This window comes from Pseudomonas sp. OA65 (genome assembly GCF_017498305.1).
Classification (GTDB): Bacteria; Pseudomonadota; Gammaproteobacteria; order Pseudomonadales; family Pseudomonadaceae; genus Aquipseudomonas; species Aquipseudomonas zanjanensis.
The window spans coordinates 115,343-171,474 of the sequence record NZ_JAGDEZ010000003.1 but is presented as its reverse complement, the minus strand read 5'-3'; the positions used below and the strand labels follow the sequence as shown (position 1 = coordinate 171,474).

54 protein-coding genes and 4 pseudogenes (2 of these 58 running past the window's edge) are annotated in these 56,132 nt (G+C 58.6%); 20 read left to right on the top strand and 38 right to left on the bottom strand.

The features are described from left to right. The 5 genes in view from folD to J3361_RS03695 are tightly spaced (at most 13 nt apart) and all read left to right on the top strand, a layout consistent with a single transcriptional unit that may run on beyond the window. On the top strand, positions 1–878 hold the 3' portion of the coding sequence (gene folD / locus J3361_RS03715) for a bifunctional methylenetetrahydrofolate dehydrogenase/methenyltetrahydrofolate cyclohydrolase FolD (protein ID WP_207962538.1). Its footprint begins 28 nt before the window's first position; only the last 878 of its 906 coding nucleotides appear in the window; its start codon lies beyond the left edge, outside the window; the stop codon is at positions 876–878. Then, on the top strand, positions 860–2,101 hold the full coding sequence (locus J3361_RS03710; protein WP_207962534.1) for an FAD-dependent oxidoreductase: 1,242 nt from the start codon (positions 860–862) through the stop codon (positions 2,099–2,101). The genes folD and J3361_RS03710 overlap by 19 nt, the downstream gene beginning before the upstream one ends. A gap of 13 nt (positions 2,102–2,114) precedes the next feature. Further along, positions 2,115–2,417, top strand: coding sequence for a sarcosine oxidase subunit delta (locus J3361_RS03705; RefSeq protein WP_207962527.1), 303 nt, complete (start codon positions 2,115–2,117; stop codon positions 2,415–2,417). After that, entirely contained in the window at positions 2,414–5,311 is a 2,898-nt protein-coding gene (locus J3361_RS03700; protein ID WP_207962525.1) for a 2Fe-2S iron-sulfur cluster-binding protein, read from the top strand. The genes J3361_RS03705 and J3361_RS03700 overlap by 4 nt, the downstream gene beginning before the upstream one ends. 3 nt (positions 5,312–5,314) lie before the next feature. Next, positions 5,315–5,908, top strand: a complete 594-nt coding sequence (locus tag J3361_RS03695; RefSeq protein ID WP_207962517.1) for a sarcosine oxidase — start codon at positions 5,315–5,317, stop codon at positions 5,906–5,908. 264 nt (positions 5,909–6,172) lie between these two features. Here the strand turns inward: J3361_RS03695 and J3361_RS03690 are convergent, their stop codons facing one another. Continuing rightward, positions 6,173–7,534 carry a cytosine permease gene (locus tag J3361_RS03690; protein ID WP_207962789.1) on the bottom strand — a complete coding sequence of 454 codons (1,362 nt, stop codon included), beginning with the start codon at positions 7,532–7,534 and terminating at the stop codon, positions 6,173–6,175. After that, positions 7,534–8,220, bottom strand: a complete 687-nt coding sequence (locus tag J3361_RS03685) for an isochorismatase family cysteine hydrolase (protein WP_207962515.1) — start codon at positions 8,218–8,220, stop codon at positions 7,534–7,536. Before J3361_RS03685 ends, J3361_RS03690 begins: the two co-directional genes overlap by 1 nt. Positions 8,221–8,819: 599 nt before the next feature. Here J3361_RS03685 and J3361_RS03680 point away from each other — a divergent pair. Next, positions 8,820–9,182, top strand: a complete 363-nt coding sequence (locus tag J3361_RS03680) for an IclR family transcriptional regulator C-terminal domain-containing protein (RefSeq protein ID WP_347709614.1) — start codon at positions 8,820–8,822, stop codon at positions 9,180–9,182. A gap of 47 nt (positions 9,183–9,229) precedes the next feature. Here J3361_RS03680 and J3361_RS03675 read toward each other — a convergent pair whose 3' ends face one another. Genes J3361_RS03675 through J3361_RS03645 form a run of 7 tightly spaced genes read right to left on the bottom strand, consistent with a single transcriptional unit; the run spans position 9,230 to position 14,841 of the window. After that, positions 9,230–9,838, bottom strand: coding sequence for an acyl-homoserine-lactone synthase (locus J3361_RS03675; RefSeq protein ID WP_186706204.1), 609 nt, complete (start codon positions 9,836–9,838; stop codon positions 9,230–9,232). Continuing rightward, positions 9,826–10,734 (bottom strand): alpha/beta fold hydrolase, encoded by a 909-nt coding sequence (locus J3361_RS03670; protein WP_186706203.1) that lies wholly within the window; start codon positions 10,732–10,734, stop codon positions 9,826–9,828. The genes J3361_RS03675 and J3361_RS03670 overlap by 13 nt, the downstream gene beginning before the upstream one ends. After that, positions 10,721–11,629, bottom strand: a complete 909-nt coding sequence (locus J3361_RS03665; RefSeq protein ID WP_207962513.1) for a DMT family transporter — start codon at positions 11,627–11,629, stop codon at positions 10,721–10,723. Before J3361_RS03665 ends, J3361_RS03670 begins: the two co-directional genes overlap by 14 nt. A gap of 5 nt (positions 11,630–11,634) precedes the next feature. Continuing rightward, the gene (locus tag J3361_RS03660; RefSeq protein WP_014339011.1) at positions 11,635–12,246 is read right to left on the bottom strand and encodes a flavodoxin family protein; all 612 of its coding nucleotides are present in this window, start codon (positions 12,244–12,246) and stop codon (positions 11,635–11,637) included. 3 nt (positions 12,247–12,249) lie between these two features. Continuing rightward, positions 12,250–12,933 (bottom strand): iron-containing redox enzyme family protein, encoded by a 684-nt coding sequence (locus tag J3361_RS03655; RefSeq protein ID WP_003200648.1) that lies wholly within the window; start codon positions 12,931–12,933, stop codon positions 12,250–12,252. 1 nt (position 12,934) lies between these two features. Further along, entirely contained in the window at positions 12,935–13,480 is a 546-nt protein-coding gene (locus tag J3361_RS03650; RefSeq protein ID WP_003200646.1) for a hypothetical protein, read from the bottom strand. Between the two features lie 8 nt (positions 13,481–13,488). Next, positions 13,489–14,841 carry a phenylacetate--CoA ligase family protein gene (locus tag J3361_RS03645; RefSeq protein WP_207962511.1) on the bottom strand — a complete coding sequence of 451 codons (1,353 nt, stop codon included), beginning with the start codon at positions 14,839–14,841 and terminating at the stop codon, positions 13,489–13,491. Between the two features lie 657 nt (positions 14,842–15,498). Between J3361_RS03645 and J3361_RS03640 the strand changes: the two genes are divergently transcribed. The 3 genes from J3361_RS03640 to J3361_RS03630 all read left to right on the top strand — a co-directional run bounded on the left by J3361_RS03640 (position 15,499) and on the right by J3361_RS03630 (position 18,429). Then, the gene (locus tag J3361_RS03640) at positions 15,499–16,968 is read left to right on the top strand and encodes an anthranilate synthase component I family protein (protein WP_207962509.1); all 1,470 of its coding nucleotides are present in this window, start codon (positions 15,499–15,501) and stop codon (positions 16,966–16,968) included. Continuing rightward, positions 16,965–17,549, top strand: a complete 585-nt coding sequence (locus J3361_RS03635; RefSeq protein ID WP_186706197.1) for an aminodeoxychorismate/anthranilate synthase component II — start codon at positions 16,965–16,967, stop codon at positions 17,547–17,549. Before J3361_RS03640 ends, J3361_RS03635 begins: the two co-directional genes overlap by 4 nt. A 79-nt stretch (positions 17,550–17,628) precedes the next feature. Further along, positions 17,629–18,429 (top strand): LuxR family transcriptional regulator, encoded by an 801-nt coding sequence (locus tag J3361_RS03630; protein ID WP_186706196.1) that lies wholly within the window; start codon positions 17,629–17,631, stop codon positions 18,427–18,429. On the opposite strand, the gene J3361_RS03625 is transcribed toward J3361_RS03630, so the two are convergent. The 15 genes and pseudogenes from J3361_RS03625 to trpC all read right to left on the bottom strand — a co-directional run bounded on the left by J3361_RS03625 (position 18,411) and on the right by trpC (position 32,707). Continuing rightward, the gene (locus J3361_RS03625) at positions 18,411–19,736 is read right to left on the bottom strand and encodes a nucleotide sugar dehydrogenase (protein WP_243458725.1); all 1,326 of its coding nucleotides are present in this window, start codon (positions 19,734–19,736) and stop codon (positions 18,411–18,413) included. The two genes, J3361_RS03630 and J3361_RS03625, sit on opposite strands and share 19 nt — an antisense overlap. Then, entirely contained in the window at positions 19,733–20,764 is a 1,032-nt protein-coding gene (trpD, locus tag J3361_RS03620; protein WP_186706194.1) for an anthranilate phosphoribosyltransferase, read from the bottom strand. Before trpD ends, J3361_RS03625 begins: the two co-directional genes overlap by 4 nt. 64 nt (positions 20,765–20,828) lie before the next feature. Continuing rightward, positions 20,829–21,455, bottom strand: coding sequence for a phosphoribosylanthranilate isomerase (locus tag J3361_RS03615; RefSeq protein WP_207962507.1), 627 nt, complete (start codon positions 21,453–21,455; stop codon positions 20,829–20,831). After that, a complete protein-coding gene (gene trpA / locus J3361_RS03610; protein ID WP_207962506.1) occupies positions 21,452–22,240 on the bottom strand; it encodes a tryptophan synthase subunit alpha in 789 nt (262 codons plus the stop codon). Before trpA ends, J3361_RS03615 begins: the two co-directional genes overlap by 4 nt. After that, positions 22,237–23,448, bottom strand: coding sequence for a tryptophan synthase subunit beta (trpB, locus tag J3361_RS29430; RefSeq protein WP_238349446.1), 1,212 nt, complete (start codon positions 23,446–23,448; stop codon positions 22,237–22,239). The genes trpA and trpB overlap by 4 nt, the downstream gene beginning before the upstream one ends. 84 nt (positions 23,449–23,532) lie before the next feature. Then, positions 23,533–24,033 (bottom strand): annotated as a pseudogene (locus J3361_RS29425) (phenylalanine--tRNA ligase beta subunit-related protein); the annotation flags it as partial. Positions 24,034–24,101: 68 nt separating this feature from the next. Further along, a complete protein-coding gene (locus J3361_RS03600) occupies positions 24,102–24,518 on the bottom strand; it encodes a hypothetical protein (protein WP_186729383.1) in 417 nt (138 codons plus the stop codon). After that, positions 24,508–25,425, bottom strand: a complete 918-nt coding sequence (locus tag J3361_RS03595) for a Gfo/Idh/MocA family oxidoreductase (protein ID WP_207962504.1) — start codon at positions 25,423–25,425, stop codon at positions 24,508–24,510. The genes J3361_RS03600 and J3361_RS03595 overlap by 11 nt, the downstream gene beginning before the upstream one ends. After that, positions 25,422–26,507: an Ldh family oxidoreductase gene (locus J3361_RS03590; protein ID WP_186729384.1), complete on the bottom strand. Its 1,086-nt coding sequence runs from the start codon at positions 26,505–26,507 to the stop codon at positions 25,422–25,424. The genes J3361_RS03595 and J3361_RS03590 overlap by 4 nt, the downstream gene beginning before the upstream one ends. 6 nt (positions 26,508–26,513) lie before the next feature. Beyond that, positions 26,514–27,788 (bottom strand): M20/M25/M40 family metallo-hydrolase, encoded by a 1,275-nt coding sequence (locus J3361_RS03585; protein WP_207962502.1) that lies wholly within the window; start codon positions 27,786–27,788, stop codon positions 26,514–26,516. Beyond that, on the bottom strand, positions 27,772–28,641 hold the full coding sequence (locus tag J3361_RS03580; RefSeq protein WP_186706186.1) for a sugar phosphate isomerase/epimerase family protein: 870 nt from the start codon (positions 28,639–28,641) through the stop codon (positions 27,772–27,774). The genes J3361_RS03585 and J3361_RS03580 overlap by 17 nt, the downstream gene beginning before the upstream one ends. Beyond that, on the bottom strand, positions 28,625–29,740 hold the full coding sequence (locus J3361_RS03575; RefSeq protein ID WP_186706185.1) for a DegT/DnrJ/EryC1/StrS family aminotransferase: 1,116 nt from the start codon (positions 29,738–29,740) through the stop codon (positions 28,625–28,627). Before J3361_RS03575 ends, J3361_RS03580 begins: the two co-directional genes overlap by 17 nt. Then, complete coding sequence (locus J3361_RS03570) at positions 29,737–30,870, bottom strand: DegT/DnrJ/EryC1/StrS family aminotransferase (protein WP_186706184.1); 1,134 nt, start codon at positions 30,868–30,870, stop codon at positions 29,737–29,739. The genes J3361_RS03575 and J3361_RS03570 overlap by 4 nt, the downstream gene beginning before the upstream one ends. Then, positions 30,867–31,922: a Gfo/Idh/MocA family oxidoreductase gene (locus J3361_RS03565; RefSeq protein ID WP_207962497.1), complete on the bottom strand. Its 1,056-nt coding sequence runs from the start codon at positions 31,920–31,922 to the stop codon at positions 30,867–30,869. The genes J3361_RS03570 and J3361_RS03565 overlap by 4 nt, the downstream gene beginning before the upstream one ends. Further along, the gene (trpC, locus tag J3361_RS03560) at positions 31,919–32,707 is read right to left on the bottom strand and encodes an indole-3-glycerol phosphate synthase TrpC (protein ID WP_186729388.1); all 789 of its coding nucleotides are present in this window, start codon (positions 32,705–32,707) and stop codon (positions 31,919–31,921) included. Before trpC ends, J3361_RS03565 begins: the two co-directional genes overlap by 4 nt. 159 nt (positions 32,708–32,866) lie before the next feature. Between trpC and J3361_RS03555 the strand changes: the two genes are divergently transcribed. Both J3361_RS03555 and J3361_RS03550 read left to right on the top strand, forming a co-directional pair. Beyond that, positions 32,867–33,685, top strand: a complete 819-nt coding sequence (locus tag J3361_RS03555) for an autoinducer binding domain-containing protein (protein WP_186706181.1) — start codon at positions 32,867–32,869, stop codon at positions 33,683–33,685. Between the two features lie 30 nt (positions 33,686–33,715). After that, positions 33,716–34,342, top strand: coding sequence for a LysE family translocator (locus J3361_RS03550; protein WP_346343459.1), 627 nt, complete (start codon positions 33,716–33,718; stop codon positions 34,340–34,342). 40 nt (positions 34,343–34,382) lie between these two features. Here the strand turns inward: J3361_RS03550 and J3361_RS03545 are convergent, their stop codons facing one another. Both J3361_RS03545 and J3361_RS03540 read right to left on the bottom strand, forming a co-directional pair. Continuing rightward, a complete protein-coding gene (locus tag J3361_RS03545; protein ID WP_186706179.1) occupies positions 34,383–34,685 on the bottom strand; it encodes a transposase in 303 nt (100 codons plus the stop codon). Between the two features lie 127 nt (positions 34,686–34,812). After that, positions 34,813–34,932: pseudogene (locus J3361_RS03540) on the bottom strand (transposase); the annotation flags it as partial. Between the two features lie 257 nt (positions 34,933–35,189). Here J3361_RS03540 and J3361_RS29795 point away from each other — a divergent pair. Both J3361_RS29795 and J3361_RS29790 read left to right on the top strand, forming a co-directional pair. Continuing rightward, the gene (locus J3361_RS29795) at positions 35,190–35,279 is read left to right on the top strand and encodes a hypothetical protein (protein ID WP_347709613.1); all 90 of its coding nucleotides are present in this window, start codon (positions 35,190–35,192) and stop codon (positions 35,277–35,279) included. 26 nt (positions 35,280–35,305) lie between these two features. Further along, positions 35,306–35,392 (top strand): annotated as a pseudogene (locus tag J3361_RS29790) (hypothetical protein); the annotation flags it as partial. Here J3361_RS29790 and ltrA read toward each other — a convergent pair. After that, complete coding sequence (gene ltrA, locus J3361_RS03530) at positions 35,373–36,545, bottom strand: group II intron reverse transcriptase/maturase (RefSeq protein WP_347709612.1); 1,173 nt, start codon at positions 36,543–36,545, stop codon at positions 35,373–35,375. The pseudogene J3361_RS29790 and the gene ltrA sit on opposite strands and share 20 nt — an antisense overlap. A 608-nt stretch (positions 36,546–37,153) precedes the next feature. Between ltrA and J3361_RS03525 the strand changes: the two are divergent. After that, a pseudogene (locus tag J3361_RS03525) lies at positions 37,154–37,347 on the top strand (IS4 family transposase); the annotation flags it as partial. 62 nt (positions 37,348–37,409) lie between these two features. Here J3361_RS03525 and J3361_RS03520 read toward each other — a convergent pair. The 6 genes from J3361_RS03520 to J3361_RS03495 all read right to left on the bottom strand — a co-directional run bounded on the left by J3361_RS03520 (position 37,410) and on the right by J3361_RS03495 (position 43,793). Continuing rightward, entirely contained in the window at positions 37,410–38,210 is an 801-nt protein-coding gene (locus J3361_RS03520) for a hypothetical protein (RefSeq protein ID WP_243458724.1), read from the bottom strand. Between the two features lie 149 nt (positions 38,211–38,359). Next, on the bottom strand, positions 38,360–38,806 hold the full coding sequence (locus J3361_RS03515) for a hypothetical protein (protein WP_079302855.1): 447 nt from the start codon (positions 38,804–38,806) through the stop codon (positions 38,360–38,362). Positions 38,807–39,119: 313 nt separating this feature from the next. Beyond that, positions 39,120–40,403: an HlyD family efflux transporter periplasmic adaptor subunit gene (locus J3361_RS03510; protein WP_207962495.1), complete on the bottom strand. Its 1,284-nt coding sequence runs from the start codon at positions 40,401–40,403 to the stop codon at positions 39,120–39,122. Next, on the bottom strand, positions 40,396–41,871 hold the full coding sequence (locus tag J3361_RS03505; protein WP_207962493.1) for a TolC family protein: 1,476 nt from the start codon (positions 41,869–41,871) through the stop codon (positions 40,396–40,398). The genes J3361_RS03510 and J3361_RS03505 overlap by 8 nt, the downstream gene beginning before the upstream one ends. Further along, complete coding sequence (locus J3361_RS03500) at positions 41,864–43,081, bottom strand: ABC transporter permease (protein WP_207962491.1); 1,218 nt, start codon at positions 43,079–43,081, stop codon at positions 41,864–41,866. The genes J3361_RS03505 and J3361_RS03500 overlap by 8 nt, the downstream gene beginning before the upstream one ends. After that, complete coding sequence (locus J3361_RS03495; protein ID WP_207962490.1) at positions 43,074–43,793, bottom strand: ABC transporter ATP-binding protein; 720 nt, start codon at positions 43,791–43,793, stop codon at positions 43,074–43,076. Before J3361_RS03495 ends, J3361_RS03500 begins: the two co-directional genes overlap by 8 nt. Between J3361_RS03495 and J3361_RS03490 the strand changes: the two genes are divergently transcribed. The 4 genes from J3361_RS03490 (at position 43,773) to J3361_RS03475 (ending at position 45,936) form a co-directional block, all read left to right on the top strand. Beyond that, positions 43,773–44,243 (top strand): Lrp/AsnC family transcriptional regulator, encoded by a 471-nt coding sequence (locus tag J3361_RS03490; protein WP_243458723.1) that lies wholly within the window; start codon positions 43,773–43,775, stop codon positions 44,241–44,243. The two genes, J3361_RS03495 and J3361_RS03490, sit on opposite strands and share 21 nt — an antisense overlap. A 108-nt stretch (positions 44,244–44,351) precedes the next feature. Then, entirely contained in the window at positions 44,352–45,161 is an 810-nt protein-coding gene (locus J3361_RS03485) for an isocitrate lyase/phosphoenolpyruvate mutase family protein (RefSeq protein ID WP_207962489.1), read from the top strand. Positions 45,162–45,286: 125 nt separating this feature from the next. Then, complete coding sequence (locus J3361_RS03480; RefSeq protein WP_207962488.1) at positions 45,287–45,577, top strand: type II toxin-antitoxin system ParD family antitoxin; 291 nt, start codon at positions 45,287–45,289, stop codon at positions 45,575–45,577. A 2-nt stretch (positions 45,578–45,579) separates the two neighbouring features. After that, positions 45,580–45,936, top strand: a complete 357-nt coding sequence (locus J3361_RS03475) for a type II toxin-antitoxin system RelE/ParE family toxin (RefSeq protein WP_207962487.1) — start codon at positions 45,580–45,582, stop codon at positions 45,934–45,936. A gap of 244 nt (positions 45,937–46,180) precedes the next feature. Here J3361_RS03475 and J3361_RS03470 read toward each other — a convergent pair whose 3' ends face one another. The 3 genes from J3361_RS03470 to J3361_RS03460 form a co-directional block, all read right to left on the bottom strand. Further along, the gene (locus J3361_RS03470) at positions 46,181–46,444 is read right to left on the bottom strand and encodes an Arm DNA-binding domain-containing protein (protein ID WP_207962486.1); all 264 of its coding nucleotides are present in this window, start codon (positions 46,442–46,444) and stop codon (positions 46,181–46,183) included. A 720-nt stretch (positions 46,445–47,164) separates the two neighbouring features. Further along, positions 47,165–48,226: an HD domain-containing phosphohydrolase gene (locus J3361_RS03465; RefSeq protein WP_207962485.1), complete on the bottom strand. Its 1,062-nt coding sequence runs from the start codon at positions 48,224–48,226 to the stop codon at positions 47,165–47,167. Next, positions 48,211–51,108 carry an ATP-binding protein gene (locus J3361_RS03460; protein ID WP_207962484.1) on the bottom strand — a complete coding sequence of 966 codons (2,898 nt, stop codon included), beginning with the start codon at positions 51,106–51,108 and terminating at the stop codon, positions 48,211–48,213. The genes J3361_RS03465 and J3361_RS03460 overlap by 16 nt, the downstream gene beginning before the upstream one ends. A 249-nt stretch (positions 51,109–51,357) precedes the next feature. On the opposite strand from J3361_RS03460, the gene J3361_RS03455 reads away from it, so the two are divergent. Continuing rightward, a complete protein-coding gene (locus J3361_RS03455; protein WP_243458722.1) occupies positions 51,358–54,342 on the top strand; it encodes a PAS domain S-box protein in 2,985 nt (994 codons plus the stop codon). After that, entirely contained in the window at positions 54,339–54,968 is a 630-nt protein-coding gene (locus tag J3361_RS03450) for a response regulator transcription factor (protein WP_092168985.1), read from the top strand. Before J3361_RS03455 ends, J3361_RS03450 begins: the two co-directional genes overlap by 4 nt. A 12-nt stretch (positions 54,969–54,980) precedes the next feature. On the opposite strand, the gene J3361_RS03445 is transcribed toward J3361_RS03450, so the two are convergent. Both J3361_RS03445 and J3361_RS03440 read right to left on the bottom strand, forming a co-directional pair. Next, positions 54,981–56,054: a chemotaxis response regulator protein-glutamate methylesterase gene (locus J3361_RS03445; protein WP_207962481.1), complete on the bottom strand. Its 1,074-nt coding sequence runs from the start codon at positions 56,052–56,054 to the stop codon at positions 54,981–54,983. Continuing rightward, positions 56,051–56,132: the final stretch of a chemotaxis protein CheD gene (locus J3361_RS03440; protein WP_243458721.1), read on the bottom strand. It continues 431 nt past the right edge of the window; 82 of the gene's 513 nt are visible here — the last part of the coding sequence; the start codon falls outside the window, past its right edge; it ends in the stop codon at positions 56,051–56,053. Before J3361_RS03440 ends, J3361_RS03445 begins: the two co-directional genes overlap by 4 nt.

The following is a 56,132-nucleotide window of genomic DNA, read 5'->3' as shown; positions in this document are numbered from 1 at the left end:
AAGCCCACGCCGCACGCGTGCTGGTACAGGTCCGCGAAGACGTGGAACGCCTGCGCGAGCAAGCCATTGAGCCGGCGCTGGCGGTGATCCTGGTGGGCAGCGATCCGGCCAGCCAGGTGTACGTGCGCTACAAGATTCTGCGCGCCGAAGAAGTGGGTATCCGCTCGGTGGAACATCGGCTGTCCACCGATACCAGCACTGAACAATTACTGATGCTGATCGCCCAGCTGAATGCCGATCGCTCGATCCACGGCATTCTCCTGCAATTGCCGCTGCCTGCTCACATAGACGAGTTGCGGGCGCTGGAGGCCATCGCGCCGGACAAGGACGTCGATGGGTTCCACAGTCAGAACGTCGGTGGCCTCAGCCAGGGTCGCACGGTACTCGCGCCCTGCACCCCCAGTGGTTGTTTGTATTTGCTGGAACAAACCTGCGGCGATCTGCGCGGCAAGCACGCGGTGGTGATCGGCCGGTCGAACATCGTCGGCAAGCCCATGGCAGCGATGTTGCTACAGGCCGACTGCTCGGTGACCGTCCTGCATTCACGCAGTCCGGATCCCGAACTACTGTGCCGGCAGGCGGACATCGTCATCGCCGCCGTGGGTCGCCCACGGTTGATCGAGGCCAGCTGGCTAAAACCTGGCGCAGTGGTGATCGACGTCGGTATCAACCGCATCGACGACGCTGGCCGCAGCCGGCTGGTGGGCGACGTCGACTTCGACAGCGTCCTGGCGCATGTCGCCGCGATCACTCCGGTACCCGGCGGCGTCGGCCCGATGACCATTGCCTTCCTGATGAAAAACACCGTCACCGCGGCCCTTGCACAACACCGGGCGCTACGCAGCCAATCGGAGGCCTTATGCCGTTCAATCTATTGAAGTACGGGTTGAGCTCGGAGTACCCGGTGGAAGTGGATCTGCCGCCACCACGGGAACTCAAGTCGAGCTATGACGTGGTGATCATCGGTGCAGGCGGCCACGGCCTGGCCACCGCTTATTACCTGGCCAAGTACCACGGCATCACCAATGTTGCGGTGCTGGAAAAGTCCTACCTGGGCGGCGGCAATACCGCGCGCAACACGGCAGTGATCCGCTCCAACTACCTGACCAGCGAAGGCGTGCGTTTTTATGCCGAATCGGTGCGGATGTTCCAGTCGCTTTCCAACGAATTCGACTTCAACATCATGTACTCCGAACGCGGCCAACTGACCCTGGCTCACACCGATGCCACGGTGCGGTCGTTCCGCCAGCGCGCCGAAGTCAACAAGCACTTCGGCGGCCGTACCGAGATGATCGACCGTCAACAGATCCGCGAACTGGTGCCCAGCCTCAACCTCGACCCCGGCCACTTGCCGGTCATCGCCGGCCTATGGCACATCGACGGCGCCACCGCGCGCCATGACGCGGTGGCCTGGGGTTACGCCAAGCAGGCGGCCAAGCGCGGTGTGGAAATCCACCAGCTCACCGAAGTCCAGGACCTGATCATCGAGAACGGCGCCATCACTGCCGTAAAAACCAATCGCGGCACCATCCGCTGCGGTTGCGCGGTGCAGGCGATTGCCGGACACAGCTCGTTGCTGATGGCCAAGGCCGGGATTCGTTCGCCGATCCAGACTTTCCCGTTGCAAGCGATGGTCACCCAGCCGTTCAAACCGTTTCTCGACCCATTGGTGAGCTCCTCGGCCCTGCATTGTTATGTGCAGCAAACCAGCCGTGGAGAAGTGGTATTCGGCGGTGGCTCCGATCCCTATCCGCTGTTCAACACGCGCTCGACCCTGGACCTCAAGGAAAGCCTCCTGGCCCACGCCATCGAGATGTTCCCGTTCCTGGCCAATGCCAAGCTGATGCGCCAATGGGCCGGCATCACCGACATGACCCCGGACTACAGCCCGATCATGGGCCTATCGCCAGTGAAGAACTACTACCTCGACGCCGGCTGGGGCACCTGGGGTTTCAAGGCCACACCGATCTGCGGGAAGACCATGGCGGAGTTGGTGGCCAGCGGCGGCAAGGTACCGGAGCTGATCAAACCCTTCGGCCTCGAACGTTTCTCTACCTTCCAACAAGTCAACGAAATGGGCGCCACGGCGGCCAGTCACTGACGGAGAGCGGACTATGAAAATCATGAATTGCCCGCTCAACGGGCCGCGCAATATCAGCGAGTTCACCTATGGCGGTGAATTCAAGCCGATGCCTGACCCGGTCAGTTGCAGCGACGTCGAATGGGCCGACTACGTGTTCAACACCGACAACCTCGCCGGCGTGGTGCGCGAGTGGTGGATGCACACGCCCTCCAGCTACTGGTTTCTGGCGGAGCGTCACACAGTCAGCGATGAAATCCTGCGGACCTTCGATCCCAGGGAACTCTTCAGCACCCGTGTCGAATTCGACGCCGCCCCCAAGGAGATCGCAGGATGAATCGCCTACCCGCCCCCATGGGCCTGCTGATTAACCGCGATCAGCCGTTGGATTTCAGCTTCGACGGCGACCGTTACCAGGGCTTGCAAGGCGACACCATCGCCAGCGCCTTGTTGGCCAATGGACGCTTCCTGATCTCACGCTCATTCAAATACCACCGCCCGCGCGGCCCACTGACCATGGCCGGCCAGGATGCCAACAGCCTGGTGCAATTGCCCCAGGAGCCCAATGTGCTGGCCGATGCCCACCCGCTGTCCGCCGGTTTGCAGGTGACTGCGCAGAACGTCAACGGTTCGCTGGATAACGACAAGGACGCCTACCTCGGCAAGTTCTCGAAATTCATGCCGGTGGGTTTTTACTACCGCTCGTTCTACAAACCCAAGGGCATGTGGAAAGTCTGGGAACCGATGATTCGCAAGAAGGCCGGCCTCGGGGTGCTCGACCTGAAGTTCCAGCCTGAGTACTACGACAAGGCCTACCTGTTCACCGACGTGGCGGTGATCGGCGCGGGGCCCGCCGGGCTGAACGCGGCGCTAACGGCGGCGAACGCAGGGGCCAAGGTTTTGCTCATTGAACAAAAGCCGATCCTCGGTGGCTCGCTGACCTACGCGCGCTTCGACATCGACGGTCGACGCAGTGAAACCTTGCGACGCGAACTGCTGGCAGCGGTTGAGCAACACAGCAATATCCAGATCCTGACCAGCGCAACCTGCAACGCCTGGTTCACCGACAACTATTTACCGGTGATCCAGGGCAAACGCCTGTACAAAGTGCGCGCACGCCAGTGCCTGGTGTGCAGCGGGGCCTTCGATCAACCTGTGATCTTTCGCAACAACGACCTGCCCGGCGTAATGCTGACCAGCGCCGCGCAACGGCTGATGAAGCTGTATGCGGTCAAGCCCGGCAAGCGCGCCGTTGTGCTGACAGGCAACGACGATGGCTACCTCGCCGCACTTGATCTGCAGGACCAGGGCGTGGAAGTCGCCGCCGTGGTGGACCTGCGCCAAGGGCCTTCGGACGAATCCCTGCTTCGCGCACTAGAACAACGCAAGATCTACCATCAGGCCAACAGTACCGTCTATGAAGCCCTGTACGAGAAAGGCATGCGCCATCTCAACGGCGTCGACGTGCGCCAGATCATCGCACAAGGCCAGGTCGCCGAGAGCGGACAACATCTGGCGTGCGACCTACTGTGCATGTCGGCCGGTTACATGCCGGTCTATCAACTGCTGTGCCAGGCCGGTGGCAAACTGGCCTACGACGATCAGCGTGCCGAGTTCACTCTCAGCGGCCTACCAAAGAATCTAAATGTCGCCGGCTCGGTCAACGGTCGTCACCAGCTGGATAACGTGATTGCCGATGGCGTGTATGCGGGTGCTGAAGCCGCCCTGGCGCTGGGCCTGACAATCAGCACACCACGCGCCCCATTCAGCGACGAGGCTCGGGTCAACTTCAATTGGCCAATCTTCCCTCACCCCAAAGGCAAGGATTTCGTCGATTTCGATGAGGACTTGCAAGTCGCCGACATCGTTAATGCGACCAGGATCGGCTATCGCGATGTGCAACTGGTCAAGCGTTATTCTACCGTCGGCATGGGCCCATCCCAGGGTCGTCATTCGGCGCTGCCGACCGCACGGCTGGTGGCCTGGGCTACTCAACGCAACATCAGCGAAACCGGCGTCACGACAGCGCGGCCACCGTTTGTGGCTGAAAAACTGGCGCATGTCGCCGGTCGTGCATTCGACCCATACCGGCAGACGCCGATGCACGCTCGTCACTTGCAAGCTGGCGCAAAGATGATGCCCGCCGGCATCTGGCAACGTCCGGCTTACTACGGCAGTGCCGAGGATCGCGAGGCGTGCATGCAGGCTGAAGCCCTGCACGTACGCAGCAAGGTCGGCATCATCGACGTCTCGACCTTGGGCGGCCTGGATGTACGCGGCCCGGACGCCGCTGAGCTGCTCAACCGCCTGTACACGTTTGCCTTCCTCAAACAGCCGGTCGGTCGCTCGCGCTATGCGCTGATGACCAACGAGCATGGGGTGGTGATTGATGACGGTGTCTGCGCGCGGTTGGCCGAAAATCACTTCTACGTCACCGCCACCACCAGCGGTGTCGACCGGATCTATCAGCAGATGCTCAAGTGGAACGCGCAATGGCGCCTCGACGTCGACGTCGCCAACGTGACTGCGGCCATCTGCGCGGTCAATGTCGCCGGGCCCGATTCACGCAAAGTGCTGGAACAGGCCTGCACAGACCTGGATTTGAGTGCCGAAGCGTTTCCTTATCTGGGCGTGCGCCAAGGCACCGTGGCCGGCATCAAGGCCCGTTTGCTGCGCGTGGGCTTTGTCGGCGAACTGGGTTATGAAATCCACGTACCGGCGCGTCATGGACTCATGCTCTGGGACGCGCTGATGGAAGCCGGCAAGGCCCATGGCATCCGCCCCTTCGGCGTTGAAACCCAGCGCTTGCTGCGCCTGGAAAAAGGCCACGTGATCATCAGCCAGGACACTGACGGCATGACCCATCCTGCGGAAATCGACATGGGTTGGGCGATCAGCCGCAACAAACCGTTCTTCGTCGGACGTCGCTCGGTGGACATCCTCGAAGCCCAGCCGCTGAAGCGCAAACTGGTGGGCTTCACCTTGCCCAAGGGCAGCCTGCAACCATTGGAAGGCCACCTGGTACTCAACGGCCCGGACATCAGCGGCAACGTCACCTCCTGTGAATACTCCGACACGCTGGGCCGAATAATCGGCCTGGCCTACGCAGGTATCGAGCAGAGTGCCCCGGGACAACGTATTGCGATTCGCGTCGAAGGCGGCGACGTCGTCCAGGCCGACGTGGTGCAACTGCCCTTCTTCGACCCCACCAACCAGCGTCAGGAGGGTTAAGCCATGACCCATTTGAAAGACCACGGGACAATCACGCAGCCGTACCACCTGGTCGACCAGACCGACCTGCCCAGGGTCGGCTTTCGTGGCAACCACAGCGCCGAGTACCTCATCGCGCACGGCTTCACTCTGCCGGACGCCCCCAACCGCGCCACCGCCCAGGCCGACGGCAGTTGGGTAGCGCGCCTGTCGCAGACCGAATATTTGTTGTTGGGCTGCCTCCAGGATCAGGGCCAGCGAATTGCCGATGAAGAGGCTCGCTGGGAGCTCGACCACCACGCCAACTACCTGCTGCCCCGCCAGGACAGTCACGCCTGCCTGATGCTCAGCGGAGATGCGATTGCCCAAGTGATGGCCAAGCTGTGCGGGGTCGACTTGAGCTTTCCTGCCTTCAAACCAGGGGCGGTGGCGCAGACATCGGCGGCGCGGATCAATATGATCGTGATCCATACAGGAAGTGTTGAGGCGCCCGCCTTTCATATCTTGTGGGATCGCGCCTCGAAGCACTACTTCAACGAGGCGCTGCTGGATGCTTTGGAGGAGTTTTCCGGGGCAACTCCCCACCGAGCACATTGCGAACTCCCTGGAGAGAGGTAACACCTAACCTTTTCCAACAAGAGCTGTTCAAGCATTCATTCTGCACCATAGTTAGCAGTCGCTATTCTTTGGAAAAAGCTCCCCTGTCTGGCCTGCCGCAAAATCTTCGCAACGGCCAGCAGGGGAACACACAGCATGATGGGAAAGCTATCGAGTGGATAGAAACGACTATCTCGGTCGCTCAGTCACAAAAATCACATCCAAGCACTGCCCTTCAGCACAGACTAATCAGTGTTTTGATCTGAGCGATCTCCGGCTCCACAATCATGCTTTTGTTGGCTTGATCGCCACGATACTGCGCCGACTCATCAATCCGTAGTAAGCGCATGCCGGAAACACCAGACCCACAACCCATGCCAAATCGATACCCTGCAGCGCCGAGGCGATGGGGCCGACGTAGAGGGAAGTATTCATGAATGGAATTTCTAGCACGATGGTCGCGAGGAACACTCCGATAGCGATCCCGTTCACCCGACCGTAGATTCCCGAAGGGTTGAAGATATCCGCAATCTCGTAGACGCCTTTGCGTAGTGCGTAGTAGTCGACCAAGTTGATTGCCGTCCATGGGATTAGAAAGTAGCTCATGAAAAAGATGAAATTCAGAAAGAACTGAATGAAGTCATCCTGGGCCATCGTGCATAACGCAGTGGCAACGGCACAGATAATGAGCATAAAGCTGGCGCGCACCTTCGCAGTGACCTTGAGCGCAGCAAAGGGCTCGATAACGGTAACCGTCGACATGAAGGCGCCATAGAGGTTGAACACGTTGATGGCGATCTGACCATAGAGCACGAAAGCCACGGCCAGCAAAGTCCCGCCCCCTACAAGGCCAAGCAAATGAAAGCCAACGTTATCCGAGAAACCTGTGACGCCCTTGGTCAATATCGCCCCCAGCAGCATCATCCAGCTTCCACCAATGACCGTACCCGTATAGCTGTACCAGAAGACCTGGCGCGCGGAAGTATGGGTAGGCAAATAGCGAGAATAGTCGGCCACATAAGGGGCGTAGGACAATTGCCAAGTCACCGCAATGCTCACCGAGGCGAGGAAGCTCGCCAAATTGAAGCCCTGCGTCGTCCATTGTTCCGCGTCTATTGGCAGCGCAAGGGCGAGCAGGGTCGCGATCCCGAAAAAAACAACCGAAACCAACGACAGCATTTTTTGCAGGCGGTGGATGAGCTTGTAGCCAAACAGGGCTACCAGAAAGCAGAGCAACCCCAGCAGCACAATATTTGCCTCACTGCTGAGAGGGCTTGAGGCTGCGACAGCTTGGGTGGCCAACAACGTATTACTTACAAAAAAACCCAAGTAAATGAGCATTACGAACAACAGCGGAACAATGGCTCCAAATACCCCAAACTGCGCACGGCTCTGGATCATCTGCGGGATGCCCAGTCTCGGCCCCTGTGCAGAATGCGAAGCCATGAATACCGCGCCGATTAGGGAACCAAGCAGGATCGACAAAGCGCTCCAGAACAGGTTCAGCCCCAGGCTGACCGGCAGCACCCCGGCCGCAACCGTGGTGATGTTGGCGTTGGCCCCAAACCACACGAAGAACAGAGAACGGGGTTCACCGTGACGTTCGGTTTCCGGGATGAAATCGATGCTTCTTTTTTCTACGTTCATCATGCTCTCCGCTCATTCTTGGCAACGAGGCAGTTTTCCAGGCGCGCGATAGCTTGCATAAATTCTTCTGGCTGGAACGCAAGGTGGTCTGGTTCCATCGTACGAAGTGAAGGTGCTGGCTCGCCCCTCCAGCGCCGCAACAGCTGTTCGGTAGAGAGCATGTCCAGTCCGTAAAGCCAGTTGGAGAGAATAAACAAGGCCGAGTAATGGGCCGCGGAAGTCGTCGCCGTACAAGCGTCGGCCACGAGGCTCAAGTGGAAGTCGTTCTGATAGGCATCGAACAGGCTACTCATCACACAGACGTCAGTCAGCACGCCCATTACCACGAGATGTTTGATTCCGCGCTCCTTCAGCATCGGAGCCAGCCGAGTACCGTGGAAGGCACTGTAGCGTTGCTTATCAATGACAACGTCACCGGTTTGTGGGGCTAACGCGTCGATGATCTCTATGGCAGATGTGCCGGCGCGATAGCTTGTCGGTTTGCCCTCGGCATCTACGGGCTCGCCCAGCGCCAAGCCGAAACCTTGGGCATCGTTGACATGACGGGTGTAGAACAGAGGGATGTTGTTTTTTCGAGCGCAATCAACCATCGCTGTTGCGTTTTTGATTACTTGATCGAACCGCTCCAGAGTGAAGCCGTCTTCTTTCTGAAGATCGATCACGAGCAAAGCCGTGTCTTGGGTCATCAGGTTTCTTCCAATTGCAGAGCGCCAGGCGATAGCCGCAAGGCTCGCTGGTCACTAACGAATGCTCAGGCGCAGGCACCGCAATCGCGGGCTACGGAAAGTTCGAGATTCTCTAGGAAGGATTACCTGACTATTTGCCAAAAACCGTTTTGCTTGGCGGCAACGCAAGAGGGAAGACGCTTCAGCGTCACGTGGGAAGGCGTAACCGATCGACGTAGAAAGTTCTTCATGGCTCCGCACGGGAATAACGATGTCCAGCCACGAAGGCTGATGCGCGTTATGCCGGGTCGAAATGCGGAACTGACCATGAAGTAGACTCTTGGGGCTAGTTCCGTGAGGCAAGCAATATGCGCGCCATAGTATCGGAAGGCCCGGAAAACGGCCGGATAGAGCGATATCAGAAATCATCGTGATGTCTTATGGCATTCGGTATGCCGTAACACCACGCTACGAAACGTAGCACGCAGCGCCGAAGTGCACCTTTCTGATACTCCCGTTGCAGGTGGGCAGCTTGGGCCCATTCTGTTCCTAGGCGTTTTGCCGGGCGCTAGCATTACGTTTCATCCGCCGATAATGTTTTCACGGGACGGCAATAAGTACTGCTCTGGAAATCGAGGCGTTTCTGTCCGGTCACCGACTCGCAGATTTCCGGTACGTTCCGGCAAAGTCTGAAGCACTTTGTTGATGCGCGCACGGCCAACACCCTGACCAGCGTCGAAGCGTATCTGGAAGAACTGCAAACCGTTCGCCGACAAGGCTATGCAGAAGACCATGAAGAGTTCGAAGACAACATGCGCTGCCTGGCGGCGCCGATTCGAGACCGCTTTGGGCACGTGATCGGCGGCATGAGCGTTTCATTCCACTGTTTTGGCTTCAGGGAAGAATTGAAGCAGGACTACGTCAAGCACCTGATGGAGGCCACGCAGCAGATTTCAGCTCAGTTGGGCTGGCACCTGCGTTGAGTCGTTCCCAAGTCCCGCCGCAGAGCGCATGAACACCGGATCGCGACCTAGGCTCGGGCGGACACTTCGCTCTTTCTCGGCGCTGCCGCTATATGGTTACTGTAGCCCGCCACATTGATCCAGAAAGGCACCACTGGTAAGTCATCGACCATCTGCGGCCCCGCAATCCTGTGAGTGCTGACCCCCATGCGCTTGAGCAGGCGCTCGTTTCCCGGCGCGCTGAATGCAATCAACCGACGAGCGCCAAGGGTCTGCGCGATGTCAATGACCTTGCTCATCAGCCATGTTGTGTCGTGCCAGGCCCGAATGACCTTTGCGCGTCGCGACAAAAGACGCCGACTGGCGAACCGGGATAGCTCCCAGACGGTACTTGAGGACGGCAACGGAGTGTCGCCCATCAACTGGGGGAACACCTCCCCCAACAAAAAGGGACGATCGGTAGGAATCAAGCGCGCACATCCGACGATTTCCTGCTTGCTGTCGCGGGCCAGGACATACACCGTATCCGGTCGATCGAAGGCATCCACCTCTAAGCCCTCGGCGCAGGGCAACGCCCAGCCGAGGCCCTTGACGAACACTTCATACCGGTAGCGAGCCAGTGCCTTGAACAGGGCCGGGGACATATCACTGCGGGTGCTGGCAATCACTTCGAGCATGATCCAGCCTCCCCGGCACAGAACGTTGATATGAACCCTGTGATGGCCGCGGCGACCTCGCCCCCCCGTTCAAGATAGGGCACATGCCCGGAATCCTCGATGACCTGGCCACGGGCGTCGGGCAGTTGCTGGAGCAGGTTCTCCAGGGCAGCAGGCAGGAACACCTGGTCATGCCGCCCCCAGATCACCAGCGTCCTCGAAGCGATCTGCGGAAGCCGTTCGAGAAGCACGTCCAGGCCTTCGCGGCGAAAATCCTCGATCACCCGCTGCACAGCAGCAAACCTCGACCTGCCGCTTGCGGCCATGGCCTGCGCCAGGCGTCCTCGCACCTGGGGTGGCTCCTTGAATACCAGGCTCCAGAAGCGCTTCATCTCCTCGACCGTACGATAGCCGAAGACTGTGCCTTGCCCTTGCAGGCTGGCTTGCAATGCTGGCCCTAGTACCGCCGGGCCAAGACCTGCAGGTGCCAGCAAGACCAGGTGACTGACACGCTGGGGGTATTTCGCGGCATACAGTCCGGCTACGCAACCGCCCAAAGAACTGCCGACCAGAACGAAGGGGCCCTCGACTACCGTTTCCAACAAGCCCTCCAGCTCTGCCAGCAATGCCAGCGGTCCGAAGCCTGCACGCGACTCGTACAAGGATTGGCCATGCCCCGGTAAATCGACGAAAACACAACGGTGATGGCGCGCCATGCCCAGGATCGCAGGTCCCCACTGGTCCTTGCTGGCGCCCAAGCCATGAAGGATGACCAGTGTCGGCCCCTTCTGACGTGCAGTGCTTTCCAGATAGGCCAATCGCCCTTGCGCACTGGCGTGCCAGCGCAGCTTCAAACCGAACTGCCATCGGTGGACCAGGCGCAAGGTGCCGAGCAACAGTCGATCAACGCTGTTCATCCGCCACTCCTTGCCCTTTGCTGCCGCCAGCCTTGAGAAAAAATTTCCCGGGCATGCGCAGTTGGCATAGCGCCACACCTGACAGCGTCAACGCGGCGCCGATCACTAGGCGCTGGCTGATGCCCTCGGCGAGCATGATCTTGCTGACGGCGATCGCGAACAGCGGCACCAGGAGCAGATACGGGCTCAGTTGCTGCATCGAATTGCGTCCGAGCAACCAGAACCAAAGGCCGAATCCCAGAAGTCCGCCACTGAGCGCTGTATAGATGACCGCCCACCACGCCTGAGCGCTGGCCGTGTGGACGCTTGCCCATTGCCCGGCCTCCTGGATGAAGGACCACAACAACAGTTGTGGCGCGGCGATGACAGCCGTCCAGGCACTCAAGGCCAGCGGATCCAGCGGCCCGAGACGCTTGGCCAACACCGATCCGACCGCGAATGCCAAGGCCGCCAGCGCCACCAGCAGCATGCCGACAAAAGTCCCGCTCGCCGGCGGTTTGGCCAGCAGCACCAGAATACCGGCGAACGCCAGCAGGATGCCCACCAGCGCGCGCACTTTCAGGACTTCACCCAATAACGCGAACGCCAGAACGAGGGTGAAAGGTGCCGCCAGCTGATAGATGATTGCCGAGGTAGAAGCGTCTACCCGGGCGATACCGCAATACAGCAAGCCAAAATGCAAGGTGCCGGTAATCGTAGCGATCAAGACCATGGGCCCGAACTGCTCGCGTTTGACACGCTTGAGCAATGGCATGAGGAACAGCGCCATGATCGCGTAGCGCATGGCGACCATGAGGATAGGCGGCAACTCGGCGCCGCCGATTTTCACTGCGGTAACCTGCGCGCCCCAGAGAAACGCGACCAGTAACGCGAGCAATGAATCTTTCAATGGCATGACAGTTATCCCTTCTGAAATTGAATGGGCCGCAGGATTCTTTCCGGCTTGCCTGTCGCAAGGGCTGGGGGGTTAAGTCGACAGTGATGCTCACAGAGCCGGTCCAATGTCTCGCGCAGGGCCTGTTCCGCTTCAGGATCGTGGGCCAGTTGGGTCTGGAAGCACGGCGGAAATCCCGAGCCGACCAGAATCATTTTGTTGAGCAGCACGTTCAGCGCGACCTGGGAAAAAACCGCCGTGTGTCCATAGCGTCGGCCGACGACCGCAATCGCCGCGAGCTTGTCGCGCAGCGGACGCTCCCGTGGTCGCAGGAAGCCATAGCCGACTCGCTCCAGAAACGCCTGAAAGCGACTGTTGGTGCCGTAGGCATGCATGACGGGGAGATAGAGCACCGCATCGGCGCGGTCCAGCCGCGCCACCAACTGCCCGACGTCGTCCTGCACTTGGCAGTCCTGGTCGGCACAGGCGTTGTCGGCGTCGCAGTAATCGATCCGGTAATCCTTGAGCCAGATGTCATCGACCGCGACCTCCTCGCCCAGGTGGCGGCGCACCAGCGCCACCACCCGTGCACTGACACCACAAGGTCGGCTTGACCCGACAATGATGGTCAGATTCATGATTCAGGACGCCTCCCGCAACCCTTCTTCGCCTGCCAGGTAGGCGCGCAAAGCCTCTTCCATCAACTGCCCGGTCAGCCACAGCGTGACGCGTGCCACTTCCTTGATCTGACGACGATCTTCTTCGGTCTTCACCGCACGCTGCATCGCCATACGCACTTCCTCGGCGTGCTTCTCGTCGATGGTCGAGTGGGCGACGAAGAAGGTCATCTGCTCATCCTTCAAGCCCAGGTCGGCGCGGAACCGCTCCAGGATCGGTTGGATGTGCTCGTAGACGTCCTCGGCCCAGTAGCTGTAGCCCAGGCGAGCGATCGGCCCCTTGCGGATAGCCACATCGTTGAGAAAAGCGATCAGTGCCTGGGTCGGCGCCAGGGGCGCCGGCATGGCTTGCGGCAGCAGCCCGACCGACTCCAGGTCACGCAGCACCATGCGCTCGTGGCCCAGCTCTTCCAGGGCGTGCTTGTAGACGAAGCGCAACAGCGTCGTCTCCTCAGGATCGGCACTGAAGGCGCAGGCGGCCTGGTTCACCGAGTTGTAGCGGGTGTAGTGGTAGACCTGCAGCATGAGCTGTTGGTAGAGGGCTGGCGGCGTCGGGTTGTCCAGGCTGAATTTCCAGTAGGCGCCCTGCTTGATCTGGGCCCAGCCCGCGTCGACGATAGCGTCGAGTTCCTTGAAGAATGCTTGCATTTCAATTGGCTCCTTTAACATTGAGGTAAACACTTTCGAGTTCCAGGTACACGAGGCTGTAGCGCCGCTCGACCTGTTCCCCGGTCCAGGTAACGTCATCCACCAGCACACGCCCGCCCAAGCCGACATAGAGCGCAGCCAATTGGCCGCGGCACAGTGCCGAGATGAATCGCAGGTGAGTGTTGGCTTTCAGCCAAATGGCCGCTTGCAGGAGAAACATGCGCAGGTGCCGACCGCCGCGGTATCGTTCGTCCAGCACCAGGCGATTGGCATCGAAGGCATCCGTCGATTGTTCGAAATAGGCCTGCACGTCGACCGCTCGCTCGACGAAGCTCAGGCCATGGCCCAGCGGCGTGACGCGCAACGTCCCGACCACTTCGTCCTTGTCCAGGTAGACCAGGTGATAGGACAAGGCGTCGCGCACCTGCTCCCTGCGCTCGAAGTCATCCTCCCGTGCCGGGTTGGTTCCCAGGTAGCGACTCCTGAGTTGCCGGACGGACTCGAACAGTTCATTGGCGTTGTCGATCACGCGAACAGACAGGCTCATCGCTGACCTCACTGGCCTTGACGCTGATCGACGATGCGCGCTTCTTTCCAGCTGAACCAACTGCCAAGGTTCACATGCTCGGCCAGATCGCCCACCACCATGACCGTGGCATCGACCCCCAGCCGTTCGCGCAGGCGCTCCTTGATCAGCAGCACCAGACGCCCGCGATCGCCTTCGAAGAAGCGCGACATTTCCAGCTTGGCGATGACGGTGTCGCGATCATTGGCGCGACTGAGGATGATCTGGTAACCCAGGCATTGTTCGACGCCTTCAAGCAGCGCCTGCTCGATCTGTGCGGCCGAGAAGGCGCGATCGTTCAGTTGCACGGCATCCTTCACCCGACCGACGACCTTGACGGTCTGGCGCATCGATTGCGGATAGCCGGGGCGCGACTGGATCGAGACCAGGTCACCCGTGCGGTAGCGGATCAACGGCTTGCTGCCAGGGATCAGCATGGTCACGCACAACTCACCGTCGCCGGTGCAGCCCAGGCTTTCCCCGGACTTGGGATCGAGCACTTCGATGATGTAGTTGAGGCGATGCGGCACCAACTGGTCGTTGGCGTTGCAGGCCGCGATGATCATCGCTTCCTGGGAGCCATACAGGCTGTTGTAGGCCTGCGCGCCCCACAGGCTGTAGAGGTTGTTCTTCAATGCAGGGGTGCATAGTTCGCCGCTCATCATGAACGCACGCAGGGCGAAGTCCTCGCGTGGGTTCAAGCCTTGGCGCTCGGCTTCCTTGGCCATGGCCAGCAACAGCCCCGGTGCCGATGCGAGCACGCCGATCCGCAGGTCCTTGAGCAGTTGCAGGGCCTTGGGCCAGCCGATCACCGGTGAGTGCGGCCAGATCTTGGCATTGCACAGGTCGAGCTGGGTGCAGACATCGCCCAGGGTGTCACCGAAGGAATGGACCTCGGTGGGTCCCATGATGCCGACCACGGTCTTTTCACCCGCAAAGTGCTTTTCGATCACCGCCTGGTAGGCCATGGCCAGTTGGCGATTGCTCGCGTAGCTTTCCTTGCGATCCCGTGGGCATGGCGTAGCAGGCCCGGTGGTGCCCGTCGTCTCGTAATAGAAGATGCTGTCTTCCAGCGGGCCGGACAGAATGTCGAAGCCTGCCTCGCGCAAATCATCCTTGGTCGTGAATGGCAAGGTGACGAGCTCATCCAAGGTCAGCGAACGCTCGTCGACCTGGGCAAGGTGCCTGGCATAGAACGGCGAAGAACGCTTCACGTGGCCGATCACTTCCCGCAACTGTTCCTGATGCCATGCCGCCAACGCGGTGTCGCTGAGGACGTCGGTCCAATAGGCATGATGAATCGGATCGTACCGCTTCTTGAATGTGTCTAAATGCTCTTTCATTTCAGCCGCTCAGGTTTGATGGGTTACTGAACTCAACGGCCACTACGTTAGTGACAGAAGTTACAAATACCCAGCTGCGTTATCCCGCAGTTGTGCGCGTACGAGTTTCTTGTTAAAAGCACGCGCGATTACATATGCGCAGGAATAGTTTTTGTGCCTGTCGACACTAAGAAATGAATGAGATATCAATATCCGTCCAGCAGTTGACAGCCCCGGGGCACACTGGTAATTTCGCTGCACTGCCGCTCGTTCCCGCAGTGCCTAGCCAAGACTGGGATGTCTAAAATGTACTATCACCTTTCTGCTATCAGTTCTTCCCACAGCTACCCCGACAGCTGTTCCCGGGCCACTCTGGCCATCTTCAAAAGCAATATCTGGCGTCGCTAATAATCTAGCGAAGACCAGCGTCTGTCTGCTGCCTGCCAGCAACGTCCTGCTCTCTCCACAATGAAATTCGAAGGTGCTCGCGCCTTGTGCCCTGCGCATCGATGGCTGCAATCCGTTGCAAGCCTGGTATTGCGCGCGACATGAACAGCGTCCGCCCCGAACATTCAGGATATCCGTCAACACCTATTTAAAGTGCCTGCGCACTTTATATTCCCGTGGTGCTCTCTTAATGGAGTGCCTGAATCGTTGCACCTTGAAAATGGTATAACCGTGAATAAACATTTAATTGACGTCAATGTTCTTCGCCGCGAAGAACGTCGATCTACAGATGCACTTGGCATATATGCAAATGCACTGGAGCAACTGGGTCGCGAGTCTGTCTTCATTCTTGAATCACTGTCCGGTCCAAGCCGCGATCGCCGGGCGACGATCGTCGGGCTCGATCCCCTTTTCGAAGTGTGTATCGATGAGGGCCAGGCACAACTGCGAGGCTGTCCTGCGCTGTGTGAACACTTGTCCGCCAGCCTGCAACAAGGGGGGGTGCAGGTCGATCCCGAGCACAAGATCCACCTACCGGACAGCGAGTCAGGGTGGAACCTGCTCCGGACCATCCAGGCTACGTTCCAGCCTGCACCCAATGCCCCGTCCAGCCTGGCGTTCTTCGGCTATTTCTCCTACGACTGCGTTCGCCTGATCGAGCGCCTTCCCGATCTCGCCGAACAGACCTACAGCTACCCGCTCATCGCCCTGTCGGTCTATCAGACACTGGTTTATTTCCACAGCAACGGCATTGTCGAAACCCTGATCAACAACCACCCTCTGTGGGCGCCCCGTACAGTGGAGGATTACCCCTTCCTGAGCGCAACCCCGGCGCGCGAGGCAGTGGATCTGCCACCGTATCCAGAGACATTCGAGGAAATCCGCACGGTCACCCCGGAGCAATTTTGCGAACGTGTCGAAGTCGCAATGGAGCACATCCGCGCCGGCGACGTCTACCAGATCCAACTCGGCCATGAGATCCGCATTCGCTCGCAGGTTGCGCCGTTCGATGTGTACCAGAACCTGCGCCTGCGCAACCCCTCTCCTTACATGTACCTGGCCCATGTGGGCGGTATCGACCTGATCGGTGCCAGTCCGGAGCTGTTCGTCAGGATCAAGGACGATTTGATTGAGATGCGTCCGATCGCCGGTACTGTCGGCAAGAAGCCTGGCGTCGATCCGACCCAGCTGGTGCTGGAGCTGACCCGCTCGGAGAAGGAACGCGCCGAGCACCTGATGCTCATCGATCTGTGTCGCAATGATATCGGTCGCGTCTGCCAGGCCGGCTCGCTGGAAGTCGACGAATTCATGCTGGTGGAGGAGTACTCGCACCTCTACCACATGGTGTCGAACGTTCGCGGTCTGCTGCGCCCAAGCCTGGATGCCTACGACGTGATCAAGGCCTCATTCCCCGCAGGAACCATGTCCGGCGCGCCCAAGGTCAGGGCAATGGAACTGATCGAGGGAATGGAGAGCAACCGCCGGGGCATCTACGCCGGAGCCCTTGGCCTGGTGGGTTTTGATGGCAGTGTAAATACCGCCCTGTGCATTCGCTCGACCGTCTTCGACGAGGGGACCTACCACTTGCGTGCATCCGCCGGGGTGGTCGCCGACTCCGTTCCCGAGATGGAGTGGAAAGAGACGCTGTACAAGATGGGTTCTGTATACCGGGCAGTGACCGGCAAGGAGATCGCACTGTGAAAGTATTCCTGATCGACGCCTACGACAGCTTCGTCTTTATCATCAGCCAGTACCTGGAACAACTGGGGCTGGAAACCCGCGTCGAACGTCACGACGTGCCAGACCTCCTCCAACGCATCGAGGATTTTTCGCCGGACTTCTGCGTGCTGGGCCCTGGGCCTGGGCATCCGGCCGACGTTGGCTACATCGAAGTGATCAGGCACTTGCAGGGGCGTTTGCCGCTACTGGGCGTATGCCTGGGTCATCAAGCCATCGGCCTGGCCTTCGGCGCTCAGGTTTGCCGCGCCCCGCACGTGATGCACGGCAAAGTGAGCACGATCGAGAACGATGGCAAGGGCGTCTATGACCACACGCAGGCACGCGCCATACAGGCCACCCGCTACCACTCGTTGATGGTCAGCGACCAGCAGCTACCCGACAGCCTGGAAGTCACCTCGAGATCCACCGATGACGGCTATGTGATGGGTGTGCGTCATCGCCACCTGCCAGTGGAAGGAGTGCAGTTTCACCCTGAGAGCATCCTGACCGAAAACGGCCTGGACCTGTTTCGCAGTTTCATCAAGTGTTACGTGCACCAGTGATCCGCCAGAAGGGGCGCACTCCCCTTCTTTTTCCGTGCTCCAGCTGTTTCATTCCCGCTATAACAAGAGCGACTCGTTTATGGACAAACACAACTCCCCCGTCTGCAGCCGGAACCAGGCCGGGCGTACCGCACCGCTGACCGCCTTCATGAGTCTCGCCAAAGATGCCAACCGTTGCGATTGGGAGCGCCTGCTGAACAAAGTGCTGCGTCAGCTCGGCTTCGGCAGCTACCTCATCAGCCTGGGACCGGCAGCACCGAGGGATACCGACCCTCTCGCCGGCCTCATCACCACCTTTCCCAAACGCTGGCTGGAACACTATCGCGGTGACGGGTTGATCGAGATCGACCCGATACTCAGGCACTGTCGACGCGAACTGCTACCTTTTTTCTGGGACAGCGAGCGCAGGCGCGCCCGTGGACGTTCCCGGCACTTCTGGCAACAACGCGAGCAACACGGCCTGCGCAGCGGCCTGAGCATCCCGCTGCGCTACGAGCTGCTCAGGGGAACACTGAGCGTGGCTTTCGATGACACCCAGATCACCGAACAGGAGGGCTTTTCCAACCCTGCCGTTTATCAACTGTTCATGCTCATCCCCTACCTGCTCGCCGGAATGCGCCATCAGTTGCAGGTTCCTGCCCAACCCTGCCAGGACCTCACGCCCAAGGAGTTGGACTGCCTGTATTGGGCCAGCGTCGGCAAGACCACTTGGGAGATTAGCCACATCCTGACCTGTTCCGAGCGCACCATCGACTTCCACCTGCTCAATGCCCGACGCAAGCTGGGTTCGGTGAGTCGCCAACAGGCCGTCAGTGCTGCAGCGGCCTGCGGGCTGGTCATGCCGACGGTTGCCCCACCGGTTTACAGACGCCAGAAATGATAACCCTCGGCCTCGTAGGACTCCCGATCCAGGACAGCCTTGACATCAATCACACACGCCCCGGGCAATAACTTGGTGCGCATTTGCTGCAATGAGGTGCGCCGATAGGCCTCATGCGGCACAGCCACGATCAGCGCATCGCCTGCGGGCAGCTGTTCCCAACTGCTCAATGCGCAGTCGTACTGACGCATGACCGTCGCCGGGTCGGCCAGTGGGTCATGCACATGGACGTTGACGCCATAGGCTCGCAATTCGACGATGATGTCGTGAACCTTCGAATTGCGCACATCTGCGCAATTTTCCTTGAACGTGATTCCCAGCACATTGATCGTCGAGCCCTTCACCACACGGTTGGCGGCGATCAGCAGCTTGATGGTTTTCTCGACGATCCACTTGCCCATGCCATCGTTGATCCGTCGCCCGGCAAGGATCACTTGGGGATGGTAGCCATGGGACTCGGCCTTGTAGGTGAGGTAATAGGGATCGACGCCAATGCAGTGACCGCCTACCAGCCCTGGCTTGAAATCAAGGAAGTTCCACTTGGTGTTCGCCGCTTCCAGCACCTGGCAGGTGTCGATCTTCAGTTCCGAGAAGATCAGCGATAACTCATTCATCAGGGCGATGTTCAGGTCGCGCTGGGTGTTCTCAATGACCTTGGCCGCTTCGGCCACCTTGATCGAAGGAGCACGATGCACCCCCGGCCGGACAATCAGCTCGTACAACGCGGCCACAGTCTGCAAGCTCTGCGGACTGTCGCCGGACACGACTTTGACAATATCGCAAAGCGTGTGGGTACGATCGCCGGGATTGATTCGCTCAGGTGAGTAGCCGACAGTGAAGCCCTCTTTCCACACCAGCCCCGAAGCCTCCTGCAAGGCGGGAATGCACCGTTCCTCGGTCGCGCCCGGGTAAACGGTCGACTCGTAGATGACCAATGCCCCGGGCTTCATGTTCCGCCCCACCGTTTCACTGGCTCGTATCAAGGGTGACAAATCAGGTTGATTCGCCGCATCCACAGGTGTGGGGACCGCGACGATGATAATGTCCGCGCCGCGCAGCGCCGCCGGATCGCTCGTATAGGTGAGCAAGTGCGCCTGCTGCATCTGCTCCTCGCCAAGCTCCCCGGATGGATCTATGGCATCGCCTAATTGATCGATACTGTGCTGGCAGATATCGAAGCCTATGGTCGGCAAGCGCTTGCCGAACTCAACCGCCAGAGGAAGCCCGACATAGCCCAGCCCCACCACCGCGACAGTCCCAAAAATCTGTTCCATCCTTCGCTCCTTGAAACCCGGCTGTGCCTTCAATTTCGCAATCCACGGGTAAATGACAACAACGATTCATAGGTTTGCATGGCCTTTCCGCTGTCCAGAATGCCGGTCGCCAGCTCCAGCCCCTGGGCGATACTCTCGACCCTGTCGCCCAGGTAGAGCGCCGCAGCACTGTTGAGCAGGACAATGTCGCGTGGAGCACCTTCCCGACCCGCGAGCACTTCCAGGCATAACGCCCGGGCCTGGTCGATGCTGCTGACCTGCAGGCTTGCCAGATCACACACCTTCATTCCGAAATCGCTGGGGTGGAGGTGGTACTGGCGTATGTCGCCATCCCAGAGCTCAGCGACCAGCGTGCTACCGGATAGGGAAATCTCGTCCAAGCCATCCTCGCCGTGGACCACCAGCGCGCGCTCGCTGCCCAGTGCCCTGAGTACCTGCGCCATGATCGGCACCAGCTCGGCGCTGAACACACCCAGCAATTGCCTGCTCGCCGCAGCGGGGTTGGTCAGCGGGCCGATGACATTGAAAATCGTGCGGATGGCCAGTTCACTGCGGACCCGCGTCAAGCCCGGCAGAGCCGGTCGATGGACTGGCGAGAACATGAAGCCAATCCCCACTCGTTCCAGGCACGTAGCGATCTGTGCGGGCGTCAATTGCAAATCCAGGCCCAGCGCTTCCAGTACATCGGCGCTGCCACAGGTCGAGCTGACACTGCGGTTGCCATGCTTAGCCACCCGCACACCCGCCGCGGCCACCACAAAGCTGGCGGTGGTCGACACGTTGAACGTGGCCCGCGCATCCCCTCCTGTTCCGCACAGGTCCACCAGCGGCCCCGCCACCGAATGCCGGACCGGAATCAGAAATTCACGCACCACGCGGGCGACACACTCGATCGCCTGGAACTCCAAGCCCTTCACTTGCAAAGCCACCAGCAGCGCAGCGATCAACGAGTCCGGCAGCTGTCCCTGCATCAATGCTCGAAAGGCGCTTTGCAACTGATGCGCCTCGACCGGCTCCCCCTGGCTGTACCGTGCAACCACTCCACGCACATTCTGCGGCATTGTTCTCCCTCACCTGTTAGCTGGGCTGATCCCGCCCGTTGGCAGGCCACGGCGGCTGCCGTCATTACTGATTGATGCTGCGTTGCACGCGTCGCACCTGCTCGAAGGCGAGCCGGGCATTTCGACAGAACTCCTCAATAGCCCGGGGTGACTTGCAACCCGGCGACGACTCCACCCCCGAGGACACATCCACGGCCGCGGGCTCGAGTGCTTCGATCAACGCTGCGACACTGTTGACCGTCAAACCGCCCGCGATCATCGCCTCCGGGTAGCGCGCGGCCGGCCAAGGATGCGCAACCCCATGGCCTGCCCCTGCATCGACCAGTGGCAGCGCCGAGGCCCTTCGATCGCGGCGGTAATCCGACGGCATCACACGACGAATCAAAGGCCGTCCCAGCTGCTCCCAACAACGCCCCTGCTCCTGGCCATGCAACTGCACCAGATCCAGGTCCAGGGCCAGGGTGGTTTCGTGGACCTGGCTGTACGACTGATTCATGAACACGCCCACTACCCTGGCCTGGTCACCGATCAGGTCACGCAAGACCGTTGCCTGTTTGGGCGACAGTTCGCGCTTCGAACCAGGCACCAGTACCAGGCCGATCAAATCGACACGGGCTTGCAGGCACGCCTGGATATCTTCCGGTGTCCGTACCCCGCACACCTTGATCGTTCCCTGCTGCCAGCCATTCATCGCCGGCCCCCGGCCTTGAAACCAGCGAGATAGTGGTGGGCCTGCGTAGCGGCTTCGACCGGGTCGGCCAGCCGGCGTGCCAAAGCGCTGCCAATGATCACGCCCTCTGCCTGCTGCCACATGACTCGGGCCTGTTCGGGGGTGCCGATGCCGAAACCAACCGCCAAAGGCAAGTCAGTAAATCGCCGTACCCGCGCCACGAACGGACCGATGTCGGCCAATTGCTCGCGCTCACCGGTCGTGCCCAGCACCGACACCAGATAGATGAAGCCCTTGGCGTGTTCGGCAATCGTGCGCAGGCGCTCGTCGCTGAGGTTCGGTGTCATCAGAAAGATCTGATACAAACCGTGGGCCTCCAGGGCGGCACGCAACTCACCACTGGCCTCGACCGGCATGTCCGGGACAATCACTGCACTGATGCCCGCCTCGGCGGCCTGCGCGGCGAACCGCTCGTAACCATGGTTAAGCAGAAGATTCGTATAGGTCATCACCACCAGCGCGGGCGCCTGGTCGTCCTGGGGAAGTCCGGCGATCTGCTTCAATGCCAACGTCATGGTCATGCCATTGGCAATCGCTGCGTGGCTGGTCTGTTGGATCACCGGACCATCGGCGACCGGATCGGAGAAAGGCACACCCAGCTCGATGACATCCGCACCAGCATTACGTGCGGCCTGTACCAGCTCCGGCAGGCTGTCCAGTGCCGGATAGCCGACCGTCAGGTAAGGCATCAGGGCCTTTTCGCCTCTTTGCGCGAGATCGGCGAAACAGCTGTCGATACGGTTCATTGGGGGACTTCCTCCGCGCTCGTGAGCTGGGCAATGGTTTGCATGTCCTTGTCGCCACGCCCGCTGAGGTTGATGATGATTCGCGCTCCCTGGGGCAGTTGCCGCGCGACCTTGATGGCGCCGGCCAACGCATGGGCGCTTTCCAGGGCCGGGATGATGCCTTCACAGCGCGATAGCAGCTGGAGTGCTTGCAGCGCCTCGTCATCGCTGGCCCAGAGATAATTGGCGCGACCGCTGTCACGCAACTGGGCATGCTCAGGCCCGACCATCGGGTAATCCAGTCCGGGCGCAATGCTGTGGGTTTCACCTATCTGCCCATTGGCGTCCTGCAGGACGTAGGAGCGACACCCTTGCAAGACCCCGGAGCGGCTCTGTCCGCCCTGGCCGAAACGGATCGAATGATTGCCAGTGCTTTCGCCCTGGCCGGCGGCCTCGACACCGAACAACTGCACGTCAGGTTCCTCGATGAAGGCCGAAAACAACCCGATGGCGTTCGATCCCCCTCCGACACATGCCACCAGCGCATCCGGGAGTGCTCCGTCCTCAAGCGCGGCGAACTGCTGCCTGGCCTCGTCGCCGATGACGCTCTGGAAATAGCGGACGATGGCCGGGTATGGGTGCGGGCCCAACGCCGATCCCAGCAGGTAATAGGTCGTGTCGGCATTGGCCACCCAGTCGCGCAGGGCGTCGTTGATCGCGTCCTTGAGGGTCTGGGTGCCGCCAGTGGCCGCCACTACCCGCGCGCCCATCAACCGTATGCGTTGTACGTTCAGCGCCTGGCGTTGCATATCACGCAAGCCCATATAGATCACGCATTCGATCCCCAGCAAGGCACAGGCCGCAGCAGTCGCCACGCCATGTTGGCCTGCACCTGTTTCTGCGATCACGCGGCGTTTACCCATCATCTGCGCCAGCAGCGCCTGACCCAGGGCATTGTTGATCTTGTGGGCGCCGGTATGGGCCAGGTCTTCGCGTTTGAGGTAGGTTTTCACCCCGATTTCCCGGGAGAAGTTCTCCACCAACGTCAAGGGAGTAGCCCGCCCCACATAGTGTTTGAGCAAGCTGCGATAACGTTGCTGGAACGCTGCACTGGCGATGATTTGCTGATAACGCTCGGTCAGTTCGCTGACCGGAGGCGAGAGTGTTTCAGCGATGAAACACCCACCATGGTCATCGAACCAAGGACCTTGCCCCGCCAGGGTTTCCAGCGCTGGCGAACGCCCATCTCCCAGGCGTTGCGCGACAAGTTGCAGGGCTGCCCTGACTGGGGTGCTGTCGAGTGGCGGCAATACGCACCCTAGCAACAGCAGGTCAGAGGTGCTGTCGCGGGTAGCGGTATGGACCGTGTCTCGAATGGAAAACAGCGACAAGACTTTCTTTGAGTCACGCAGCACCAGCAGGCCAGCCGGCAGCGGCTCGCGTCCTTGGCCGCCAACGGGCTCGTACGACTCGTCCTCACCAGAGAGGTCCAGCAGCACCGGTCCCTCGATTCCTGCGGCATCAAATGCCCCCAGCGAAGTCATGGTGGAGACCGCCACCCAATTGACCGTATCGACCACCTCATTTATGCGCGGCAACCGCGCCTGGGCCCGGCCGAATGCACGGTGGATGAAGTTGGCGACCGAAGGCAGGTGCTTGCGCGGATTAATGCCCGCACGTTGGTAGTAGTTCGCATACGGCGCAATCGATGGGTGGGTCAGCAAGGCATCCTTGTCTACGCCAGTCCATGCTGCGCGGTTGGCCGACCAGTCAAGCCCTGCCCCATCGACGCTTCCCACGCCAGGCAGGCGCATTGCCAGGACCCTGGCGCCTGGAAACTGCACGCGCGCCGCTGCCGATACATCGATCTCGAATATCTCGTTCATTGCTCTTCCTCGAAGTGCAGGTAACTGCCTAAGCCGCAATCCCGGAGGGTGCCACCGGTCAGCAGGTCGTCCGCCGCTATCAGGATGTTGTAGTGGTTGGGAAAGTGGCATTCGTCAAAGCCAATGACCTGACCAATGCAGGTGTCGCCTAGCAACACCCGATCACCGCGCTCGATGACCCCGGCCTGCTGGATTTCGACGAAGCCGATGAAGCCGACCCGCTCAATCCGGTCGCCCGGCTCAGCCCCTGACTGGTCGGTCGTCACCACTTCGTGCAACTCGCCGCGCCGCACACAACGGGAGCGGTGCTCGATCAACGTCATGCCACGTGCTTGCTGAGTGTGATAGAGCAGCTTCACCAGCCTAGCCTCGAGCCTGGCCTTGGACGGCTGACGGGGCTGTTCAGCGAGCATCGCGGGCCTCCATGGCATAGGTAGCGCGCACCAGCCGCACCGCATCGACACCAATCGAACCGTCTTCGACCATGCCTTGGATGCTCCTGGCTAGATGGGCGATGACGCCCTCGTATTCGTGATAGAGGGACGTCTTGAAACCCACGCTGTCCTTGAGCAGGTCGACGATGACTTGGCGTCCGTCGGCGTAGTCGATCACCAGGTCTTTCTGTTCGCCGTGGGCATAGTCCCAGCTCAGTTCGACGCTCGCCTCAAGCCCGACCGCGTTGGTCAGCGTGACCAATGCCCCGATGTCGATCCCCAACGCATTCCGACGAACCTGCGCCCCAGTGACCTCGAGTCGGCCAAGCACAAAGCTCAGCGTGTCGTAGACATTCGGGCCATTGTCGGCAATGCAGCCGCCACCACAGGAGGCACTGTCCAAATACCAGGTGTCATGGCCGGCATGATCCTCGATGCGCTCGTGGTAACGCGCCCGAACATGCACCGCACCATTGAACAGGCCTTGCTTCACGGCATTGAGCAGGTGGGTGTTGTAGCGTCGGTGAAAGGCCGTGAGCAGCGTCAAGTTCAAGCGGCGGGCCATGTCGCGCAACTGCTCGGCCTGGTCCAGTTCGAGGGTCAATGGCTTCTCGCAGCACACATGCTTGCCCGCCTCCAGGGCAGCCATGCAAGCGGTGAAATGAAGATGGTTGGGCAGGTTGATGATCACCGCGTCGAGGTCCGGGTCGGCGAGCAAGGTGGTGTAGTCGGTATGGCAACGCACATCCGTCGCCGCGAATGGCGCCAGCCGTTCGGGCGCCTTGTCGCACACCGCCACCAGCTGGCACAGGGTGCTGTCTTGCAGCGCCTTGAGGTAGTAGTGGGAGATCACTCCCATGCCGATGATGCCAAGCCTTATGGTCATGCCGCTGTCCTCGTGATTTGTGAAATACCGAGTTGTCCCGCGATGCTATCGAGCTGCTCCAACAGTGCGGCATCGACGGGAATGCCCTGTGCCAGGCGTTCGGTACGCACCCTCAGGTCAGGCGCGCCGGGATAGCTCAGCGGGTCGAACGCCGGATGCACAGGCGCCTGCGTGATGTGCTGGAGCAATCGGTCCATCGACGAGCGGAAACCTTCGCCAGCACCAAAGGCTTCGGGGGACAGGGCCAGGAAGAAGTGGCCGATGCTATTGCGCCCCGGGTTGCCAAGGTCCGCACCGGTCTGGGCACCACTGAGCACCCCACACAGGATCTCGACCATCATCCCAAGGCCCAAGCCCTTGTGTCCGCCCTGCTCCGCGTAAGCCCCGCCGAGCATCGGCAACATCGCGCTGCCGTCCAGGTACGCGCCAGGATCGCTAACCTCGCGGCCTTCGGCATCGTGAAGCCAGCCGGTGGGAATGGTTTGCTGGCGTCGAATGGCCTGCTTGATCTTGCCGCTGGCGCAGACCGTCGTGCTCATGTCCAACAGAAATGGCGCTGGCATAGCAGCCACCGGAGCCGCCAGGCTGATCGGGTTCGTCCCCATCAAGGGCGCCATACTGCCCAGCGGATGAGCGACGGGCTCACGACCCAGGTTGGTCATGGCCATGCCGATCATGCCGTGTTCCAGTGCCATGCTGGCGTAGAAACCTGCCGCGCCGAAGTGCGAACTGTTGCGCACCACCGCACAGCCAATCCCAAAGTCCCGGGCCTTGTCGATGGCCCGTTCCATGGCCTGCTGTCCCGCCAACAGTCCCAGCCCGCCGTCGGCATCAAGCGTGGCGCAGGCCCCTTGATCGCTGATCCACTGGCCGGTGGCGGCCAGGTTGATTTCACCGCTCCGGGCACCGGCGATATAGACATTGACCAGGTTGGCGATGCCATGGGTATCGTGGCCGTTCAGATCGGCATGCAATAACACGGGCGCCGCCTTCTGGGCCTGGGATGCGGTGAACCCGGCTGCCTTGAGGGCAGCCACAGTGAACCCATGCAGCTCGTTGGCTGCAATGCAGAAGAAATCCATAGCGTTTTATCCTTGCTTGAGAGTGTTTGCGATCGGCTCGGCAAAGCGGCGTAGCAGCCGCTTTACAGCAACTGCAAACGTGTCCAGGTCATTGATCGAAACGTATTCACGGGAGGTGTGCGCACCGTTGTCGGCCAGTGAGCCCGGCCCCCAGACGACGCTGTAGACGCCGTCGCCCTGAGCCCACATCGCATCGCAGGTGAAGGCCTGTTCGGCATCCGGGTTCGGCACGATGCCGGCCTCGCCCAACAGGCGCTGCAAGGCCACATGGTGGTTGTTCAGGACCGGCAAGCCGCGCTTGAGCCAACGAGCGCTGCAGGTGGTGCGCAGGCGTTCGACAGTCATGAGGAATGGCGGGCTTTGGGCGAAACGTGAGCCGCACTGCTGCAACGCCTGGTCGAACGCTTGCTCCACCAACACTTCGGCATCGCGCGCCTGAGCGGCGCTGCGATAGGCAAAATTGAAGAGACAGTGCCCGCTACCGTAAACCCGGTTGTGGTGCATGCCGGTATGCAGACCGGCCAGGGTCATCTTCACCTGCAGCGCGTGCAACGGCTCTGCCAACTGGGCAGCCATGGCCTGGGCGATGAAACCCAGAACCAGCGAAGCATTGTCGCCCTGGTGCGGAAAGTCGTCGGTCGAATCCCTGCCGTCCATCCGTACTTCATACGTCATGGAGGTGGTAGAGGCATCGAAGTAACCGGCTCCCGTCGGTTCCACAAAGATGTTCAAACACCCCAGGTGACCCTGCTGGCACAGGTAGTGGGTGCCATAGACGCCCATGGCGCCCCCTTCTTCACCGGCCACCACCTGGATCAGCACGCGGATATCGTCCAGCACCTGCGGCTCTTGCATCTGCAATGCCTCCAGGGCTGCCAGCACCGCCAAGCCTGGCCCCTTATTATCCACCGCGCCGCGACCCTGTACGGCGCCGTCGAGCACCCGCACCGGCAGATGAGGTGACACAGTGTCCATGTGGAAATTGAACATGATCGTACGTTCCCGCGGCCCGTTGCCGATCTCCAGAACGCTATGCGGCTGCCAAGCCAGGAACTCGGGCGCCTCGTTCATCCGGCGTAGCACCGAAACCGGCACCCGCGCCTCATCGGGCAGGACGCCTGGACCGCTGAACACCTCGCGCATGCCGACTGTCTGCGCCCACTGGACGAACAGGGTATTGGCCTGGGCAATGCACGAGGGCTGTCCGGTCTCCATCGGGGTCACGGTGTCGATGCGCAGCAGTTGCTCAAGCCGGTCTACATATTTATCCGTGAACAGCATGTCTTGCCTCCCTGCAGGATTGCAGCAAGTCCCGCGCATGCTCGGCATAGGCCTGATAGGTCTGCCTTTGTCGATGCGGGTCCGTAGCCGTCTGTTTGAGATGCGGGATCAGGCACAGGTGCGGCTCGATCGAAAACCAACCGTCGTAACCCTCGCCCATCAACAGCTCAATGCAGTCCCTGGCACCCACTTGCCCTTCTCCGGGGAAGGTGTAGTGCACTTCGTCCGATACCCAGCAACCATCCTTCAGATGCACATGCGCCACATGAGGAAGCACTTGGCGCAGGAATCCCAGGGCGTCATAGCCATAGCTCAGACCATTGCCGATATCGAACAGCAGCTTCAAGTGATCCGAGCCAACGGCATCGAGCAACTGCAGGGTCTGCTCGGCGCCCTGGCCGGCCCACCCGGCACAGTTCTCGTGTATCAGCACGACGTCGGCGTCTTCGGCCACTTCCACCAGACGCTTGAATCGCTCAATGACCGCATGCCGCCAGCGGGCCTCGTCCCAGCCACAATTGGGGTAGGACATGACACGGATCATCCGCGTCCCCAGACGCCCGGCCATCTGTAACAGGCATTGCAATTCGGCCCGGTCAGTCTGCCAGTCGGTATCGATCCTGCTGCCCCAATTGCCGATCTGTGAGGCCAGGACCACCACGTCCATGGACTGTGCGAGCAGCGAATCGCACATCGATACGCGTGATCGTTCCGACAGGTTGGCCAGCGGCACGCTGTCGACACTGCGCAGCTCGAGATGTCGCCAGCCCAGTTCAGCGTGGCACGCCAACTGCTCGGCCAAGGACGCGCAGCCTTCATCGGCGATTCCCGTGAGCTTAAATGACCTCGGCATGGCTGAACTCCTTCAACGCCTCGATGACGCGCGATACCTGCCCGTCGCTCATGCCGGAGCACAGGGGCAATGCCAGGCATTGCTTGCCCAGCAGACGCGCATTGGGGTAGTGCGCCGGCCCTGCGGACCATTGGACAAACGCCGGCTGCTCAGGCAAGGGCACAGGAAAATGCACGCGGGTCTGGATACCGCGCGCGGTGAGATGCCTGGCTAGCCGCTCACGCTCTGCACTGCGCACGACATAGGCGTGAGGGGAGAAATCCGGGGTACCGCGATGCTGGCCGAGCAACACGCCGTCGCTGGCTTCGATGGCTTCGTCGTAGGCCTTTGCAATGGCCTGCTTGCGGGCCAGGTGCAAGTCGTTTTCCCGCAACCGGGCCTGCAGCCAGGCGGCATTGGTCTCATCCATGCGGCTGTTGTATCCCAAGCGCTGGTGGTAGAAACGCCGACGGCCGTCCTGCCCATGATTGCGCAGCATCCGGAGGGCTCCCGCCACCTGGTCGTCGTCAGTAATCACCGCACCACCATCGCCGATACCGCCCAAGGGTTTGGCCGCAAAGAATGAATACACGCCAATGTCACCGAGTGTGCCTGCATGACGGCCGCGCAGGCGCGCCCCGAATGCGGTAGCACTGTCCTCGAGAATCAGGACATCCTCGGGCAATGCCTCACGCAACGCATCGATGTCAGCCAGGCCGCTGAACAGGTGGGCGACCAATACCGCCCGCGTCCGGGGGGTCAAGGCGCGGACGACGGCCTCGGCCTCGAGCACGCCGCTGTGGGGGGCAACGTCCACGAATATCGGTGTAGCACCCGCCTGCACAATGGATGAGGCGGCCGATACGTAGCAAAAAGCAGGTGTTATGACCTCATCTCCCGGCCCGATACCGGATGCAATCAGCGACAGGGTCAGGCCGGAGGTCGCAGAACTTACACAGACAGCGTGGCGCGCACCGACCTTGGCCGCCAGGGCTTGCTCGAAATCCTGAACCTGCTGCTTGAGAATGAAATCGCCTTGTTGGACCCGGGCAGCGAGAATCTCGAGTATCTGTGTCTGCGCATTGGGATAACGGCGTTGGAAATCCTGGTACTTGATCATGACTGGGCTCCGGCAGCGGCATAGAACTCGGTGATCGCCTGGCACACGCTGGCAACATCTGACGCACTCAGATCGGCATAGAGAGGAAGGCCCAACGCCCGGGTGGCGGCCCGCTCGGCGACCGGAAAGCGACCCTCGGCATGGGTTGGCCCGGCGCACACCGGCTGCAGGTGCAGCGGCAGCGGGTAGTAGGCCTCGACGCCAACCCCGCGCGCAGCGAGATGCTCGACCAGGCCGTCACGGTTCTGCGCCTCGATCAGGTAGACATAGTCGACGCATCGCTGGCGCGCTGCCCGAGGCAACGTGACCGGCACCTGCAGGTATTCACCCAAGGGCCCCAGGTGCAAGTCGTAGGCATCGCGAAGCGCGGCACGTCGTTCGATCTCCTGGTCCAGCTCGGGCAAGCGCGCCCTCAGCCATAGGGCCTGCAGGTCGTCCATTCGGCTGTTGTAGCCCAGGCACTGCGCCAGGCCGCTGGCATCACGGCCATTGTCGAGGATCTGTCGCACCCGCCTGGCCAGGTCCGCATCGCGGGTCAGGACCATTCCGGCATCGCCGAGCGCACCCAGGGTCTTGGTGGGGAAGAACGACAGTACGCCAAGGTCCCCGATCAGCCCGGCATGCCTGTCGTTCCAGCGCATTCCGATTCCTTCGGCGCTGTCCTCGACAACCTTCAGCCCATGTCGGCAGGCGATGTCCATCAACGCGTCCATTTCGGCCATTTGCCTGAACAGATGGACTGGCATGATGGCTCGGGTACGCCGGGTGATGCAGGCTTCGATCAGGGAGCAGTCAATTGCATAGCTGCCAGGTTCGATATCGACGAACACCGGCGTCGCCCCCACTTGCAGGATGCAGGAGACCGAAGCGAAGAAGCTGTAGCAAGGCACGATGACTTCATCACCCGGGCCGATGCCCAACGCCATCAGACAGATGATCAGCGAATCGGTAGCGTTGCCGGTAGCGATAGCATGGGGCGCGCCGGTATAAGTGGCGATAGCCTGCTCAAAAGCCCGCACCTGTTGGTCATTGACCCAGCCGGACTGTCGATGAAACTCCGCCAGCCCCTCCTCCAGCAGCGGCAAGGCGCGGGTGAATCCTTCGGTGATCTGGAAAAACGGAACACTCATCGAACGGCCTCCTTGGCCATATGCATATTGATCGACGCCAATGCGCTGGCAGATGCAACGCCGCGGGCCTGCTCCAGCAGTTCGACAACCTGCTGGTTGAAGGCCACCGTGCCGCTGCGAGGCATATCGCCGCCGTGACCCTGCAGGTGGTTCCGGAAATAGCGGTAGTACTCGCCCACACAGGTGGTCAGGGGCTCGTCAGCGAAGATCTGGTGAGCGCTACTGCCACTGTGCTCGGTGTCGCATCTGAGCTGTGCGTAGCTGTCGTCGGCACCTACGGGGAAAAAACCTTCGCAGCATTCGCCACTTTTCAGTTGCAGGCGCACACTGCGTTGGCGGATCGGACTGGCAAGATCCGATTCGAGCAGCACCTCGATGCCTTGCTCATCGTGCCAACCGATGCTGCCCGCCTTCATGGCCTGGCGCAGCTTGCCTTCGACACGCAGATCTTCGGTGTGCGCGTGAAACCCGGACGCCGGAGCACCGGCGAACAGCAACGCCAGGCTGACTTGATGCGGCATTTCAATGTCGAACAGGTGTTCGCCATGGCGGGTGAAAGAGCGCGAAAAGCGAGGCTTGTCATGGATGATGTGCACACTGCGAAGCGGCTGTTCACTGGCTTCCAGCCACCGGGTGAGCCGTGGAATCAACAGACTGTGGCCCCACACCGAAACCACCAGAATCTGCGCATCATATTGTTGCTCCATGGAACGCAGTGCCTGGGCCTCGGCCAGGTTCATCACCATGGGTTTCTCAATGATGATGTATCGGAAACCGGCCATAAGCGCCTCGTGCACATGACGCAAGTGCAGGGCCGGTGGCGTACAGATGTGCACGACACCTACCCTGCCCTGCAGTGCCGACGCCTCGGGTAGACAGTGCAGCATCACCAGGCCATCGACCAACCCACCGCCCAGCTCAGGGTCCACGACCGTGATGGTGGTGTCGACATCGGGCAGGCAGCCCTGCCGATGCAATGAGCGCAGGCTGGCCAGATGCAGGTTTCTCCCGCAGTGACCGAAGCCGAAGATGATTGAGCGCAGCATCGTCATACAGCCTCATCCGCGCCCAGCAGCCGACGGCTCTCCAGGCAAGGGTCAGCAGCTGTTAGCAGACGTTCCCCCACCAGCGCGGCGGCAAAGCCGATGCGTTCTACCAACTGCATGTCCTGATGACCGGCAACACCGCTTTCCGCCACGGCGATAACCGAAGCAGGCAGACACTCGAACAATTGGGCGGAGCGGTCGAAGTCGACCTTGAAGGTATCGAGGTCGCGATTGTTGATACCTACTATCGACGCGTCGACCGATAGCGCCTGGTCGATGTCCGCCTCGTCAAAAGTCTCCACCAATACATCCAGCCCCAGCTGGTTCGCCAAGGTATGCAACCTCGCAAGGCTGCCGGGCGGCAGGCAGCGGACGATCATCAACACCGCGTCGGCGCCCAGTGCCCGTGCCTCGTAGACTTGGTACTCATCGACGATGAAGTCCTTGTACATCACCGGCAAGGTGATTTGAGGATGGTTGGCCAGCATGCCAACGACATGGGGCGCATTACCAAAGAACCGACTGTCGGCGATGACCGACAGGGCACTGGCGCCCCCGGCCTGGTACGCCATCGCCAACTGGAGTGGATCATAGTCAGCACGCAGCACGCCCTTGGACGGCGAGCGGTACTTGGCTTCGGCAATGAGCGAGATTCCCTCGCCTGCCAAGGCACCGGCAAAGTGACGGGGCGCTCGTGCGTCACGAATCCGCTTGAGCAGGGCATCGATACCATGCGCCTGCTTGCGTTGAGCCGTTTCCTGGACTTTGTATCTGACAATCTCTTCGAGCATGGATCGACCACCATCAATGAGTTTGGGATAGCGCCGGTAAGAAGGCTGCCGAGAAACAGTGCTGTTCCTCTGTCAGCCGGCGAGGAGCAAACCTAATGGCCGTGAAGGTTTAAAACCACCTACCCAATGGGGTAGGCAGGCGCCAGGATGCCATCGGCGATGGACCGCACCGACATGCGATGGCACTGGCCCTGCAGGCTTTCCAAGGGGATTTCACTGGGGTATAACAAACGTCGGGAAACGGCATCCGGAAATGGAGATTCGATGCGTACTTGGCTCGCAAACCTGCTGGCATGGACAAGCTCGGTCAAAGATGAGCAAGACTTGGTGAACGGCGTTCAACGTGTTGCCTGGGAGTTGGATTTCGAATGGTTTTCGTTCGGTGTCTGCACAGCCCTGCCTTTTTCCAACCCCATCATGCAGATGCGCTGCAATTTCTCGAGCACCTGGCAGCGCCGCTACAGCGACGCCGATTTCCTGCTTGTCGACCCTTCGGTACAGCGCGCGCGCGCCTGCACCACACCCTTTTTGTGGCAGGGAGAACTCCTGCGCAAGATGCCGCAGTTCTGGGAAGAAGCTCGCGCCGCAGGCCTGAGATACGGCTGGGCCTGCTCGCGTACCAATGCCTCGCGCCACCAGAGCATGCTGACCCTCGCCCGCGGCAGCTCTACGCTGGATGTGGCCGAACTCAATGCCAAGGAACTCAAGATGCGCTGGCTCGCCGAGACTATCGCGCCAGTGATGGAAAGGCTGCTGATCACCCCGTCCCATCAGGCCCAGCATTACCGGCTGACCGCACGGGAAATCGAGGTGCTACGTTGGACGGCCGATGGCAAGACGCAGGAAGAGATCGCGCAGATCCTGGCCATCTCCTTCGACACCGTCAAATTCCATGTGAAGAACGCCGTGGGCAAGCTCGGCGCCACTAACAAAACCGCAGCGGTGGTCAGGGCAGCCGTCCTGGGCATCATCAGTTGACCCCACATCTACCTCACAGGGAGCGTCACCGTGTTTCCAATGGACATCTGGTTCACCTACACCACAGCTTGCGTGCTGCTGGTCCTCTCTCCAGGCCCTGACAATTTGCTGGCGATAGGACGCGGGCTCAGCCAGGGTCGCCTGGCTGCCCTCGTGTCGGGCCTGTCGTCTGGCCTGGGTATCCTGTTTCACGTCACCACCGCGTCGCTGGGGCTCACGTTGTTGATCCAGACCTCGACCGTCGCCTTCTGGGTGGTCAAGTTGGTGGGGGCAGCCTACCTGCTCTGGCTCGGGATAAAGGTGCTGCGTTCCAGGAGCCTGGTGACCTTCGCACCCGCCGCGCGGCAGCCCCTTCGAAACATATTGCTCACAGGTTTCCTTTCCGCGGCGCTCAATCCCAAGCCAGGGTTGTTCGTGCTGGCGTTCATCCCTCAATTCATCAATCCTGCACTCGGCTCGGTCACTGTGCAGATGCTGGTCTACGGGTTCTGGTTCGCTCTGCTGACGGCCGTGGGATTTTCGCTGATGGGGATTTTCGCCACGCGCCTGTCGCAATACATTTGTCGACGCCCGCGCCTTGCCAACGGACTCAACCTCGGCGCGGGATTGACCTTCATCGTGTCAGGACTTTCCATCGCTGCTCTTAGCCAGAAATAACTGCGTTCGGTGGTGAGCCAGATGGCGTCGATGCGGATCATTAAGGGAGTTCACGGACAAAGCGGGCGCAGCCGTCAGGATCGGAAGTTGGCCATTTCACGGTGATCGATTGCTCGCCAATAATCGCCAACGTTTCCGCCTGCCGTTTGGGCGTAGCTCTCAACGGAACGAAAGCCGGCAACGCCGCTGGCGGCTGATCTCGGTAAAGCGGTATCCACTTGCGGATAACGTTGGCGTTGATGCCGCGGCTGATGGCAACGCTGGATAGGGTTGCCCCCGGTTGTAGGCATTCCTGAACAACCTGGGCTTTGAAGGGCTTCGGGTAAGAGCTTCGTTGGCGCATGGAAATCCGACGTGCTTGGTTATCTCATGCAGCGACAACTTATCTCGAAAGTGAATACGCCGAATCTTGCCCATCATTTCCATGCTGATCACCTCGACGCGTCCATACCGCCGAACTTGGCGCGCTACTTATAGAGGATCGCCAAGCTGATGCCGTGCTCGCGGCACAGCTCCGGGACTGGGCTGCCGACCTCAGTTTACTTAAGAATGGCAATGATTTGACTGTCGGAAAAACGCGATGTCTTCACGCAAAATTTCCCTGATCCAATCAGGAGAAAATTCTACTTCCGACGAGTACGTGTTTCATGGGGCTAGTTCACATTACCAGTTTTCGGTCAGCGGCAACACTGTGTGTTCTGACAGGTCTAATTTCCGTCCTCCTTGTTATGGTTTGAGTCCAATTGATTAGCCGGACGACTAAACAACACTTTTAAAGGAGGAAACAGTGTCCCGACTATTCTCGCCGCTAACATTGCGCGGAACTACTATTCGAAATCGAATTGGTATGGCGCCCATGTGTCAATACGTGTCCGACGACTCGCTGGTGAATGACTGGCACAAAGTTCACCTGGGTGCTCGGGCAATTGGGGGGTAGGTCTTATCATCCTCGAGGCCACCTCTGTGACTGCGGACGGACGAGTAACACCCCAGGATCTTGGTCTCTGGTCGGACGCGGCAGTGCCAAAACTCAGGGAACTTGCTTCATTCTTGAGTGCGCAGGGGAGTGTTCCAGGCATTCAACTTTCCCATGCGGGTCGTAAGGCCAGTCGTCGAAGGCCTTGGGAGGGTGACCTTCCATTGCTCGCGGAGCAAGGAGGCTGGGAGCCTGTCGGGCCGAGCCCGATTCCATTTGCAAAAGGATATGCTGTGCCCCGTGAGCTGGATCTTTCGGAAATACCAGCGTTACAGGAGGCCCCCGCTGCTTGAACTGCTTTTGCGCCTTATAGGAAACCGCGCGCCTGACCTCGTTTCGACGGGACCACAATTCGTATCCCAGAAACTTGCGACCAAACGCACTCGTCACCGCACTCTTGCTCTCGTTGACGCTCAAGTGCAGCTTTTCATACAGACGCTTCAGCAAGGTCATCACCCGCTCCCCTGCCTTCTTGCTGCGAACATACACATTCGCATCATCGGCATAGCGCACGAAGCTATGGCCTCGACGCTCAAGCTCCCGATCCACTTCGTCCAGCAGCACATTCGCCAACAGCGGCGACAGCGGACCGCCTTGCGGCGCCCCGCAGCGGCTTTTCTCGACGACTCCATTGATCTGCGTTCCCGCATTCAGATACGCCCGAATCAGCCGGATAACCGCCCGATCCGCAATTCGCTTGCGTAAACGATCAATCAAAATGTCGTGGTCGACCCGATCGAAGAACTTCTCCAGATCAACATCCACTACCACCTTGCGCCCTGAAGACACATGGCGCTGAGCCGCCAAAACGGCGTCCTGCGCACTGCGCCCCGGGCGAAAGCCGTAGCTGTGTTCACTGAAAGTTGGATCGAGCAGTGGCTGCAAGACTTGCAGCAACGCTTGTTGGATCAAGCGGTCGGTGACCGTCGGAATGCCCAACTCACGCTGACCGCCGTCGGGTTTGGGAATGACCACTCGCCGTACCGGACTGGGCCGGTAGACACCTGACAAAAGTTGTTCACGAATCGCCGCCCACTGAGTCAGCAGATGTTCAGCCGTCTGTTCGATATCCAGACCGTCGACTCCCGCTGCACCTTTGTTGGCCTTGACCCGCTTCCAAGCCCGCTTCAGGTTTTCTCTCGCAAAGGTCCGCTCCAGCAGCCCTTGCCCTGCGTTATCGGGTTCATTTTGCGGGCGATTGACCTCGTCGCTGACGGGATTTCTCACGGCTTCACCGCTCGATTGTCTCTATCCGCCCCGCGTTTGGCAGGCATCTGACTTCCGGTCTTTCGCATCAACATGGCCTATAACGCTTTCTCTCGTTCGGCCCTTCGTCGAAAAAAAAAAGACTACTACGGCCTCTGCTGACTTCTCGCTCCGGTTTGTACCGTCGCCCTTTCAGGCACAAGGCGAGATCTCCCCAGGTAAGAACGCAATCCTTCACCGCACAGCCGCCGGATCTACGCAGCCGCCATTTGACCACTAGAGTTTCGCGGTTTTTGGCCCGCTCACCCTGGTCGGCTTCGCCTTATATCCGGTTCTTGTTCATCGGCTCACGGCTTCGCTCCACGCTTCCTCCCCACACTCGGTCGCCCTCATGCAGTTGCGCTTCACTTCATTCGCTGTGGTCAGCTTACGGCGGGACTTTCACCCACAAGATTGCGCCCATGCTGGGCGCACGAAAAAAAAAGCCACTCATCTGAGTGGCTTTTTTTAAATCTTGGAGCGGGAAACGAGACTCGTATCTGGTGTCCGACTCATTGAAATCTAAGGGGTTTCTTTTCTTGCCGGGGCAGGAAAAGACTTGATTCTGGACTTGTTTTTTGAGGGTATCAAGGCACATCGCCGCTCAGTTAATCGTCATGGCAGCGGCGAACCCGATATCAGCAATGGGCAGACGTTGGGCGGAGTTAAGATCGAGGATTGGAGGGATATTTCTGGGTCACCGTCCAAGGCCTTAGGGCCAAGGACGGTGAAGATTTCAACGACCCGGTTTCCGGTGGATCATAAAACTGCTCCGCTTAAGTGACCAGCATTACGACGATGCGGCGCATTTTGTTTGGACAGTCCAATCTTGGGTGAGTGTCGCACTCAAACCGTATCTGCTCCAGCGTCATCAAACAGTTGCTTGTCGAGATTCAAGACCTTGTCCATCACCTCTTGAGGACTCCCCTTACCCTCAACGGTATGGGTCTTGTAGTTGAAATCGAGTGCTATCCAACCCTGCAACTTTGCCTCATAACTATTTGGGTACTGTGCCTGCTCAATAGCGGGCAACTCCTTATAGTGCTCAAGAGCTGCAGTAAAGAATTTCGTCAGCTTTCCGGTTTCATTATATTCAGCGATCGAATTGGCAACAATCTTTTGGCGCCAGGCATATTCCTGATCGGACGATCCACTCCACGCCGCGCGACGCTCGTTAGTCGTAAAACTTCCACTGTCATCATAGATAATCAATGAGAGCTGATCGCTCGACATACCCGCAAATGGATTTTTGCCACTGCCATTGACAAACTGCGTTGCATTGGCCGCACGAGCCAATAACACAGGATCCTGAGTGTCAGGCACCTCAGCATCATTAGCTTTTTTGTTGATAAAATAACCATCACCGGAAATCTTGCTCAAAAGCTCATTCGCTTTCGCGCCAAGCTCTTTCCTGCTCATACTCGAATCTCTAGCCGTTGCGCGGGCGGCACTCTCACTCAACTGTAGAGATAGTGAAGAAAGGCGACTGGTATCCTTATGACTACCAACGTCAGCGCTTTCAGTTGCCACCTGAGTTTTCGTCAGCGATTCATTTTGGCTAGCCGTCACATTGGAAACCTGCGAACCAGAAAACGTATTTGAGTTAATTGAACCGACCAAGATAATGTCCTCCCTGTTATCAGCCATTCCTGAAAACGTGGCTAGTAAATTTATTATCGGCAGCACTCAAAAAAACTGTAATGCTTCGCGATGAATGGACGAACAAAACCGGCGCAGGCCCAGCGGCAAGGGCAGCCTTTGTGCAAGCAGCCAAACCGCCAGGCCCGGCTTGAGCCTTACTTCATGGTAAATTCAACAGACCAGGCGTAGGTGGAGATATTGGTCGAGGTTACTTTTGCCGTACACACTGCGCCACCGCTAGGTGTTGCCGTATTGTTCCATTTTGGAATAGTCGAGCCTCCTGAGCCGACTGTCCCAACATAGGTTGCCAGGAACGTGCAAGTCTTCCCGCCAATGGTGTAGCGCAGGTTCGCATAGTTGGCAATAGGCGAAAGATTGCTCTGAACAGTATAGGTATCAGCACCACCCGCCTTGACAGTAGTCACTGGCTTCGGGACCGAATTTACATTAGTTGTGGCTTCATTATTTGTAATGATCGTGTACGTAGCATCGGCGGTTCCAAGATTCTTGAAAGTAACAGCTACTGGAGGACCTGCCAGCGCAGAACCTGCCGCCAACATACCAACAGTCAGTACCGACAAAACAGATTTCGACATCTTCATGCACTTATTCCTTTTGATTTAAATTCCATACATACATTTTCATGGCGCAGCGAAACCTCTCCACAGCACAACAACTCGATAAAAAGCAAAAACTTGCACATTATAGAAACATGAAAGTCCAGACACACCCTTTCCACCGAAGAAGATCAGCTCCGCCATCTAGATGATGAGAGAAATAATGCGTAAGGCGTATGACGTGCTCTTGCATCCCGCAAACACGACAAATCCTAGTGACACACACTATGACATCCCTATCAACAGCAGAACTGTATCATAAACTTTACGATTTCAAATACTAACCCTAGCAATTTTGTTAAAATAGCGAGGATTTCAACTCAACATATCCCGGCGCCAGATTTTCTACCTCAATGCCACCAGGCATGGCCCGCCCTGTCTTTACGACCACCTGATTTGCTCTCTCAGACAAGGTAGGGCGATAAGTCACAATCGATTGCCCATGGCTGTCGCTAGACAGTGCCTCAAGCGGCACCACCAGACCACGATCACGGTGATAGGTGACAATTTGCAGCCTCGCACTCATACCAAGTCGCAATCGCTGCAGTTGCTCACTCGCGATACCCTGTATAGAGGCGATCACCTCATAAAATGCGCCACCAGACGTGGCCTGCGCATCGACCCCCTGTACACCGACGCTCTCAATCTGACCATGCAGCACCATGCCACCGAAACCATCACCGGTAATTTCCACCGGCAGCCCCGCACGGAGTTGATGAACATCGCTTTCCTCGACCCGTGCAACAACCTGCACCTGCTCGATATTGATCAACTCGAACAAGGGAACGCCTTGACCGACACGCTGGCCTTTTTGTACAAACGGCAGATTAGCGCCACTTCCCTGAGGCGAACGAGAACGGATCACCACGCCCGCGAATGGTGCGAGCACTTCTCGCTGTGCCTGCTGATCAAGTAGCGATTGATAACGTGACTGGGCGTTGGCCCATTGCATCTGGACTATCTGAAGGTGTTCTTCTCCACCTTTTTTCAGGACTTCGCCGAGTTCCGACTGGGCAGCGGACAGATCTAGACGTTGCGCCCTGACCTGCTGCTCGACTGCCTCCAGCTCCATCCGCGGCACTATTCCCTGGTCCAGAAGAACTTTGGTTTCTGCCAATCGGCGCTCGTTATCTGCCAAGGTGGACTGGACGCTGTAAACCGTCCGTTTTGCCCGAGCGACATCCTGTCCCTGAGACCAGCTCTCGACTTCCAACACATTGCGTCTGGCGATCACCTGCTCGGCCAAGGCAGAACGCAACTGGATATCCAGTTGCGTCGTATCCAGGCTCAGCAAGCGTTGTCCACGCTCAACACGTTGACCTTCTTTTACCGCAACGTCCGCGACAAGCCCCTCGAAAGGTGACGACATGGTTTGTTGCATCGCAGCCTCAACACGTCCTACAAGCCCCAGTCGATTTTCCAAAGGCTGATAGTCCACCTTGAGCCAACTGGCCGCCGCGACCTGCTCCCGAGGAAGCGGAGATATTGCAACCACCACCGCAACGACCGCCATCACCATACAAGTCGCCATCAGGAGCAATCGTACATTGCGCCGACAAGCCAATACGATTTCTTTAATCATTAAGAGCAATATCCCAGCTCGACAATGTGGTGCCCAATGCCTGATCCAGCAAGGTTCTTGCATTCAAGTAGGCTATGAGTGCATCAAGGCTTGTATTTTGTGCGTTACGAAAATCAGTCTCATAACTGATGACTTGAAAGTTGCTGGAGCGACCGACCTGTAACTTCTGTCGTTCGATATCAAGCTTTCGGCGCGATAGATCCCGCGCACGCAATGAAATTTCATACTGGCGCCAGCGCGTGCCTACCGTGCGAACCGCGTTCGTGACATCTCGCTCCAGAGTCTGTCGAGCCTCAACTGCCTCAATCCCTTGGTTCTCCAGATTCACCTGAGCACGGACCACCTGCTGTCGACGATTGAGATCGCCAATCGGAATTTCGACTTGGATCCCCGCATAGCCTTCCCAGCGACGATCCGAACGCTGCCCCTCTCTATCAGAGTAACGATCACTGACCTGGCTAGCTCCCCCGACCAATGAGACATCCCACAGCTGGTTATTGCGGGCAACCGCCAGGTTGATGCCGGCCTGCTCATTTGCGATCAACTGCCCAAGGTAAGCAGGCTGCTGCTCCAATGCGGTATCAAGCGCCTGCACTCGACTGAGCTGAACAGGCGTTGCATCCAGCGTTTCTACCGCCTGGATACGCGACTCCAGATCTAATGCCAAAAGCTGAAGCAACTCCAGGCGATAGGCATCCAATTGATTTTGGGCTTCTTGAACACCCAACTCCTGAGTGGCGTAATCAGCCTCGGTTTGCACAATCTCAAACTGAGCCATACGGCCGGCATTAATCATGGCTCTGTTTACGTCTAGTAACTGCTGTGAACGGCTTAATGCCTCTGTCGCGATATGCAACTGCTCTTGCGCGCGAAGTACATCACGGTAAGACGTGATGATTTGCGTGACGGTTTGCGCCACCGCCGCTTTCAAGGCAAGACGGTTCGTCAACTCGGAAAGCCTTGCTGAACGCATCGGTGCTGTCGTGACCTCCACTCCAGCCCCCCGAAGCAAGGGCTGTATGAGCGTAAACGTCGCACCATCGCTGCGGGTATGCCCGTCATTATTGCTATCGGTCAACTGGTTGGCCCAAGAGAGGCTTAGCCGTGTACCAAACTCCCCCAACAGAGTGGTCGTTGGCGACAATTGCCGGTAGCGTGAACCATCGCTTTCACTGCGCTCACCCCGATAGTCCCCCCTTAATACCAACTTGGGGGTGAACAGGTCCTCAGCGACGCGCAAATCGAACTTCTGCGCTACACGCTCAAGGTAGGCACTACGGATGGAGCGGTTGCTTCGCAACCCCAGATAGACAGCATCGGCCAACGTCAGATTGATTGTTTCAGCCCGCAACGACACAGGGGTACCTGGCATCGATGCCTGAGACGGCGCGAGCGCGGCGAACACCGTCGACGCAGATAGCGTCCACAGCAGCCCCAGCAAGATCGAAAATCGCTTGTGCTCAATCATCTCGCAAGGCCTGAACCGGTTGCAGGCGAGACGCGGTCACGGCGGGATAGAGGCCGAAGAATAGGCCGATCAACAAGGAGCTTCCAACTCCCAGCGGCAGAGATTCAATGGCCAAGGTAAATCGCCACCCTGAAAACCATACGAACAAAAAAGCTGAAAGCAGTCCGACGGCCGCCCCGACCAGTGAGCCCGTCACTGACAAACAAGCCGCCTCCAGAAGAAACAACATCCGAATGTCGCGTGCCCGGGCACCGAGGGCCATTCTCACGCCAATCTCGCGACGACGCTCAGAGACATTCATGAGCATCACATTCATCACGCCGGCCCCTCCGACCAGAAGGGAAATCCCCCCAAGACCGGCCAGCAAATAGGAGAATGTGTTGGATTGATGGGTAAGGCTGTCGATCAGCTGTTGTGGCACGAGAACCTCAACGTCATGACCCTTGAGCACTTCTTCCAGATAAGTACGTAAGTCCTGTGCGCTTTCCGCGATCACTGCACCATCGCGCACCTTGGCAATCACACTGCTGAGTTGTGGAGACGGCTGAAGCCGCCTCATGCTCCCTATCGGTATAAACAACGCTTCATCTACCTGAATCGGGATCAAGGGGTTCGGAGCCTGAGGTCGTGCAATACCGATCACTTCAAACAGATACCCTTCGATCTGAAGCTGCATACCCGCAATCAGCGGCCTGCCCGGTACACCGATTCCCAACTCATGAGCAACCTTGGCCCCTGCGACGATGTAGGTGGCCTGTTGATCGAAATCGGAAATAAAGCGTCCTTGAGCGAGTTTGAGATCCAGGGTTCCGGCTAATCCACCCGTCGTCCCCAAAACCACCGCGTCGACTGTTCGCCCTGCGTAACGAACTTGACCAGAATGAAATGTCGTTGGGGCCACTTGGGCGATGGCAGGGAGTTTTTTCAGCAGCGAGCGAGTGTCAAGTGTGGGCGGCAGCGCTCGACTGTTGAGCGGCGAGAATGGAAACGACGCCACAATGCTCTCTGCCCCCATCCCCTTGAAAGCCGTCATCGCTTCATTCGCGGCGCTCTGACCGATGTTCAGCAGCGCAACAATCGCCGCGCAGCCAACTGCAATGCCCAGCATCGCCAACCACGAACGCCGTCCCAAGAGGCGCAGACTGTCTAGGGACTCAATCAGTGTTTGCAGATGGCCCGGACCTTGACGATGAAGCGAACCGTCAAGCATCCGTCATCGCTCGTCTGCTCGCAGATTCTTTCAGAATCCCATCCTGTACCTGAAAACAGCGCTCAAGGCGTTCGGCCAACTGCGCATCGTGGGTCACCATGACTAATGTCACCGCTCTCTCATCGTTGAGATCGAGCAGCAGATCCATCACGTCGTGGGCCGTTGAACGATCCAGGTTACCCGTCGGCTCGTCGGCAAGAATCAAGGAAGGACTGCCCACTAACGCTCGCGCAATCGCAACACGCTGGCGCTGTCCACCGGATAGGTCGGCAGGCCGATGATGAGCTCGATCACCCAACCCGATTCGCGCTATCTGGATCCTCGCGCATTCACGCGCTTCGCTGCGCGTAAAGCCCCGGTAGAAAAGAGGTAGGGCAACGTTATCGAGCGCAGTCAGGCGGGGAAGCAGATTGAAACTCTGGAACACGAAACCGATCTCACGGTTGCGTAGATGAGCGCGCTCGTCAGCCGTCGCGTCGATCATGTTGCGGCCAGCGAACCAGAATTGGCCAGACATCGGACGGTCAAGCAGTCCGAGGATGTTCAGCAGCGTGCTTTTGCCGGAACCGGATGTACCGAGAATAGCGCACGTTTGCCCACGTCGAATATTGAGCGTCACATCGCGCAGAACGGGCATGTTGTGCCCTGCCATAGGATAAGACTGGCAGACATCGCTCATGGCGATAAGCGTATGTGTGGACTGTGGCTCCATGCCGGACCTCTTCTCTCCATTGATCCAGCCGTCTGGCTAGAGGTTTCGCGAAGCGACACATCAGGGGGGATGCGCTTCTCGAGGCGAGAGTATTTACCACAAAAATCGGAAAGAAGGAAAAAGCATCCCCCATCACACTGGCGAGGCGCCCACTTGCTTCTGGGATTCGAGGTGACCGCCTTCGTCCATCTTTCTGTCGACTCGCATACCGAAGAAGTAACCCGAAAGCTCGAAGAAAAAATCACCTTGTGCCCCGAAGTCGTAGCCCTCTACAACGTAACGGGTGACTATGATTTTCTTGGTAAAATCGTTTTAAAAAGCATTGCTTTATATACGGCATTCATTGAAAAGACGCTGCGAAAGATACCTTGCATCATGCAAATCAGAACATCGATCACACTTCGCGAAGTGTATGACTCAAGAATAATTCCGCTGTCCACCCACACCTAAAAGCAGCGCCTCACTTCAACAAACTACCCAATTGAATAATTATAATAGCCCTACCTAAAACGCCGCGCGTGCCATTTAAAACATAACTTTTAAAGGAGCTTAATGGTCATGACCACGCTGGATAACGTTTTTCACAGCCTGCACCAGAATGGACTACTGGTCTTGGCCAATGTGGCCGATGCGGGCGGTGCGCGCATCGTCGAACGCTTGGGCGGCAAGGCTGTAGCGACCAGCAGCGCGGCCATGGCCTGGTCGCATGGTTATCAGGATGGCAACAAGCTGCCTCTCGACCTGCTGAATACCATCGTCGAGTCGATGGTACGGGTGCTCAGCGTACCGCTCACAGTAGATATCGAAGGCGGTTACTCGGATGACCTGGAGCGGGTCGGCCAAGTGATTGACGCCGTCATCGCCGCTGGGGCGGTCGGGATCAACATCGAAGACGGCCTGGGCTCTCCAGAGTTGCTTGTCCGCAAGATCGACGTCGCGAGAAAGGTGGCGAACCAGGCGGGCGTCAAACTGTTCATCAACGTACGGACCGACGTCTACCTGAAAAACCTGTTCCCTGCCGAACAACGCCTGGAGGAACTCCTCAAGCGCAGCGCACTGTATGCCAGCGCCGGGGCGGATGGTTTGTTTGCCGCTGGCGTGGTCGATCCAAACGAAATTGCCACCATCTGCCGGGACGCCAAACTGCCAGTCAACCTGCTGTCCCGGGACGGACTGCCCTACCCTGACGAACTGAAGCGCCTGGGCGTTAGACGACTCAGCGCAGGCTCCAGCATCGCCGAGTTTCTGCATGGTGCTATGGGAGCATTGGTCCGCAGTTTCTTGGACAACGGCCACCTCGACACCCAAACCTTGAAAGCCCATACATACGCCGAATTGAACGCTTTGATGGCGGTGAAAACGGGGTGATATCTATTCCTCGGACGAGGCCAAACGCCAGCCTGAGCAGAAATTAAAGCCCAACTATGTGCTCACAGACAAATGGCATAATATGCCAATAGTAAAAAACTGTTTGCCCAGAACTGGAGCTAATTATGGCGACGCGAAACGTAGTGCTCACCCCTCACCAGGAACAGGTTATCCAGGACCTGGTGCAGTCCGGCCGTTATCAGAATGCCAGCGAAGTGATGCGAGAAGGCTTACGGCTATTGGAGCAGCGCGTCGCCGAAGACGCCGCCAAAATTGAGGCCCTGCGTCAGGCGACCTCGATCGGCATCATGGACCTTGAGCACGGGCGCTTCACTCAGTTGAACGAAGGGGATCTGGAGCACTACCTCGAGGGCTTGAGCCAGGAGGTCACCTTCCCCGCGCGCGAGAAACACTGAGCGTGCCGCAATATCGGATTTCCAACGCGGCGCGCGCCGACATTATCGACATCCTCAAACTCTCCCGGATGCAGTTCGGCGATCAAGCACGCCAGCGCTACCAGGCACTGATCCTCGCGGCGCTGCAAGCGATTGCCGGCACGCCTTATCGCATTGGCAACCTCGAACGCGATGAGCTTGCACCGGACCTTCGCAGCTATCACCTCATCTATTCACGCCAGCAGGCCAAACACCCCCATGGGACGGTCAAAAGCCCACGCCATATCGTGTTTTATCGTGTGGTAAACGACGACGTGATCGAGGTCGTCCGACTCCTTCATGACGCCATGGAGGTCCAGTTGCACCTGCCCAACGACTGATCACCGACCTGGCCCAACGGTTTAACGGACCATAAACGACGAAGGTAAGGCGTCGCCCTCTACACCTCAACCTGAGCGCCCTCGCTGTCAGCCGATTCGGCGGCCAATTGAAGTGGGAGGTTCTGGGTCCGACCGGCCCGTCGTGCCCCACGACCACAAACACGATGTTCAACTTTGTGTACCACTTTCAATGCTGAACAACCGTTTCTTAGGCGTTCTCCGTGGCCAGGTGCCTGGCATTACGCTACAACTGCCGATGGACACGCGGATCAATGCCCCTGGCGACCTGTGCCCGCGCAACATCACGCAGCGCCCGAGCATTTCGCAAGCTAACTTCAGGATAGGTACCGAGCGAAATACGGGGTTGCTTATCCGCCCAGGAAAAGCGGAAGTGCCAGCACTTGGCGCCTTTGGTATTTACTAAAAGGGCAAGGCCGTTGTAGTCAGGGAGGGTGTAGTCCTTTGCACGGGGTATGGCATACCGGACCGCAGTGTCGGTGAGAGCCATCTTACAATCTCCGTCTCGTTTGACTAGAGGAGATTTGTACGGTCTCCAGTGGGGTGAGTACCTCGAAAAAGCGATTTACCAAATGCCGAGTTGATGTACTAAATAATGTACTGAAAAATTGTGACTATTGATGTATCAGAATGGACTTTACTGGAACAAAAAAAGAGGCCGAAACCTATTTTTTGGGTTTCTACATACTTCAATGGAAGCCTATAGAAAAATAATTGGAGCGGGAAACGAGACTCGTTTCTGGTGTCCAACTAATTGAAATCTAAGGGGTTTTATTTTCCTGCCAAAGAAGGAAAAGGCTTGATTTTGGACTTGTTTTTGGGGTGTATCAAGAGCGAAAAAGGTCATCACGACTAAGTTCTTCTGCATAAGCTCGGTCTCTTCCCGAAGAATATGTGGCCGTCATCCCCCACTCCAGCGAGCTTGACCTGATATTTCTGAGCCACTTCGTCAGTTGGCTCAGACCGATGCTCGCTTACTGCAATCAGAGGGCCTCGTAAATCAGCAAAACCTGGCTAAAAGTCCTGACAGCCGGAATCATAATTACATCAGCGCAAAGGACCAATTTTGAGTAAGCATGATTTACATGGCGTTTATCAAACCGAGTCGAGAACGGGCGCTGCGCAAACTGGTGGTTCTCTTCCGGCCTCACCATAAGCAGCATCTACACAGTGCGGAGATACCAAGAGCTGAATACCCCATCGAACAACATCAGCCCTCCCGCGCATCAGGCACGCGCAAGCGATCTAATTCGTCAAATTGATTACAAAAGACGTCCACCAGGAAAGGATCGAACTGGGTACCGGCTTGCTCGATGATGAAACGCCTGGAACGCTCGACATCCCACGCCTGTTTATAAGCTCGAGGCATCCTTATGGCGTCATACACATCACATATCGCCACAATCCTTGCCGATAACGGGATCTCCTTGCCTCGCAATCCCTTTGGGTAGCCGGTGCCATCCCAACGTTCGTGATGCGACAGGGCAATTTCCGCGGCCAGGTCCGTCAACGGAGAGCCCTCTGGGTCATGCAGGATTTCATAACCGATGCGGGCATGCTCCTGCATGATCGCCCGCTCCTGCGGCGTCAACGCCCCAGGCTTTTGCAGAATGGAATCTTCAATGCCGATTTTTCCAACATCGTGCATCGGTGCAGCCATCCTCATGAGGTCACACCATTGAGCGGGCATGCCAATTGCCTTGGCCAACAAAGCCGCGGACTCGCCAATACGGACAATATGCTGACCCGTGTCGTCATCGCGATAACTGGCTGCTCGACTCAAGCTGCTGCTGATCGCCTTGTAGCTGGAAGCCAACTGGGCCGTGCGCAGCTCCACTTTGCGCTCGAGTTCAGCATTGACATCGCGTAGCAGCTTCGCCGCCTGCGCCAGCTCCAGGCAATTGCGTACCCGGAGCAGCACCTCAGGCAGGTCAATGGGTTTGGAGATGAAGTCGTTGGCGCCCTTTTCCAGTCCTTTTCGCCTGTTCTGCTGATCATTCAAGGCCGTTACGATGATGACCGGCGACTCAGTGCGGTCGCGTTTATTAAGGCGATCAAGGATCTCGAAGCCGTCAGGCGCAGGCATATCCAGATCCAGCAACACCAGGTCCCAGGCGTTGCAAAGCAGCCAATCCAGTCCTTGGACTGAGTCGCTGAAGGTCGTGATGTTGTGCAGGCCCACCGCTCGCAAACATGAGTCCAGAAGCCGGAGATTGGTGGCCACATCGTCGATAATGACGATCCTGCTTTCAGCATTTACTTTGGCGAACATGCATCTGCCCTCTTCGCAGCGAGCGTCAATACGAGATGACGAATACTCTGTCTCTCCAAGGGAGAGGACACGATGGCCTGGCACTCCAATCGGCTAACCGAAGCGTAATCGACGGCCGCACGAACCACGATGATCGACATGGCAGCCTCTACAATTCTCGTACGTAAACCGCGGAAGAAAGTGTCCAGCACAGACACACGGTCCGCGGTGGCGACGATCAATACGCTGACGGTAGTGGCATCAAGCACGAGGCTGGCATCGGGCAACGTATTGACCCATTGCAACTCGAAATCACCGGTCAATGCCTCCCGAACCACCTGACCATCCTTGGGGTTGCTGCTCACCAACAGCACGCGTGGCAAGCCAATCGTCGACACTGTGGAATCGCTCCCGGGTGCTGGAAAAGCCGAAGAGTACATGTCGATCCAGAAGGTCGTTCCCACGTCGACGTGGCTTTCAAAGCCCATGGTGCCGTGCATCAGGAGCGCCAAGTCCCGGCATAGCGCCAAGCCAATGCCAGTGCCCTGGATGGAAGAGTTCTCTTTACCTAAACGCTGGAAGGGCTTGAACAGCTCCTCCTGCACATTCGGGGAAATGCCCATCCCGGTATCCGTCACGTACAGACGCAGCCGGGCTCCACTCTCGACAACCACGGCCCCCAGCGTGATATCGCCACCGGGCCGGTTGTACTTGATTGCGTTGGATAACAGATTGATCAGGACCTGCTTGAGGCGGCGCTTGTCCGCCCAGACGTGCCATGTGTCCGCGCAAGCATCGATGTGCAAGCTCTGGCCGTGCGCAGAGACCTGTGGCTGAACCATGTCGGCGCAGTTGGATATCAGGCTCGCCACATGCACAGGCTTGAGATCCAGCAGTGGCTTCTCAGCCTGCAAGCTGGAAAGATCAAGCAGATCGTCCACCAACTGCATGAGATGTTCACTGGCCTCGATGATCTCCTGCAAGTTGGCTGTCTGTTGCATTGCGTCGTCAGGCGGCTGCATGAGTCCCAATTGGGCAAACCCGTAAATGGCATTCAAAGGCGTTCGTAGCTCATGACTCATGCTGGAGATGAACTTGGATTTGGCCGTACTGGCGGCCTCTGCCTCCAGGGTTTTATCCCGCAGATCCAACTGGGTTTGCTTGAGCGTCGTGATGTCGACACACGCCACCACCACAACACTCGAATCATCGAGCCGCGAGGGCTCCAGGAGGCGGCCTCGGCAAAGGATCCAGATCAACTTGCCCTGCACGTCCCTAATGCGAAATTCCGCTTCCGGCGCCACACTGGCACTGCCCCTGGCCTCTTCCAGAAACTGCGTGAAGGTTTGCCGATCTTCAACGGGAATGTTCTGCAGCAGTGTCGCCATCGGCACTTCATTGGCGGCAAAACCGAAACGCTGGCACAGGGCACCCTTGAGAACAAAGTGTTGCCGCTGGGGGTAATACTCCCAGAGCCCTTCGGCAAAGCTCTCCATGACCAACTCCAGACGCTGCTGTGTGGCGCTGCGTACTAGCTCGGCCTGGGCCAACTGCCTGCCCATTCCCAGTGCCTGGTTGGACATTGACCACAGTTCGATGATATCGGAAGGACTCGCCGCCGGTTGCCAGTGCCCACGCCCGATCTCTCGCATCATTTGTGAGACACCTTGTACGGGCGTACTCAATTGGCGGCTCAGACCCCGCGTGCGCCACCACATGAAGGCAAAGAACAAGGCGTAGAAGAGAACCAGCCCCGCGACCAACAGATAACCCACTTCGCGGTAATGATTGGCGAGCAGATTGGTTTCGTGCATCACCGCCGCTTCGTCCACCACCGCCAGCAAGAACCAGCCAGTGGCAGGGATCTCATCCCAGGCGACCAGGTGAGGCCGTCCATTCAACGTCAGCGCAACGATACCTTGTGAATGGCCGGGTAAGTTCTTGTTGAGACTGGCGAGGTCTGGATGACGGGCGAGGTTCAAATCCGGCGATTGCAAACGCTCGCGATCAACAGATTCTCCAGCGGGCTGGTTCTCGACATGCAGGGAAAAATCACGTTGGCCCGCCTTGGGGACGGCCATGACATCGAGCTTGTCGTTGACCAGCATCAGGTAGCCATCCCACGGCATCTGCAACTGCTCGATTCGCTTCAAGATGCCGTCGACCGTTACATCAACGCCGGCTACGCCCTCAAGAAAGTCGCCTTGGTAGACCGGCGCGATGGCAGACATCATCCATCCTTGGCCGGCGGGGTCCAGGTAGACATCCGTCCAGACTATTTTTTTATCCGGATTGTGCTGGGCATCGGCCAGGTAATAAAAGTTGTATTGGGTGATGTCCATATCATGGGGGTACTGTTCGAGCGTATTGAACCAGGGATAAATGCGGTTATAGCTGTCCCAACTGTTGAAGTAGATGCTGGCAATCAGCGGATCCCCATCCTTCAACTGCTTCATCATGAAATCTTGATTTGCCAGAAGCGAGATCTTGTAGAGATCCTGTTTACCCGGCGCAGTGACATTCGAATAAAACGAGGCGGATCCTCCGTCGTCTACCGCACTGTAACGGACACCGTCGGCACTCAATGAAAGCGCTGCCGCCGTGAGATTCTGGCTTTCCGTGAGTTCATGCTCAGTGGATTTGGCATAAAGGCCAATCGCCTTGTGGATCTGCTCCAACTGTCCTTGCACCAACAATGCATTCTGCTGAACCGCTACCTGAATGTCTCGTGTCGTACTTTGATGCAGATACTCGATCTGGGCGTTTCGAATGGACTGGTTCGTGAGGAAATAAGTAGTGATCAGCGCCCCTTCCACCAGAATGAGTGGCAACAGGCTGGTACTGGCGAACGCCCGCCAGATCCATCTGCGCAGGCTGACCCTTTTTTTCGAAGCAGCTTGCATAGGCACGCTCGTTGCGTCGGCAGTACACATTGATATCACGGTGACATCATTGTGACCGCATCCCTGGTTTCTGTCCAACGGGACTCCCTTCCTTTCGTCCGCCACTTCACCCATGCAGCGGATACACCCCAGCATCGATCAAAAGCCGGTAGGCAACCTTATGACCATAGTCGAACACTCGATTTTGGTCGCAAGACTTAAGCTATGCTCCAGACGGATGATCAGAGGATGGGGCGAATGGACTCAGCCATGGCGATAGCAACACCGTCCACGCAGGACGTCGACGATGTGGGCGTTTTGTTGCTGGATGCCAAGGGGGCGCTGCTCTTCATGGATGACTGCGCCAGCGGACTGCTGGGGCTAAGCGAGAGCGTCGCCGCCCTTATGCCCTCGCCTGCGTTGTTTTCGCTCAAGCCGCCGACGTTTGAGCAGCACCTGACCCATGCACGGCTCAAGGGAAACGGGTGTTTCCAAAGCACGTCGGCCAGCGGCGACACGCTGAGCGTGACCCTCGACTACAAAGCACAGCAATCCACCTACCTGATGAAAATCCGCCGCACCGAACGCGTCCACGTGGCCGAACAGGATTATCGCCTGGCGTTCGATTCCGCCGGCACGGGCCTGGCCTTACTGCGAATGAGCGGTGAATGGATCGCAGCCAACCGAAGGCTGTGTCAGATGCTTGGCTACACCGAGGAAGAACTTCGCGCCACCTCTTTCCAGCGCTTGACGCATCCGGACGACGCCGATATCAGTCAGGATGAATTGCACAGGCTTATCCAGGGACACCGCCCGAGCCTGACCCTGGAAAAACGCTACATCCGTAAAGACGGCAGCACGCTGTGGGCACGCCTGACCGTGGGCATCGCCCGTAACGCTGATGCGCAAGCGCTTTACTTCGTATCGCAGCTGGAAGACATCAGCGAGCATCTCGCCTTGCGCCAGGCACTGTTCAATAACGAACAGAAGTACCTCTCACTGGCCAAAAGCTCACAAAACATCATCCTTCGCTACAACCGGCTAGGACGACAGATCTATGCCAATCCCGAGCTTGAACGCGCCCGAGGTTTTCCCAACACTCACATTACCGAGCGCGCCTCGACGCCCAATCAGCTCGACGAGTATTTTCGCACCCAGGTAGAACTCACGTTATCAACCGGCGTAGCAAACACGTTTGTGTTGGAAAACAAAGGAGCGCATTCACGTCGTTCCATCGATTTCCTGTGCAACCTGACCCCGGAGCATGACGAGACAGGCGAGTTGTGTGGGGTGCTAGTCACAGCCCAGGATATCAGTGCGTTGCGCCGACAGGAGCGCGCCGAGAATGCGCGCTCTGCCATTTTTCAGAAGATAGTCACTCACGACACTCTCCTGGAGGTGCTGCCCCTGCTCGGCGCCTACCTGGATATCCTGACACCCGAGTTTCACAACGCCATGGCGTTCAAGGCTGTGCCTGGCGACGATTCCCCTTACGCGCCTCCTAAGCAGACGTCCTCGATTGCGACCTGCCTGGCCGACGATCTTGACCGTCATCCCGAGCTGTTCGAACACCCCCGCTTCATTGCTGATTTGAAAAGCGATGCCTCAGACCTTGCATTCAGCCAGCCCGCCTTGCAGGCAGGCTATCAAGCGTGTTGGGTTGAGCCGGTGATCAATAAGACCGCTGGCACGATGGGCGTCATCCTGTTATTCGTCGGTGGCGACACCCAACTGAGCGAACAGGACCGCAAACATGCACAAATGGCCAGTCATATCGCTGCCATCGCCTGGGAGCGCCGCTCGGCCCACAGCCACCTGGCGCAAAGCGAACGTCGTTACCGCGAAGTCTTCGACCATTCGCAAGACATGCTTTGCCTGCTCGCCGTGGATGCCGATCAGCAACTCAGTTGCCTGGAGGCCAATCCAAAGCTATGCGAAATGCTCGCCAGGAACCATGCGGACATGATCGGCCAATCGTTGGGCCAGTGCCTGGAAAAAGAAGCCGCAAGTATTGTCGAGGCGATCTGCCTGCACTGCATTGCCGTGGGAGCCCCCATCGAGCTGGATGCACATCTGCCCTGCGGTCAGCGCTCACTCGTTGTCCATTTCAATCTGGTACCCGTAGCCGATTCAAATGGGCGCTTGCATCGCCTGGTGTGCATTGCTCGCAACATTACCGACATCCTGGAGGCCCAGCGCAACGAACTGGCCCGGCAGCAGGAAATCGGCACGCTGGTTGAAAACTCTCCGGATGGTATTGCACGGCTGAGTCGAACCGCAGAACTGCTGTTCGTCAATCCAGCCCTGGAAGCCTGGTTGGATCGCCCACAAATCGACTTGCTGCGCAAGGATCTGCTCGAGATTCTGCCGAAAAACCTGCAAAGCCAATTATTCCATGCCGCCGTCATCGAAGCCGTGGAAAAGGGCCAGCCCCTGGAGCATGAGTTCGTGCTCACCCAGCAGCATCGACTGCAACGCGTCTATCACATCAGTCTCGTGCCCGAGCAGGACATCCAGGGGAAAATCGCCACCGTGCTGGCAGTCGTTCGCGATATATCGCAGTTGCGCCTGGCCGAACTGCGCCTGGCATCGCTCAACAAGCAACTGCGCCAGTTGATGTCCAGCCAGGAAAGTGCGCGGGAAGAGGAACGCAAGTTGATCGCCCAGGAGATCCACGATGAACTCGGGCAGCATCTGACCGCAATACGCATGGGCACTTCGCTGCTGCGCTTCCAGTACGGCGAGCAACTGCCCCAGCTCACTGAGCAGGTCACACGCCTGCTGCAACTGATCGACCAAACGGTGCAGGTAGTCAGGAACATCTCCACCAGCCTGCGCCCTTCGATCCTCAACATGGGGATCGCCGCGTCACTGGAATGGCTGAGCGACACGTTCAAGCAGCAACAGGGTATCGACTGCAACCTGCGGATTCACCCGCAGAAAATCCACTTGGACGATGCCAGCGCAACCGTTGCATTCAGGATCGCCCAGGAGTCGCTGACCAACATCGCCCGACACGCCGAAGCCACTCGGGTCGATATCACGTTTGAGCAAGACGAGAACGGCTGGTCGCTGGAAATCATCGACAACGGCAAAGGCTTCGAGCAACGCGAACAGTCATCCAGGACCCTCGGCTTGCTGGGCATGCGCGAACGGGGCCTGACATTGGGGGGCACCACGACCCTATCCAGCAGCCCAGGCAACGGGACTACTGTCAAACTACGCGTACCTGTTTCAAGGAGTCACGACTCATGATCCGTTTAATGGTGGCCGACGATCACACGATCATGCGCGAAGGCCTCAAGCAATTGTTCGCGCTGGTCAAGGATATTTCCGTGGTGGCGGAAGCGGAGAACGGCGCCCAGGTCTTGGAGTTGTTGCGCCATACCGATATCGATGTCCTCCTGCTCGACATGACCATGCCCGGCTCAAGTGGCGAGGATCTGATCGGCCGTATCCATGCCCATTACCCCAAACTGCCGATGCTCATCCTGAGCATGCACAATGAAGCCCACATTGCCCAGCGTGCCCTACGCGCCGGCGCCTCAGGCTATATGACCAAGGACCGCGACCCGGAAGCGCTGTTGGCAGCGATCCGCAAGGTGAGCACCGGCGCACGTTACCTCGACCCGCAACTGGCCGAGCAGATCGCCCTACAGAGCAGCGGCGTGACACCCGAGAACGCCTCGCAGAGCCTGACCTCGCGCGAATTCCAGATCCTGCGCATGTTGGCGCAAGGGCTGAGCGTCAACCAGATCGCCGAACAGCTGGTGATCAGCAACAAGACCGTCAGCACCCACAAGACTCGGCTGATGGAGAAGATGTGCTTTGCCACCAGCACCGACCTGGTGCGCTACGCCTTGAATGAAGGGCTGGTCTGAGGTTGCTGCGATTCAGCGATGGTGCCCGCGGACGCCAAGGATGGCCGAAGCCATCTGCTCCAGTGGCAACTCGCGCTCGACCGCGCCCAGCTTGAAGGCCTCGCGCGGCATTCCATACACCACACAGGACTCTTCGTCCTGACCCAGGGTCCTGGCGCCGGCATCGCGCATCTCCTTGAGGCCACGAGCGCCATCATCCCCCATGCCTGTCATGATGATGCCCAAGGCGTTGCTACCTGCGCTGCGTGCGACCGAACGGAACAGTACATCCACCGAAGGCCGATGCCGGCTGACGGGAGGCCCTTGGACAATATCCACGTGGTACTGGGCACCGCTGCGCTTGACCAGCATGTGAGTTCCACCCGGCGCGATCAGCGCACGCCCGGGAATGATGCGATCGCCCTGTACCGCCTCACGGACTTCTATCTCGCAAACATGATTGAGGCGCTCGGCGAAGGCGGCGGTAAACTTCTCCGGCATGTGCTGCACCACGACAATGCCTGGACATACCCGCGACAATTCTTGGAGAACCTGCTCCAGGGCCTGGGTGCCGCCGGTGGAAGTGCCAATGGCAACGATGCTTTCAGTCGTACGCGCCATGGCCACGGACGCAGGGGGCAGAATCGAGTCGGCGCTGAGCCGGGCCGGTACGTCGACAGGCGCCCGGGCAACCACGCGCCGAAGATTGGCCTTCGCTGCGCCCCTGACGGCCTGGACAAGCTCGTCCGCACTTTCAGTCAGGAACTGTCGCAGATTGGACTGAGGCTTGGTGACGATGCTGACTGCACCGGCCGCCAGTGCCTGCAAGGTGGTCTTGGCGCCCTTCTCCGTCAGCGTCGAACAGATCACCACCGGCGTAGGCTTTTGCGCCATCAGTTTTTTCAGGAAGGTAATGCCGTCCATCCGGGGCATCTCGACGTCCAGTACGATGACGTCAGGCCATTGCCTGTTCATCTTCTCCATGGCGTACACGGGATCGACCGCAACGTCGATAACCTGTATCCCGCTGGCCTGGTTCAAGGTCGCACTCAACACCTGGCGCACCACCGCGGAATCATCAATGATCAAGACCTTGATATCCGTCATATGACATTACTCTTGGGCGATTCGAATACTGTGCGTACCGAGTCGGCATGATTGAGTTGAAGGCGTCCGCTGCCCACA

What these genes read in the sequence shown, in the direction of transcription:
- J3361_RS03710 (WP_207962534.1), top strand. Translation starts at nt 860, where the DNA reads ATGCCGTTCAATCTATTGAAGTACGGGTTGAGCTCGGAGTACCCGGTG.
- J3361_RS03705 (WP_207962527.1), top strand. Translation starts at nt 2,115, where the DNA reads ATGAAAATCATGAATTGCCCGCTCAACGGGCCGCGCAATATCAGCGAG.
- J3361_RS03700 (WP_207962525.1), top strand. Translation starts at nt 2,414, where the DNA reads ATGAATCGCCTACCCGCCCCCATGGGCCTGCTGATTAACCGCGATCAG.
- J3361_RS03695 (WP_207962517.1), top strand. Translation starts at nt 5,315, where the DNA reads ATGACCCATTTGAAAGACCACGGGACAATCACGCAGCCGTACCACCTG.
- J3361_RS03690 (WP_207962789.1), bottom strand. Translation starts at nt 7,534, where the DNA reads ATGAACGTAGAAAAAAGAAGCATCGATTTCATCCCGGAAACCGAACGT.
- J3361_RS03685 (WP_207962515.1), bottom strand. Translation starts at nt 8,220, where the DNA reads ATGACCCAAGACACGGCTTTGCTCGTGATCGATCTTCAGAAAGAAGAC.
- J3361_RS03675 (WP_186706204.1), bottom strand. Translation starts at nt 9,838, where the DNA reads ATGCTCGAAGTGATTGCCAGCACCCGCAGTGATATGTCCCCGGCCCTG.
- J3361_RS03670 (WP_186706203.1), bottom strand. Translation starts at nt 10,734, where the DNA reads ATGAACAGCGTTGATCGACTGTTGCTCGGCACCTTGCGCCTGGTCCAC.
- J3361_RS03665 (WP_207962513.1), bottom strand. Translation starts at nt 11,629, where the DNA reads ATGCCATTGAAAGATTCATTGCTCGCGTTACTGGTCGCGTTTCTCTGG.
- J3361_RS03660 (WP_014339011.1), bottom strand. Translation starts at nt 12,246, where the DNA reads ATGAATCTGACCATCATTGTCGGGTCAAGCCGACCTTGTGGTGTCAGT.
- J3361_RS03655 (WP_003200648.1), bottom strand. Translation starts at nt 12,933, where the DNA reads ATGCAAGCATTCTTCAAGGAACTCGACGCTATCGTCGACGCGGGCTGG.
- J3361_RS03650 (WP_003200646.1), bottom strand. Translation starts at nt 13,480, where the DNA reads ATGAGCCTGTCTGTTCGCGTGATCGACAACGCCAATGAACTGTTCGAG.
- J3361_RS03645 (WP_207962511.1), bottom strand. Translation starts at nt 14,841, where the DNA reads ATGAAAGAGCATTTAGACACATTCAAGAAGCGGTACGATCCGATTCAT.
- J3361_RS03630 (WP_186706196.1), top strand. Translation starts at nt 17,629, where the DNA reads ATGGACAAACACAACTCCCCCGTCTGCAGCCGGAACCAGGCCGGGCGT.
- trpD (WP_186706194.1), bottom strand. Translation starts at nt 20,764, where the DNA reads ATGCCGCAGAATGTGCGTGGAGTGGTTGCACGGTACAGCCAGGGGGAG.
- J3361_RS03615 (WP_207962507.1), bottom strand. Translation starts at nt 21,455, where the DNA reads ATGAATGGCTGGCAGCAGGGAACGATCAAGGTGTGCGGGGTACGGACA.
- trpA (WP_207962506.1), bottom strand. Translation starts at nt 22,240, where the DNA reads ATGAACCGTATCGACAGCTGTTTCGCCGATCTCGCGCAAAGAGGCGAA.
- J3361_RS03600 (WP_186729383.1), bottom strand. Translation starts at nt 24,518, where the DNA reads ATGCTCGCTGAACAGCCCCGTCAGCCGTCCAAGGCCAGGCTCGAGGCT.
- J3361_RS03595 (WP_207962504.1), bottom strand. Translation starts at nt 25,425, where the DNA reads ATGACCATAAGGCTTGGCATCATCGGCATGGGAGTGATCTCCCACTAC.
- J3361_RS03590 (WP_186729384.1), bottom strand. Translation starts at nt 26,507, where the DNA reads ATGGATTTCTTCTGCATTGCAGCCAACGAGCTGCATGGGTTCACTGTG.
- J3361_RS03585 (WP_207962502.1), bottom strand. Translation starts at nt 27,788, where the DNA reads ATGCTGTTCACGGATAAATATGTAGACCGGCTTGAGCAACTGCTGCGC.
- J3361_RS03580 (WP_186706186.1), bottom strand. Translation starts at nt 28,641, where the DNA reads ATGCCGAGGTCATTTAAGCTCACGGGAATCGCCGATGAAGGCTGCGCG.
- J3361_RS03575 (WP_186706185.1), bottom strand. Translation starts at nt 29,740, where the DNA reads ATGATCAAGTACCAGGATTTCCAACGCCGTTATCCCAATGCGCAGACA.
- J3361_RS03570 (WP_186706184.1), bottom strand. Translation starts at nt 30,870, where the DNA reads ATGAGTGTTCCGTTTTTCCAGATCACCGAAGGATTCACCCGCGCCTTG.
- J3361_RS03565 (WP_207962497.1), bottom strand. Translation starts at nt 31,922, where the DNA reads ATGACGATGCTGCGCTCAATCATCTTCGGCTTCGGTCACTGCGGGAGA.
- trpC (WP_186729388.1), bottom strand. Translation starts at nt 32,707, where the DNA reads ATGCTCGAAGAGATTGTCAGATACAAAGTCCAGGAAACGGCTCAACGC.
- J3361_RS03555 (WP_186706181.1), top strand. Translation starts at nt 32,867, where the DNA reads ATGGACCGCACCGACATGCGATGGCACTGGCCCTGCAGGCTTTCCAAG.
- J3361_RS03545 (WP_186706179.1), bottom strand. Translation starts at nt 34,685, where the DNA reads ATGCGCCAACGAAGCTCTTACCCGAAGCCCTTCAAAGCCCAGGTTGTT.
- J3361_RS29795 (WP_347709613.1), top strand. Translation starts at nt 35,190, where the DNA reads ATGGCGCCCATGTGTCAATACGTGTCCGACGACTCGCTGGTGAATGAC.
- J3361_RS03520 (WP_243458724.1), bottom strand. Translation starts at nt 38,210, where the DNA reads ATGGCTGATAACAGGGAGGACATTATCTTGGTCGGTTCAATTAACTCA.
- J3361_RS03515 (WP_079302855.1), bottom strand. Translation starts at nt 38,806, where the DNA reads ATGAAGATGTCGAAATCTGTTTTGTCGGTACTGACTGTTGGTATGTTG.
- J3361_RS03510 (WP_207962495.1), bottom strand. Translation starts at nt 40,403, where the DNA reads ATGATTAAAGAAATCGTATTGGCTTGTCGGCGCAATGTACGATTGCTC.
- J3361_RS03505 (WP_207962493.1), bottom strand. Translation starts at nt 41,871, where the DNA reads ATGATTGAGCACAAGCGATTTTCGATCTTGCTGGGGCTGCTGTGGACG.
- J3361_RS03500 (WP_207962491.1), bottom strand. Translation starts at nt 43,081, where the DNA reads ATGCTTGACGGTTCGCTTCATCGTCAAGGTCCGGGCCATCTGCAAACA.
- J3361_RS03490 (WP_243458723.1), top strand. Translation starts at nt 43,773, where the DNA reads ATGTGTGGACTGTGGCTCCATGCCGGACCTCTTCTCTCCATTGATCCA.
- J3361_RS03495 (WP_207962490.1), bottom strand. Translation starts at nt 43,793, where the DNA reads ATGGAGCCACAGTCCACACATACGCTTATCGCCATGAGCGATGTCTGC.
- J3361_RS03485 (WP_207962489.1), top strand. Translation starts at nt 44,352, where the DNA reads ATGACCACGCTGGATAACGTTTTTCACAGCCTGCACCAGAATGGACTA.
- J3361_RS03480 (WP_207962488.1), top strand. Translation starts at nt 45,287, where the DNA reads ATGGCGACGCGAAACGTAGTGCTCACCCCTCACCAGGAACAGGTTATC.
- J3361_RS03470 (WP_207962486.1), bottom strand. Translation starts at nt 46,444, where the DNA reads ATGGCTCTCACCGACACTGCGGTCCGGTATGCCATACCCCGTGCAAAG.
- J3361_RS03465 (WP_207962485.1), bottom strand. Translation starts at nt 48,226, where the DNA reads ATGTTCGCCAAAGTAAATGCTGAAAGCAGGATCGTCATTATCGACGAT.
- J3361_RS03460 (WP_207962484.1), bottom strand. Translation starts at nt 51,108, where the DNA reads ATGCAAGCTGCTTCGAAAAAAAGGGTCAGCCTGCGCAGATGGATCTGG.
- J3361_RS03455 (WP_243458722.1), top strand. Translation starts at nt 51,358, where the DNA reads ATGGCGATAGCAACACCGTCCACGCAGGACGTCGACGATGTGGGCGTT.
- J3361_RS03450 (WP_092168985.1), top strand. Translation starts at nt 54,339, where the DNA reads ATGATCCGTTTAATGGTGGCCGACGATCACACGATCATGCGCGAAGGC.
- J3361_RS03445 (WP_207962481.1), bottom strand. Translation starts at nt 56,054, where the DNA reads ATGACGGATATCAAGGTCTTGATCATTGATGATTCCGCGGTGGTGCGC.